At 67.3% G+C, this 54,320-nt stretch carries 56 protein-coding genes and 1 other RNA gene (2 of these 57 running past the window's edge); 36 read left to right on the top strand and 21 right to left on the bottom strand.

Going from position 1 to position 54,320, the window contains the following annotated elements; all coding sequences use genetic code 11:
- From lpxC to recN, 3 genes are all read left to right on the top strand, one after another.
- Nucleotides 1-942: the 3' portion of a UDP-3-O-acyl-N-acetylglucosamine deacetylase gene (gene lpxC, locus Q9235_RS00545; RefSeq protein ID WP_306224821.1), read on the top strand. Its footprint begins 6 nt before the window's first position; 942 of the gene's 948 nt are visible here — the last part of the coding sequence; the start codon falls outside the window, past its left edge; its stop codon occupies nucleotides 940-942.
- A gap of 294 nt (nucleotides 943-1,236) precedes the next feature.
- The gene (locus tag Q9235_RS00540; protein ID WP_422678336.1) at nucleotides 1,237-2,130 is read left to right on the top strand and encodes an outer membrane protein assembly factor BamD; all 894 of its coding nucleotides are present in this window, start codon (nucleotides 1,237-1,239) and stop codon (nucleotides 2,128-2,130) included.
- Nucleotides 2,131-2,200: 70 nt separating this feature from the next.
- Nucleotides 2,201-3,883, top strand: a complete 1,683-nt coding sequence (gene recN, locus Q9235_RS00535; protein WP_306224820.1) for a DNA repair protein RecN — start codon at nucleotides 2,201-2,203, stop codon at nucleotides 3,881-3,883.
- A 5-nt stretch (nucleotides 3,884-3,888) separates the two neighbouring features.
- Here the strand turns inward: recN and Q9235_RS00530 are convergent, their stop codons facing one another.
- On the bottom strand, nucleotides 3,889-4,455 hold the full coding sequence (locus tag Q9235_RS00530) for an MBL fold metallo-hydrolase (protein ID WP_306224819.1): 567 nt from the start codon (nucleotides 4,453-4,455) through the stop codon (nucleotides 3,889-3,891).
- On the opposite strand from Q9235_RS00530, the gene Q9235_RS00525 reads away from it, so the two are divergent.
- On the top strand, nucleotides 4,454-4,675 hold the full coding sequence (locus tag Q9235_RS00525; protein ID WP_306224818.1) for a hypothetical protein: 222 nt from the start codon (nucleotides 4,454-4,456) through the stop codon (nucleotides 4,673-4,675). The genes Q9235_RS00530 and Q9235_RS00525 overlap by 2 nt on opposite strands.
- Nucleotides 4,676-5,069: 394 nt before the next feature.
- A complete protein-coding gene (locus Q9235_RS00520) occupies nucleotides 5,070-7,091 on the top strand; it encodes a DEAD/DEAH box helicase (RefSeq protein ID WP_306224817.1) in 2,022 nt (673 codons plus the stop codon).
- 358 nt (nucleotides 7,092-7,449) lie between these two features.
- Here Q9235_RS00520 and Q9235_RS00515 read toward each other — a convergent pair whose 3' ends face one another.
- The gene (locus Q9235_RS00515; protein WP_306224816.1) at nucleotides 7,450-8,241 is read right to left on the bottom strand and encodes a DUF2189 domain-containing protein; all 792 of its coding nucleotides are present in this window, start codon (nucleotides 8,239-8,241) and stop codon (nucleotides 7,450-7,452) included.
- 213 nt (nucleotides 8,242-8,454) lie between these two features.
- Here Q9235_RS00515 and ligA point away from each other — a divergent pair, with 213 nt between their 5' ends.
- The gene (gene ligA, locus Q9235_RS00510; protein WP_306224815.1) at nucleotides 8,455-10,626 is read left to right on the top strand and encodes an NAD-dependent DNA ligase LigA; all 2,172 of its coding nucleotides are present in this window, start codon (nucleotides 8,455-8,457) and stop codon (nucleotides 10,624-10,626) included.
- A gap of 3 nt (nucleotides 10,627-10,629) precedes the next feature.
- Here ligA and Q9235_RS00505 read toward each other — a convergent pair whose 3' ends face one another.
- Nucleotides 10,630-11,604, bottom strand: a complete 975-nt coding sequence (locus Q9235_RS00505) for an AraC family transcriptional regulator (RefSeq protein ID WP_306224814.1) — start codon at nucleotides 11,602-11,604, stop codon at nucleotides 10,630-10,632.
- 95 nt (nucleotides 11,605-11,699) lie between these two features.
- Here Q9235_RS00505 and Q9235_RS00500 point away from each other — a divergent pair, with 95 nt between their 5' ends.
- The 4 genes from Q9235_RS00500 to Q9235_RS00485 all read left to right on the top strand — a co-directional run bounded on the left by Q9235_RS00500 (nucleotide 11,700) and on the right by Q9235_RS00485 (nucleotide 14,943).
- Nucleotides 11,700-12,944: an MFS transporter gene (locus Q9235_RS00500; protein ID WP_306224813.1), complete on the top strand. Its 1,245-nt coding sequence runs from the start codon at nucleotides 11,700-11,702 to the stop codon at nucleotides 12,942-12,944.
- A 96-nt stretch (nucleotides 12,945-13,040) separates the two neighbouring features.
- A complete protein-coding gene (locus Q9235_RS00495; protein ID WP_306224812.1) occupies nucleotides 13,041-13,904 on the top strand; it encodes an AraC family transcriptional regulator in 864 nt (287 codons plus the stop codon).
- A 29-nt stretch (nucleotides 13,905-13,933) separates the two neighbouring features.
- Complete coding sequence (locus Q9235_RS00490; protein ID WP_306224811.1) at nucleotides 13,934-14,647, top strand: AzlC family ABC transporter permease; 714 nt, start codon at nucleotides 13,934-13,936, stop codon at nucleotides 14,645-14,647.
- Nucleotides 14,644-14,943 (top strand): AzlD family protein, encoded by a 300-nt coding sequence (locus Q9235_RS00485; protein WP_306224810.1) that lies wholly within the window; start codon nucleotides 14,644-14,646, stop codon nucleotides 14,941-14,943. Before Q9235_RS00490 ends, Q9235_RS00485 begins: the two co-directional genes overlap by 4 nt.
- Before the next feature lie 228 nt (nucleotides 14,944-15,171).
- Here Q9235_RS00485 and Q9235_RS00480 read toward each other — a convergent pair whose 3' ends face one another.
- On the bottom strand, nucleotides 15,172-17,007 hold the full coding sequence (locus tag Q9235_RS00480; protein WP_306224809.1) for an aminopeptidase P family protein: 1,836 nt from the start codon (nucleotides 17,005-17,007) through the stop codon (nucleotides 15,172-15,174).
- Nucleotides 17,008-17,304: 297 nt separating this feature from the next.
- On the opposite strand from Q9235_RS00480, the gene Q9235_RS00475 reads away from it, so the two are divergent.
- Both Q9235_RS00475 and Q9235_RS00470 read left to right on the top strand, forming a co-directional pair.
- Complete coding sequence (locus Q9235_RS00475) at nucleotides 17,305-17,547, top strand: hypothetical protein (protein ID WP_306224808.1); 243 nt, start codon at nucleotides 17,305-17,307, stop codon at nucleotides 17,545-17,547.
- A 56-nt stretch (nucleotides 17,548-17,603) separates the two neighbouring features.
- Entirely contained in the window at nucleotides 17,604-17,732 is a 129-nt protein-coding gene (locus Q9235_RS00470) for a hypothetical protein (protein WP_306224807.1), read from the top strand.
- 43 nt (nucleotides 17,733-17,775) lie between these two features.
- On the opposite strand, the gene Q9235_RS00465 is transcribed toward Q9235_RS00470, so the two are convergent.
- Together Q9235_RS00465 and Q9235_RS00460 are read right to left on the bottom strand one after the other, a co-directional pair.
- A complete protein-coding gene (locus Q9235_RS00465; RefSeq protein ID WP_306224806.1) occupies nucleotides 17,776-18,723 on the bottom strand; it encodes a 50S ribosomal protein L11 methyltransferase in 948 nt (315 codons plus the stop codon).
- Nucleotides 18,724-18,792: 69 nt separating this feature from the next.
- Nucleotides 18,793-19,548: an SDR family oxidoreductase gene (locus tag Q9235_RS00460; RefSeq protein ID WP_306224805.1), complete on the bottom strand. Its 756-nt coding sequence runs from the start codon at nucleotides 19,546-19,548 to the stop codon at nucleotides 18,793-18,795.
- Nucleotides 19,549-19,649: 101 nt separating this feature from the next.
- Between Q9235_RS00460 and Q9235_RS00455 the strand changes: the two genes are divergently transcribed.
- Nucleotides 19,650-20,069 carry a winged helix-turn-helix transcriptional regulator gene (locus Q9235_RS00455; protein ID WP_422678252.1) on the top strand — a complete coding sequence of 140 codons (420 nt, stop codon included), beginning with the start codon at nucleotides 19,650-19,652 and terminating at the stop codon, nucleotides 20,067-20,069.
- 3 nt (nucleotides 20,070-20,072) lie between these two features.
- Here Q9235_RS00455 and Q9235_RS00450 read toward each other — a convergent pair whose 3' ends face one another.
- The 4 genes from Q9235_RS00450 to Q9235_RS00435 form a co-directional block, all read right to left on the bottom strand.
- A complete protein-coding gene (locus tag Q9235_RS00450; protein WP_306224804.1) occupies nucleotides 20,073-20,495 on the bottom strand; it encodes a GNAT family N-acetyltransferase in 423 nt (140 codons plus the stop codon).
- A gap of 42 nt (nucleotides 20,496-20,537) precedes the next feature.
- Complete coding sequence (locus tag Q9235_RS00445) at nucleotides 20,538-20,825, bottom strand: type II toxin-antitoxin system HicB family antitoxin (protein WP_306224803.1); 288 nt, start codon at nucleotides 20,823-20,825, stop codon at nucleotides 20,538-20,540.
- Nucleotide 20,826: 1 nt separating this feature from the next.
- Nucleotides 20,827-21,021: a type II toxin-antitoxin system HicA family toxin gene (locus Q9235_RS00440; RefSeq protein ID WP_306224802.1), complete on the bottom strand. Its 195-nt coding sequence runs from the start codon at nucleotides 21,019-21,021 to the stop codon at nucleotides 20,827-20,829.
- A gap of 117 nt (nucleotides 21,022-21,138) precedes the next feature.
- Nucleotides 21,139-23,520 (bottom strand): ATP-dependent helicase, encoded by a 2,382-nt coding sequence (locus tag Q9235_RS00435; protein ID WP_306224801.1) that lies wholly within the window; start codon nucleotides 23,518-23,520, stop codon nucleotides 21,139-21,141.
- Between the two features lie 115 nt (nucleotides 23,521-23,635).
- Between Q9235_RS00435 and Q9235_RS00430 the strand changes: the two genes are divergently transcribed.
- Nucleotides 23,636-23,941, top strand: a complete 306-nt coding sequence (locus Q9235_RS00430) for a hypothetical protein (protein WP_306224800.1) — start codon at nucleotides 23,636-23,638, stop codon at nucleotides 23,939-23,941.
- A gap of 87 nt (nucleotides 23,942-24,028) precedes the next feature.
- Here the strand turns inward: Q9235_RS00430 and msrB are convergent, their stop codons facing one another.
- Entirely contained in the window at nucleotides 24,029-24,460 is a 432-nt protein-coding gene (gene msrB, locus Q9235_RS00425; RefSeq protein ID WP_306224799.1) for a peptide-methionine (R)-S-oxide reductase MsrB, read from the bottom strand.
- Between the two features lie 228 nt (nucleotides 24,461-24,688).
- Here msrB and Q9235_RS00420 point away from each other — a divergent pair, with 228 nt between their 5' ends.
- From Q9235_RS00420 to Q9235_RS00410, 3 genes are all read left to right on the top strand, one after another.
- Nucleotides 24,689-25,912, top strand: coding sequence for a BtaA family protein (locus Q9235_RS00420; protein WP_306224798.1), 1,224 nt, complete (start codon nucleotides 24,689-24,691; stop codon nucleotides 25,910-25,912).
- The gene (locus tag Q9235_RS00415; RefSeq protein ID WP_306224797.1) at nucleotides 25,909-26,586 is read left to right on the top strand and encodes a class I SAM-dependent methyltransferase; all 678 of its coding nucleotides are present in this window, start codon (nucleotides 25,909-25,911) and stop codon (nucleotides 26,584-26,586) included. Before Q9235_RS00420 ends, Q9235_RS00415 begins: the two co-directional genes overlap by 4 nt.
- Before the next feature lie 91 nt (nucleotides 26,587-26,677).
- Nucleotides 26,678-27,475, top strand: a complete 798-nt coding sequence (locus Q9235_RS00410; RefSeq protein ID WP_306228055.1) for a potassium channel family protein — start codon at nucleotides 26,678-26,680, stop codon at nucleotides 27,473-27,475.
- Nucleotides 27,476-27,565: 90 nt separating this feature from the next.
- Here the strand turns inward: Q9235_RS00410 and Q9235_RS00405 are convergent, their stop codons facing one another.
- On the bottom strand, nucleotides 27,566-28,138 hold the full coding sequence (locus Q9235_RS00405) for a thioesterase family protein (RefSeq protein ID WP_306224796.1): 573 nt from the start codon (nucleotides 28,136-28,138) through the stop codon (nucleotides 27,566-27,568).
- A gap of 202 nt (nucleotides 28,139-28,340) precedes the next feature.
- On the opposite strand from Q9235_RS00405, the gene Q9235_RS00400 reads away from it, so the two are divergent.
- A complete protein-coding gene (locus Q9235_RS00400; RefSeq protein WP_306224795.1) occupies nucleotides 28,341-29,780 on the top strand; it encodes an FAD-binding oxidoreductase in 1,440 nt (479 codons plus the stop codon).
- A gap of 230 nt (nucleotides 29,781-30,010) precedes the next feature.
- Nucleotides 30,011-33,601: an AsmA family protein gene (locus Q9235_RS00395; protein WP_306224794.1), complete on the top strand. Its 3,591-nt coding sequence runs from the start codon at nucleotides 30,011-30,013 to the stop codon at nucleotides 33,599-33,601.
- A gap of 287 nt (nucleotides 33,602-33,888) precedes the next feature.
- Here the strand turns inward: Q9235_RS00395 and Q9235_RS00390 are convergent, their stop codons facing one another.
- The 6 genes from Q9235_RS00390 to Q9235_RS00365 all read right to left on the bottom strand — a co-directional run bounded on the left by Q9235_RS00390 (nucleotide 33,889) and on the right by Q9235_RS00365 (nucleotide 37,079).
- Nucleotides 33,889-34,113: a ribbon-helix-helix domain-containing protein gene (locus Q9235_RS00390; RefSeq protein ID WP_306224793.1), complete on the bottom strand. Its 225-nt coding sequence runs from the start codon at nucleotides 34,111-34,113 to the stop codon at nucleotides 33,889-33,891.
- Nucleotides 34,110-34,304: a DUF4169 family protein gene (locus Q9235_RS00385; protein ID WP_306224792.1), complete on the bottom strand. Its 195-nt coding sequence runs from the start codon at nucleotides 34,302-34,304 to the stop codon at nucleotides 34,110-34,112. The genes Q9235_RS00390 and Q9235_RS00385 overlap by 4 nt, the downstream gene beginning before the upstream one ends.
- 15 nt (nucleotides 34,305-34,319) lie before the next feature.
- Entirely contained in the window at nucleotides 34,320-35,714 is a 1,395-nt protein-coding gene (gene fumC / locus Q9235_RS00380) for a class II fumarate hydratase (RefSeq protein ID WP_306224791.1), read from the bottom strand.
- 14 nt (nucleotides 35,715-35,728) lie between these two features.
- Nucleotides 35,729-36,304, bottom strand: a complete 576-nt coding sequence (locus tag Q9235_RS00375; RefSeq protein WP_306224790.1) for an SspB family protein — start codon at nucleotides 36,302-36,304, stop codon at nucleotides 35,729-35,731.
- Nucleotides 36,305-36,366: 62 nt separating this feature from the next.
- Nucleotides 36,367-36,777: a transfer-messenger RNA gene (gene ssrA, locus Q9235_RS00370) on the bottom strand.
- A gap of 38 nt (nucleotides 36,778-36,815) precedes the next feature.
- Complete coding sequence (locus tag Q9235_RS00365; protein ID WP_306224789.1) at nucleotides 36,816-37,079, bottom strand: hypothetical protein; 264 nt, start codon at nucleotides 37,077-37,079, stop codon at nucleotides 36,816-36,818.
- A 215-nt stretch (nucleotides 37,080-37,294) separates the two neighbouring features.
- Here Q9235_RS00365 and Q9235_RS00360 point away from each other — a divergent pair, with 215 nt between their 5' ends.
- The 8 genes from Q9235_RS00360 (at nucleotide 37,295) to Q9235_RS00325 (ending at nucleotide 43,725) form a co-directional block, all read left to right on the top strand.
- Nucleotides 37,295-38,089, top strand: coding sequence for a thymidylate synthase (locus tag Q9235_RS00360; RefSeq protein WP_306224788.1), 795 nt, complete (start codon nucleotides 37,295-37,297; stop codon nucleotides 38,087-38,089).
- Nucleotides 38,086-38,568, top strand: a complete 483-nt coding sequence (locus tag Q9235_RS00355) for a GNAT family N-acetyltransferase (RefSeq protein WP_306224787.1) — start codon at nucleotides 38,086-38,088, stop codon at nucleotides 38,566-38,568. The genes Q9235_RS00360 and Q9235_RS00355 overlap by 4 nt, the downstream gene beginning before the upstream one ends.
- A 51-nt stretch (nucleotides 38,569-38,619) precedes the next feature.
- Nucleotides 38,620-39,087, top strand: coding sequence for a dihydrofolate reductase (locus Q9235_RS00350; RefSeq protein WP_422678251.1), 468 nt, complete (start codon nucleotides 38,620-38,622; stop codon nucleotides 39,085-39,087).
- 154 nt (nucleotides 39,088-39,241) lie between these two features.
- On the top strand, nucleotides 39,242-40,414 hold the full coding sequence (hflK, locus tag Q9235_RS00345) for an FtsH protease activity modulator HflK (protein ID WP_306224785.1): 1,173 nt from the start codon (nucleotides 39,242-39,244) through the stop codon (nucleotides 40,412-40,414).
- A complete protein-coding gene (hflC, locus tag Q9235_RS00340; RefSeq protein ID WP_306224784.1) occupies nucleotides 40,411-41,346 on the top strand; it encodes a protease modulator HflC in 936 nt (311 codons plus the stop codon). Before hflK ends, hflC begins: the two co-directional genes overlap by 4 nt.
- Nucleotides 41,347-41,364: 18 nt before the next feature.
- Nucleotides 41,365-41,556 carry a DUF2065 domain-containing protein gene (locus Q9235_RS00335; RefSeq protein WP_306224783.1) on the top strand — a complete coding sequence of 64 codons (192 nt, stop codon included), beginning with the start codon at nucleotides 41,365-41,367 and terminating at the stop codon, nucleotides 41,554-41,556.
- Between the two features lie 160 nt (nucleotides 41,557-41,716).
- Nucleotides 41,717-43,234, top strand: a complete 1,518-nt coding sequence (locus Q9235_RS00330) for a DegQ family serine endoprotease (protein ID WP_306224782.1) — start codon at nucleotides 41,717-41,719, stop codon at nucleotides 43,232-43,234.
- A 149-nt stretch (nucleotides 43,235-43,383) separates the two neighbouring features.
- Complete coding sequence (locus Q9235_RS00325; RefSeq protein ID WP_306224781.1) at nucleotides 43,384-43,725, top strand: DHCW motif cupin fold protein; 342 nt, start codon at nucleotides 43,384-43,386, stop codon at nucleotides 43,723-43,725.
- On the opposite strand, the gene serB is transcribed toward Q9235_RS00325, so the two are convergent.
- Nucleotides 43,726-44,613, bottom strand: coding sequence for a phosphoserine phosphatase SerB (gene serB / locus Q9235_RS00320; RefSeq protein ID WP_306224780.1), 888 nt, complete (start codon nucleotides 44,611-44,613; stop codon nucleotides 43,726-43,728).
- A 12-nt stretch (nucleotides 44,614-44,625) separates the two neighbouring features.
- Between serB and miaA the strand changes: the two genes are divergently transcribed.
- A complete protein-coding gene (miaA, locus tag Q9235_RS00315; RefSeq protein WP_306224779.1) occupies nucleotides 44,626-45,552 on the top strand; it encodes a tRNA (adenosine(37)-N6)-dimethylallyltransferase MiaA in 927 nt (308 codons plus the stop codon).
- Nucleotides 45,553-45,555: 3 nt separating this feature from the next.
- On the opposite strand, the gene Q9235_RS00310 is transcribed toward miaA, so the two are convergent.
- Entirely contained in the window at nucleotides 45,556-47,019 is a 1,464-nt protein-coding gene (locus tag Q9235_RS00310; RefSeq protein ID WP_306224778.1) for a GGDEF domain-containing protein, read from the bottom strand.
- A gap of 325 nt (nucleotides 47,020-47,344) precedes the next feature.
- Here Q9235_RS00310 and Q9235_RS00305 point away from each other — a divergent pair, with 325 nt between their 5' ends.
- From Q9235_RS00305 to Q9235_RS00280, 6 genes are all read left to right on the top strand, one after another.
- On the top strand, nucleotides 47,345-49,108 hold the full coding sequence (locus tag Q9235_RS00305) for an acetolactate synthase 3 large subunit (protein WP_306224777.1): 1,764 nt from the start codon (nucleotides 47,345-47,347) through the stop codon (nucleotides 49,106-49,108).
- Between the two features lie 163 nt (nucleotides 49,109-49,271).
- Entirely contained in the window at nucleotides 49,272-49,982 is a 711-nt protein-coding gene (locus Q9235_RS00300; RefSeq protein WP_306224776.1) for an aspartate/glutamate racemase family protein, read from the top strand.
- The gene (locus tag Q9235_RS00295; protein ID WP_306224775.1) at nucleotides 49,979-50,656 is read left to right on the top strand and encodes a glutathione S-transferase family protein; all 678 of its coding nucleotides are present in this window, start codon (nucleotides 49,979-49,981) and stop codon (nucleotides 50,654-50,656) included. The genes Q9235_RS00300 and Q9235_RS00295 overlap by 4 nt, the downstream gene beginning before the upstream one ends.
- Before the next feature lie 58 nt (nucleotides 50,657-50,714).
- Nucleotides 50,715-51,257 (top strand): acetolactate synthase small subunit, encoded by a 543-nt coding sequence (gene ilvN, locus Q9235_RS00290; RefSeq protein WP_047580085.1) that lies wholly within the window; start codon nucleotides 50,715-50,717, stop codon nucleotides 51,255-51,257.
- A gap of 16 nt (nucleotides 51,258-51,273) precedes the next feature.
- Complete coding sequence (locus tag Q9235_RS00285; RefSeq protein ID WP_306224774.1) at nucleotides 51,274-52,527, top strand: FAD-dependent oxidoreductase; 1,254 nt, start codon at nucleotides 51,274-51,276, stop codon at nucleotides 52,525-52,527.
- Complete coding sequence (locus tag Q9235_RS00280; protein WP_306224773.1) at nucleotides 52,524-52,739, top strand: hypothetical protein; 216 nt, start codon at nucleotides 52,524-52,526, stop codon at nucleotides 52,737-52,739. The genes Q9235_RS00285 and Q9235_RS00280 overlap by 4 nt, the downstream gene beginning before the upstream one ends.
- A 3-nt stretch (nucleotides 52,740-52,742) precedes the next feature.
- Here Q9235_RS00280 and Q9235_RS00275 read toward each other — a convergent pair whose 3' ends face one another.
- Nucleotides 52,743-53,288, bottom strand: a complete 546-nt coding sequence (locus tag Q9235_RS00275) for a DUF924 family protein (protein WP_306224772.1) — start codon at nucleotides 53,286-53,288, stop codon at nucleotides 52,743-52,745.
- Between the two features lie 142 nt (nucleotides 53,289-53,430).
- On the opposite strand from Q9235_RS00275, the gene Q9235_RS00270 reads away from it, so the two are divergent.
- Together Q9235_RS00270 and ilvC are read left to right on the top strand one after the other, a co-directional pair.
- Nucleotides 53,431-54,096: a TetR/AcrR family transcriptional regulator C-terminal domain-containing protein gene (locus Q9235_RS00270; protein ID WP_306224771.1), complete on the top strand. Its 666-nt coding sequence runs from the start codon at nucleotides 53,431-53,433 to the stop codon at nucleotides 54,094-54,096.
- A 14-nt stretch (nucleotides 54,097-54,110) separates the two neighbouring features.
- Nucleotides 54,111-54,320, top strand: partial view of a ketol-acid reductoisomerase gene (gene ilvC / locus Q9235_RS00265; RefSeq protein WP_100963369.1) — the 5' end (the start) only. It continues 810 nt past the right edge of the window; only the first 210 of its 1,020 coding nucleotides appear in the window; the start codon lies at nucleotides 54,111-54,113; its stop codon lies off the right edge, out of view.

The following is a 54,320-nucleotide window of genomic DNA, read 5'->3' as shown; positions in this document are numbered from 1 at the left end:
TTCGATCGGCAGACGACCTTGCGGGCAGCCGTGACCCTGACAGGCATCGGCGTTCATTCCGGCGCTCCCGCCAGCATCTGCCTCAAGCCCTCCAGCGCCAATTCCGGCGTCGTCTTCCTGCGGACGGGCATCGAGGGCATGCCGCCCCAGCTTATCCACGCCAAGCACACCAAGGTCAGCGCCACCGAGCTCTGCACCGTGATCGGCGACCGCGGCCCGGCCTCGGTCTCGACCATCGAGCACCTGATGTCGGCCTGCGCCGGCATGGGCCTCGACAACGTGCTGGTCGAGATCGACGGGCCGGAAATGCCGATCATGGACGGCAGCGCCCGCGAATTCGTCGCCGCCATCGAGGCAGCCGGCATGACCACGCTCGCCGCGCCGCGCCGCTATCTCAAGGTTCTCCAGCCGGTCCGCATCGAACAGGGCCGCGCCTTCGCCGAGCTCGCCCCGGCCGAGCATGGCTTCCGCCTCGATGTCGAGATCGATTTCGACAGCGTCGTGATCGGTCGCCAGCGCAAGATCTTCGATCTCGATGCCCAGGCCTATGCCAGCGAGATCTCGAAGGCCCGCACCTTCGGCTTCATGCGCGATGTCGAGCAGCTCTGGAAGGCTGGCTTCGCCCAGGGCGCCTCGCTCGACAACACCGTCGCCGTCGGCGAGGACAAGGTGATCAACCCCGAGGGCCTGCGCTACGGCGACGAGTTCGTGCGCCACAAGGTGCTCGACGCGATCGGCGACCTCGCGCTCGCGGGCTATCCGATCATCGGCGAGTTCCGCTCCTATTGCGGCGGTCACCGGATGAACGTCCAGATCCTCCAGGCGCTGTTCGACGACCGCGCGAATTTCGCGATCGTCGAATCCCAGCCGGTCTTCGCGGCGCCGCGCGCCGTGCAGATGGCGGCGGTCGCTCCGGCTGCTTTCGCGCCGGATCTGCACTAAAACGCGGGTCAAGGCTGCTTCGCCTTCCATTTGCCGGGTTTTTGTCCCAGATGCCGCATCCGTGCGGAATCCCGTCATAACCGTTTTTCGGCAGTGGCGCGGGGGAAGCGTCTGAGGTAAGGCATGCTTCCCGGAGACTGGACCGCCATGCGTCCTAACCAGACGCAAAATGGCCAGCCTCGGTTTCAGCATCGGATCATCCCGAAAAGTGGCTTCCGCTTTTCGGCCCGATGCCTGAGGGACGATCGAAAGAGGACGGACGACGTGAGCGTGACGCGGCAAAGCCTACCGGCAATCCATCGCGGTCTTTCGCAGCGCAGGGGTATCGCCCTCGCCCTGGGCGCCGCCTTGCTGCTTGGCGGCTGCGATACCCTGTCGTCGCTCAACCCCTTCGACAAGCCCGAGGTCTACAAGCCGGACCTGACCGAGCCGACCCCGGCCGACAAGCTCTATAACGAGGGCCTCGCCCGTCTGCAGAACGGCGACAGCGAAGGCGCCTCGAAGAAGTTCGAGGACATCGACAAGTCCGCGCCGTTCTCACCCTATGCCCGCAGGGGCCTGCTGATGACGGCCTACACCAATTTCCAGGCCAGCAAGTGGGAAGAGGCGATCACCGCCTCGAAGCGCTTCATCGCCCAGAACCCGGCGAGCCCGGACGCGGCCTATGCCCAGTACATCCTGGCGATGTCCTATTATAACCAGATCCCGGACGCGACCCGCGATCAGGAGCGCACCGGCCAGGCGATCCAGGCGCTGGAGCAGCTCATCGCCACCTATCCGAAGTCGGAATACGTGCTCGACGCCAAGGAGAAGCTCCTGGTGGCGCGCGACCAGCTCGCCGGCAAGGAGATGAATGTCGGGCGCTACTACCTGGAGAAGCGCAACTATACCGGCGCGGTGAACCGCTTCCGCGAGGTCATCATCAAGTACCAGACCACGCGCCATGTCGAGGAGGCGCTGATGCGCCTGGCGGAGGCCTATATGGCGCTCGGCATCACCAACGAGGCGCAGACGGCGGCGGCCGTGCTCGGGCACAATTTCCCGGACAGCCCGTGGTACAAGGACGCCTACAGCCTGCTGCAGAGCGGCGGCCTGGAGCCGCGCGAAGATCGCGGTTCCTATATCAGCCGCGCCTTCCAGGGCGTCTCGCGCACGGTTGGCGGCATCATCGGGATCAACCGTTTCTGACGGATAGGGCGCCCCTTGCATGACGGGCCACGGGCGATCCTGCCAGATCCGAAAATGGGGTTGAGCGCCGATGCTGGCGCAACTCTCGATTCGCGACATCGTCCTGATCGACCGGCTCGATCTCGGCTTTCATGAGGGGCTGAGCGTGCTCACCGGCGAGACCGGCGCCGGCAAGTCGATCCTGCTCGACGGCTTCGCGCTCGCGCTCGGCGGGCGCGGCGATGGCTCGCTCGTGCGCCATGGCGAAGCGCAAGGCCAGGTCAGCGCCGTCTTCGACCTGCCGCTCCAGCATCCGGCGCGCAAGCTGGCGCAGGCGCAGGAGATCGACACCGATGGCGATCTCATCCTGCGCCGCGTGCAATATGCCGACGGCCGCACCCGTGCCTTCATCAACGACCAGCCGGTCTCGGTGCAGATCCTGCGCATGGTCGGCGCCGCTATCGTCGAGATTCATGGCCAGCATGACGACCGCGCTCTGACCGATCCGGCGCAGCACCGCACGATTCTCGACGGTTTCGGCGGGCTGGAGGCGCAGGCCGAAGCGGTCGCCGGAGCGAGCGAGACGTTGAAGCGGGCACGGCAAGCCCTGCAATCGCAGCGCTTGCGCGTCGAGGCGGCGCGCAAGGAAGCGGATTTCCTACGCCATGCCGTCGAGGAACTCGGCAAGCTTGCGCCGCAGGCCGGCGAGGAGGATGCGCTCGCCGCAACCCGACAGGGCATGATGCAGGCCGAGAAGGTCGCGCGCGATCTCAACGAAGCCTATGAGGCGGTCGGCGGGCAATCCTCTGCCATTCCGACGCTGGCCGCCGTGCTGCGCCGGCTGGAGCGCCGGGCGAGCCAGGCGCCGGAGCTGGTCGATCCCTCGATCGCGGCGCTCAACACCGCGATCGTCGCGCTGGAAGAAGCCGGCGAGGCGCTCGCCGCCGCGACACGCGCGGCCGAATACGATCCGCGCGAGCAGGAGCGTATCGAGGAGCGGCTGTTCGCGCTCCGGGCCGCGGGCCGGAAGTACGACGTGCCGGTCGACGGGCTCTCCGTGCTGGCGGCGACGATGGCGAGCGATCTCGCCGCGCTGGACGAGAGCGAATCGTCGCTGTCACGGCTTGAAGCGGAATTGAGCGAGGCGGAAGCCGCTTTTGTCGGGCTGGCGCGAGCCTTGTCCGAGGCGCGGCAGGCGGCTGCGGCGCGGCTCGATGCCGCTGTGAAGGCCGAATTGCCGCCGCTCAAGCTGGAGCGGGCTCGCTTCATCACCCGCATCGACAGCGACGAGAACGCGCGCGGGCCGGAAGGCTTCGACAAGGTCGAGTTCTGGGTCGAGACCAATCCGGGCACGCGGCCGGGGCCGATGATGAAGGTCGCGTCCGGCGGCGAGCTTTCGCGTTTCATGCTGGCGCTCAAGGTCGTTTTGGCCGAGCGCGGCTCGGCTCCCACGCTGGTCTTCGACGAGATCGATACCGGCGTCGGTGGCGCCGTGGCCGACGCGATCGGCGAACGACTGGCGAGGCTGGCTGGTCGGGTGCAAGTGATCTCGGTGACGCATGCGCCGCAGGTCGCGGCCAAGGCCGGGCAGCATTTCCTGATCGCCAAATCGGCGGGGGAGGGCGAGGCCTCGCGCACGGTGACGCGGGTCACGGCGCTGGCCGACCAGTCGCGGCGCGAGGAGATCGCGCGGATGCTGGCCGGCGCCTCGATCACCGAGGAGGCCCGCGCCGCCGCCGGCCGCCTGCTGGAAGCGGCGGGCTTGCGTAGCTGAAGCCGTCAGGCCGGCTGCAATTCGTAACCTGCGCCCTTCTTCACGACCCGCCTGAAGCCTTCGACATGCCCGCCGGAGACGAGCCAGTTCTCGTGCGTGGCGCGTTCCAGGATGCCGCGGCGGGAGGCGAGCGCGGTCGCGGCGTCGAAATCATAGACGAAGCCGATATCCGGGTCGGAGGCCTGGAGATCGGAGAGATGCAGCGCATCGCCCCAGAGCAGCAGGCTCTCGTCCGCGCCCTCGATCAGGTACCCGCTATGGCCGAAGGTATGGCCGGGCAGGGCGATCAGTGAAATGCCGGGCCGGGCCGCCCCGGCTGGAATGGAGCGGATGCGGCCGGCATAGAGTTTCTTTAGCGTCGCAGTGATGGCGAAGGCGCCCTGCTTCTTCTCGGGCGTCCGGGCGCGATTGGCCTCGTCGCCGTAGAAGCCGAAATCGGCCTCGGGCACGGTGATCTCGGCATTCGGGAAAAACGGCTTGTCGCCGTCGAACAGGCCGAGCGCGTGGTCGCCATGGAGATGAGTGATCAGGATATGGGCGACGTCCTCGGGCGCGATTCCGGCGGCGGCCATGGCGGCCGGGGAGATGGCCCATCGCCGCGCCCCAGGACGGGCCGGTGCCTGCATCGATCATCGTGATCCCATCCCGGCCCTTCAGCGCGAAGCAGTTGACGATGATGCTGACCTTCGGCTTGCCCCAGCGCGTGACAGCCTCGTCGCGCGCCGCCTCTCCATCGGCATGGATCAGAACGTCGAGCGGCGCTTCGAAGACACCGTCATGCAGGATCAATAGCTCATAGGCGCCGATGCGGCGGGCATGCTGGACCATGGCTGTTCTCCGCTTCGGCATCAGCGCGTTCGGTGAAGCCTGGAAGCTAGTGGGGCCGCCACCCAGCCGGCAAGGCGCGTCCGGCCCGGCTCAGCCCTGCGCGGGGCGCGGGAATGCCGCATTTCCTTTTGTATCGCTTTGCTCTATGAGCCGCTGTCATCCGATGGTGCAGCATGCCCGTTAGATCGCCATATGTCCTTCGGGACGACGGGGGGCGATCTGGCTCTTTGTTTTGGCATCGGATTTGCCGAAAAGTGCATTCTGCCTTTCGGTCCGATGCTCTAGTGCCGCCTGAATCCATCGCTCACGCTTTCGCGCCGTCCCTTCATCGGCGCCGCAACCCTTAGGCCTTTATCGTATGTCCTTTTCCCTCACGAGCCCGCCGCTCGCGCGCGCGCTCGCCGATCGCAATTACTCCGACCCGACGCCGGTGCAGAGCGCCGTCATCGAAGACGCTGCCCGCGGGCGCGACCTGCTGGTCTCCTCGCAGACCGGCTCGGGCAAGACCATCGCCTATGGGCTCGCCATCGGCGAGACCCTGCTGGGCACGGCCGAGAAGCTTGGCCCGGCCGCTGAGCCGCTCGCCCTGATCATCGCGCCGACACGTGAGCTTGCCTTGCAGGTGCAGCGCGAACTCGCCTGGCTCTACGCCCAGACCGGCGCGCGGGTGATCTCCTGTGTCGGCGGCATGGACCCGCGCCGCGAAGCGATGCTGCTCGACGAGGGCGCGCATATCGTCGTCGGCACGCCCGGCCGCCTGCGCGACCATATCGAGCGCCGCCGCCTCGACGTTTCCGCGCTGAAGGCGGTCGTGCTGGACGAGGCCGACGAGATGCTCGATCTCGGCTTCCGCGACGATCTCGAATTCATCCTGAAGACGGCGCCCGAAAGCCGCCGCAGCCTGCTGTTCTCGGCGACCTTCCCGAAGGCGATCGTCCAGCTCGCCCAGAGCTACCAGCGCGATGCGCTGCGTATCGAAGTGGAAGCGACCCGGCGCGGCCATGCCGATATCGCCTACAAGGCCGTGCGCGTGTTCCCGAAGGAAGCGGAGCTTGCCGTCGTCAACCTGCTGCGCTTCCACAATGCGCCGGTGGCGCTGGTCTTCTGCAACACCCGCAATGCCGTGCGCCATCTCGAGGCGATCCTGCTCGAGCGCGGCTTCACCTCCGTCGCGCTGTCGGGCGAACTCGGTCAGAACGAGCGCAACGCCGCGCTGCAGGCGCTGCGCGACGGCCGGGCGCGGGTCTGCGTCGCGACCGATGTCGCGGCGCGCGGTATCGACCTGCCGGGGCTCGACCTCGTCATCCATGCCGAATTGCCGAACGATTCCGAGGTGATGCAGCATCGCTCGGGCCGCACCGGCCGCGCCGGAAACAAGGGCACCAGCGTCCTGCTCGTGCCGCAGTCGCGCCGCCGCAAGGCCGAGCGCCTGCTGATGGAAGCCAAGGTCGAGGCCGAGTGGATCGGCCCGCCGACGGAAGAGGAAATCCGCGTCCTCGATCAGGAGCGCCTGCTCTCCGATCCGCTGCTCAACGGCGACGGTTCCGAGGACGATGCCGGCATGATCGAAGCGCTGATGGCAGGCCGCGAGGCGCGCGACATCGCCGCCGCTTTGGTCCGGCTCTACCGTGCCCGCCTGCCGGCGGCGGAAGAGGTCGGCGATCCCGGCTTCGGCCGCGACGAGCGCCGTCCGGCCCGCACCAACGAGGACTATGCTGCCAAGCGCACGTTCGGCGCCAGGCGCGACGAGGGCGAGGATGGCGAGCGCCCGCGCAAGCCCGCCGGCCCGCGTGGCGATACCGTCTGGTTCCGCCTGGATATCGGCCGCAAGCAGGGCGCCGACCCGCGCCAGCTCCTGCCGATGCTGTGCCGTCGCGGCCGGATCACGCGCGACGAGGTCGGCGCGATCCGCATCTTCGACCGTGAGACCAAGGTCGAGATCGATGCCGATGTCGCCGATCGCTTCTACGATTCGGTGCGCATTCCGGATCGCGACAAGATCGTGATCGAGCCGACGACCGAGGCCGAGCGCCGCCCGGCCAAGTCCTTCGCAGACAAGGCCGAGCGTCCGGCCGCGCCGCGGAAGAGCTGGGGCGACGATCAGGCTTCTGGTGAGGATCGGGGAGCACGCAAACCCTTCCCGCCGCGCGACGGCGAGCAGCGTGGGCCACGTGGGGACGATCGCAAGCCCTATCGCGCCGACAGCAGGCCCTCGCGCGACGACGCGCGTCCGCCGCGTCGGGACGATGGCAAGCCCGGTGGTTTCAAGAAGCCGTTTGCGGGGAAGGGCAAGCCTTTCGCCGGCAAGCCAGAGGGCGGGCGCCCGGGCGGTCCCAAGCCCTTCGGCAAGGGCAAGCCGCGCGGCGGCCCTCGCGGCTGAGCTTCGGCCTTTACACAAAAGCGCCGTCATCCCGGACAGGCTGCAAAGCAGCGCAGCTCTGGGATCCATCGTAGGGCTTTGCGCTCTGGGATGGATCCCGGGTCAAGCCCGGGATGACGGCGCTATTTCTTTGAAGATCGGTGCGCTTCGCGTCGCCGCCCTTTGGATGAGCGCTTTCCGCCCCTTCCTTAGCGCAGGCCGAGGAAGGACAGAATGGCGAGCACGACCACGACGAGGCCGACGAGATAAATGATGTTGTTCATGAAAAGCCCCCTGACGGAATGGAGCCTTGCGGCTCGATCTGGCAGGGGGTGAACCCGTTTTGGGCGCCAAAGGTTCCCCTTGGCGCCCGACGACCTCAGCCGACGACCTTGCGGTAGAGATGCCAGGTGGCATGGCCGAGCACCGGCATGACCACGATCAGGCCAACCAGCATCGGCAGGCAGCCGAGCACGAGCAAGCCCGTCACTATCAGGCCCCAGATCATCATCACGCGCGGATTGGCCTCGACGGCGGCGATCGAGGTGCGAATCGCTGTCGGCGCATCGACGTGCCGATCGATGATCAGCGGGAAGGAGACGACCGAGATCGAGAAGGCGAGGATCGCCAGCAGCATGCCGATCGCGTTGCCGATCACCATCATGATCCATCCGTCGGCCGTGGTGAACACGGCGCGCAGGAAGTCGGCGGTCGAGACATCGGCCGGCAGGCCGAGCAGGCTGCGATAGAGGAACCAGGCGCTGAAGAGCCAGGCAAGGAAGATCCCGGTCAGCATCGCGCCGAGCAGGGCTATCTGCCCGATCGAGGGCGAGCGCAGGATCGCGAAGGCGTGCATCCAGGAGGTATCCATGCCCTTTTCCCGGCGCCGGCTGATCTCATAGAGCCCGATCGCGGCGAAGGGCCCCAGCAGCGCGAAGCCCGAGAGCAGCGGGAAGAGCAGAGGGAAGATGTTGTAGCTCACGGTGAGCTGCGCCAGCAGGATGCCGGCGACAGGATAGATCAGGGCGATGAAGACGAGGTGGCTTGGCTGCGCCTTGAAATCCTCCCAGCCGCGCAGCAGCGCTTCGGTCAGATCCCGCGTCGTGATGGTTTTGACGCGCGGCTGCGAGAGCGAAACAATGTCGTGAACTGTGCCGTCGAGATTGGCCATGGCGTGTCTCCCGGTTCCGGCCCGGTTCGCCATATGGCTGTCGACGAAATCCCTGGCGTCAACGGCCTGCGGCGTCGAGCTTCCAATTCCCAGCCTGGAAACTATACGCGCGAAAGCCGGTTTTGTCGCAGACATTCGGGCTGGCGCAGTCCTGCGCCCGTCGCAAAGGCTGCTGCCCTTTCTCGTCGCGCGCATCTCGCCTAATGCTGTGCCATGAGCGCCGCCGCAGATTCCGCCCCCTCCGAAACGCCGATCGCAGAGCTGACGCCGCGCAAGGCGAAGGCCGAGCACAAGCTGCTGGCGGCCGAGGTGCAGGCCGCGAACGACGCCTATTTCCAGGACGATCAGCCGATCATGGACGACGCGGCTTATGACGCGAAGCGTCGCCGGCTCGTCGCGCTGGAAGAGGCCTTTCCGGCGCTGAAGCAGGAGAGCGATGTCAGCGCCAAGGTCGGGGCCAAGCCATCCGGCAAATTCGCCAAGATCCGGCATCGCGCGCCGATGCTCTCGCTCGACAATGCCTTTTCCGACGAGGCCGTCGCCGAGTTCGTCGGGCGGGTCTACCGCTTCCTCGGCCGGAAGGAGGAGGAAGGCGGCATCGCCTTCACCGCCGAGCCGAAGATCGACGGGCTCTCGCTCTCGCTGCGCTACGAGAAGGGAGAGCTGGTCGCGGCGGCGACGCGCGGCGATGGCGAGGAGGGCGAGGACGTCACGCTCAATGCCCGCACCATCTCGGAAATTCCCAAGACGCTCGCCGGGCCGGATGTGCCCGAGGTCGCCGAGGTGCGCGGCGAGGTCTATCTCGGCCATGCCGATTTCGCCGGGATCAACGAGCGCCAGCGCGAGAAAGGGCTGCCCGAATTTGCCAATCCGCGCAATGCGGCGGCCGGGTCGCTGCGGCAGCTCGATGTCAGCGTCACCGCCGCGCGGCCCTTGCGCTTCTTCGCCTACGCCTGGGGCGAGATGCCGGTCCTTCCGGCCCCGACACAATGGGGCGTGGTCGAGGCGTTCCGGCGCTGGGGCTTCCGCACCAACCCGCTGATGAAGCGTTGCGAGAGCATCGCGGAACTGATCGCGCAGTACCGGCTGATCGAGAGCCAGCGCGCGACGCTCGGCTACGATATCGACGGCGTGGTCTACAAGGTCGACGATCTCGCGCTGCAGGCCCGGCTCGGCTTCGTCTCGCGCGCGCCGCGCTGGGCGATCGCGCATAAGTTCCCGGCGGAGCTCGCGACGACCGTGCTGGAAGCGATCGACATCCAGGTCGGCCGCACCGGCGCGCTTTCGCCGGTGGCGCGCCTGAAGCCGGTCACGGTCGGTGGCGTCGTAGTGACCAATGCGACGCTGCATAACGAAGACTATATCCGTGGCTTGGATTCCAAGGGGCTGCCGATCCGCGACGGCACCGATATCCGCATCGGCGACACGGTGACGGTGAAGCGGGCGGGCGACGTCATCCCGCGCGTCGAGGCGGTCGATCTCGCCAAGCGCCCGGCGGATTCGAAGCCTTATGAATTCCCGACGCTCTGTCCGGCCTGCGGCAGCCATGCGACGCGGGAGCTCAATCCGCGCAGCGGCAAGGAAGACGCCATCCGCCGCTGCACCGGAGGCCTGATCTGCCCGGCGCAAGCGGTCGAGCGGCTCAAGCATTTCGTCTCGCGCGACGCGCTGGATATCGACGGGCTCGGCGACAAGCAGATTGAGTTCTTTCATGGCGATGCAGAGCTGCCGGTTCGGGAGCCGGCCGATATCTTCACGCTCGCCGCACGCGATGCGGCGAATCCGCTGAAGAAGCTCAAGGCCAAAGAAGGCTTCGGCACTCAAAGCGTCGCCAAGCTGTTCGATGCGATCGAGGATCGGCGTTCCCCGCCGCTCAATCGCTTCATCTTCGGGCTCGGCATCCGCCATATCGGCGAGACGACGGCGCGGCTGCTGGCGCGGCATTACGGCTCGTTCGAGGCGCTGCGGGCAGCGAGCATCGCGGCTGCCGACGAGGACTCGCCGGAGCGGCAGGAGCTCGGCGCGATCGACAGCGTCGGCCCGACCGTGGTCGAGGCTCTCGTCGAATTCTTCGGCGAGCCGCATAACGAGGAACTGCTCGACCGGCTGCTGGCGCAGGTCTCGCCGCAGCCCTTGGAGGCCGTCGCCTCGGCCAGCCCCGTCGCTGGCAAGATCGTGGTCTTCACCGGCGCGCTGGAGCGGATGACCCGCGACGAGGCCAAGGCGATGGCCGAGCGGCTCGGTGCCAAGGTCGCGGGCTCGGTCTCGTCGAAGACGGATCTGCTCGTCGCCGGGCCAGGGGCGGGGTCGAAGCTGAAGGATGCCGCCAAGCACGGCGTCGAGGTGATCGACGAGGCCGGGTGGTTCGACCTAGTCGGCGGCTGAGTTCTACTCCGCGGCTTCCACTGCTGGCGTGAACATTGCGGCTGGCGGCGCTTCGCCCGCGCTCCGCACCTGGCTCGGCGCCAGGCCGGTGATGCGCTTGAAGGCGCGGCTGAACGAGGCTTCCGACTCGTAGCCGAGGCGCTGGGCGACCACCGCGATCCGCAACTTGTCGCGGGCGAGCCATTGCCGGGCCTGATGCATCCGGACCTGCGCGACATAGCGGGCCGGCGTCTCGCCGACGACCTCGGCGAAGCGCTCGGCGAAGCCTGATCGCGAAGCGCCCATCAGCTCGGCGAGGCTCTCGACCGTCCAGTCGGTCTCGGGATGGGCGTGGATCGCTGCCAGCACCTTGCCGATGGTCGGGCAGCGCGCCGCCGCGACCCAGCCCTTGGCGGCGCCGCAGCCGCGCTCGACCCAGGCCCGGATGATCGCGGCCGCGAGCACATCGGCGAGGCGCGCCAGCATGCCGCCGGCGCCGACCCGGTCCATCGCGACCTCGCGGCCCATGGCTTCCAGCAGATGCGGGAGGCCGGGCTCGTCGGCGATGAAATCGTTCATCCGCATCAGGTCCGGCATCAGGCGCAGCAACGGGTGGTCGAGATCGACATTGAAGGTCATGCGCCCGGTGAAGAGCAGCATGTGAGCGCCTGTGCCGCCGCCTTCGACGTCGAAGACATTGCCATAGGCCTCCAACACCCGGCAGTTGCAGGGCGGGGAGGCGACGGCCTCGGGCGAACTCGCAAGCACATGGCCGCCGCCGCGGGGCAGCAGCACGGCGTCGCCATCGGCGAGCTCCAGCCAGTCGCCGCCCGGCGTCTTCAGCCAGCAACCGCCGCGCGAGATGAAATGGAAATAGGCCTGATGGGTCGGCGGGAAGGCGACGCCCCAGGGCGCGGCCAGTTGGCAGCGGCTGTAATCGACGCCGTCGAGCCTCAGGCCCCGGAGCATCTCGGTCAGGTGGTCGGCGGAGCCGGTCATGGCAATCCTGGACGAACGGTCATGAGATGCGGATGATATAGCATGGAAACTCCATGGGGCCACGCCCATCTTCCGGCGACCTGATGGAGACCCCCATGTCAGATTCCCTGTCTGCCACTGCAATCGAATTCGACGACAGCGCCGAGGAGGCGCGAGACAAGCCGGCCTGGGCTGCCGTCACATCCCTGACCTTCGGCGTCTTCGGCCTCGTCACGGCCGAGTTCCTGCCCGCGAGCCTGCTGACCCCGATGGCCGCCGATGTCGGCGTCTCCGTCGGAGCGGCCGGGCAGGCCGTGACCGCGACCGCCGTCGTCGGCGCCATCGCCGGCCTGGCCGCGGCCATCGTGACGCGCGGCATCGACCGGCGCATCGTGATCTGGTCGCTGACCGGCCTGCTGATCGTCTCCAGCGTCATCGCTGCCGTCGCCACCAACCTGACGACGCTGCTCTTCGCCCGCGTCCTGCTCGGCATTGGGCTCGGTGCCTTCTGGTCGATGGTCGCGGCGACCGCGATGCGGCTGGTGCCGCCCAGCGCCTTGCCCAAGGCGATGTCGCTGATCTTCGCCGGCGTCTCCCTCGCCACCGTCAGCGCCGCGCCGATCGGGGCCTATCTCGGCAACGTGATGGGCTGGCGCTTCGTGTTCTGGCTCTCGGCGCTGGTCGGCGTCGCGACGCTTGTCATCCAGATCGCGGTTCTGCCGCGCCTGCCGGCGCGCGGCTCGCCCGATATCCGCACGCTGTTTCGCCTGCTCGGCCAGCCCAGCATCGCGCTCGTGCTCGCCGGCATCGTCGTGGTGATCTCCGGGCATTTCGCGGGCTTCACCTATGTACGCCCGTTCCTGGAGCAGATCCCGAAGCTCTCGGTCGAGGCGATCTCGCTCGTCCTGCTGGCCTATGGCGTCGGCGGCTTCTTCGGCAATTTCGCGGGCGGGGCGATCACGGCGCGCAGTGCCAAGGCCTCGGTGATCTTCGGCGCCTTCCTGATCGCGCTGGTGGGCGTGAGCCTGCTCTTCGTCGGCGCATCGCCGATTGCGTCTGCCATCGCGGTCGGGCTCTGGGGCTTCGCCTTCGGCGCGCTGCCCGTCGGCTTCCAGACCTGGCTGGTGCGCGTCGCGCCGGAGGACGAGGCCGAATCGGCCGGCGGGCTGATCGTCGCCGCTTTCCAGATCGCGATTGCGAGCGGGGCCATCTTCGGCGGCCTGCTGGTCGATGGCTTCGGGACGCTCGGCGTCATCGCCTATGCGACCGTCGCGACGCTGGTCGGTGGACTGGGCGTGTTGCTGCTGGGGTCGAAGAGCCCCGAGCGTGTGGGTGCCGGCGCGGCTGCGCACGCGCTTTGACGCTTCAGTTCCGGATGGCTGAACCGATCGGGCGCGTGATGCGCCCTATCACTTTTCTTCAAGACAGGTCGGCGGGCTTCTGCGCTATCTTCGGGCATGCAGTCGATCTCGCAGGAACAGGCCTTGCTGGAGACCCCGCTCAAGGCGGGGGAGAGCGCGCACCTGTTCGCCGCGCGGCGTTTCGACGGACTCGAATTCCTCGCCGCGACCTTCCGCACCCATGCCTATGCCCCGCATGCCCATGACACCTATGCGATCGGTACGATCGAGATGGGTTGCGAAATCTGGCACGCGCGCGGGCAGAAGCTCCGTGCCGGTCCCGGCGATATCGTCATGAACCACCCGCTCGACGTTCATGACGGCGCGCCGAGCGAGGGCGGCTATCGCTACCGGATGAGCTACCCCTCCGTCGAGTTGATGCAGGAGATCGCGGCATCGCTGACCGGAAACGAGGCTGTCGGCACGCCGTTCTTCCGCGATCCCGTCGTGCAGGATCCGGCGGGTGCCGCGCTGTTCAGCGCCGCGCATCGTTTGCTGGAGGAGGGCACCGACGCGCTGGCGGGCGAGGAGGCGCTATTGCGCGCCTATGCCCATATGCTGGCGCGCCATGCCGACCTGTCGGTGCAGGCGGTCGGGCGTGAGGACGGGCCGGTGGCGCGCACGCGCCGGGCAATCGAGGCGCGCTACGAGGAAGACCTGTCGCTGGCCGATCTCGCGCGATTGGCCGGGTTGCCACGCCACCATCTCATTCGGGCCTTTCGGCGCGAGACCGGGCTGACGCCGCATGCCTATCTCATCGATGTCCGGGTCCGGCGGGCGCGCGAGCGCTTGCGGCGCGGTGAGAGCCTGGGTGAGGTCGCGGCGGCGACGGGGTTCTGCGACCAGCCGCATCTGACGCGAGCCTTCAAGGCGCGCCTCGGGGTGACGCCCGGCGCCTTCCGCGCGGCGCATGCCGGCTGAACGATAATCTCCAAGAGAACCGACAATCCATGTCCACGATGCGTGACGACATCAGGCGCGGCCTGAGCGATATCTGGCCGGCCGCGGTGGCTGCGGCGCCGATCGGGTTGCTCTTCGGCGCGGTCGCGGCCAGCAAGGGGCTCTCGCCGCTCGAAGTCTTCCTGATGAGCATCATGGTCTTCGCCGGCGGGGCGCAGTTCGCCGCGATCGAGCTCTGGGCGAGCCCTGCGCCGGTCGCCGCGCTGGTGTTCTCGACGCTGCTGATCAATGCGCGCCATGTGCTGATGGGGGCCTCGCTTGCGCCGAAGCTCCAGGGCTTCAGCCGCTGGCAGAAATTCCTCGGCCTCTACTACATGGCCGACGAGAACTGGGCCTTGGCCGAGAAGCGCGCCCGCACGCACCGCCTGACGCCGGCCTACTGGTTCGCGATGGTCATTCCCTTCGTCTCGGGCTGGCTGATCAATTCGACGCTCGGTGCGATGATCGGCGCCGTGCTCGGCGATCCCAAGCGGCTTGGCGCCGATTTCGCCTTCACGGCGCTGTTCATCGCGCTGGTCGCCGCTTTCTGGAAGGGCAGGGTGACGTTCTGGACGGTGGCCGCCGCCGGGATCGCTTCGGCGGTGACCTATCGGCTCGTTGGGCCGCCCTGGCATGTTGCGGCGGGGGCGCTTTGCGGATTGCTGGCGGCCTGGCTTGCGGCGGGTGGCGAAGAGCAGCCGGTCACCGAGGAGGCCAAGGCATGAGCGTCGACCCGATCAATCTCCTGGCCTTTCTCGGCATGGCGATCGTGACCTATTTCACGCGCGTCGCCGGGCTGGCGCTGGCGGGGCGGCTCAGCCTCTCTCCGCGGGCGCAGGCCGCTTTCGACGCGATACCGCCGGCCGTACTGATCGCGGTGATCGCGCCAAGCGCGCTTGCGACCGGCTGGGCCGAGACGGCCGCGGCAGCGATGACGGCGCTGGCGGCGACGCGGCTACCCTTGCTGGGGGTAGTCGCTGTCGGGGTTATCGCGGTGGTCGGGTTCAGGATGGTGATGTGAGCCACGGCCGTAGTGCTCGGGCTTGAGAGTCCTGAGTACTTCGTGACCAGCCTTGTCATTCCGGGGCGTGCCTTCAGGCGCGAACCCGGAACCCACGACTGGGCGAGCCGCGGGCCACTGAAGACAAGATATCTCACGCAGTCGTGGGTTCCGGGTTCTTCGCTGCGCGAAGCCCCGGAATGACAATGGCGGCTCCTGCCGCCAGAAGTGTTTCCGCCTCCGGCAGGCTCACAATGCGCTGCACGCCGCTTCCAGCCAGGCCTTCGTCTCGCCCTCGACCTGTGGCGCAAGCTTCTCCCAGACCTTGGCATGATAGGCGTCGATCCAGGCGACCTCGCCGGCATCGAGCATGTCCTTCTCGATCAGGGCTCGCTCATAGGGGCACCAGGTGATCGTCTCGAAGCCATAGATCGTCCGCTCGGCGCCGGGGATCTGGCGCTCCTCGACGACGATCAGGTTCTCGATGCGGATGCCGTACTCGCCTTCCTTGTAGTAGCCGGGCTCGTTGGAGAGGATCATGCCCGGCTCCAATGGCGTGGTGCCGAGCTTGGAGAGGCGTTGCGGCCCCTCATGCACCGAGAGATAGCTGCCGACGCCATGGCCGGTGCCGTGGTCGAAATCGAAGCCGCCCTGCCAGAGCGGCAGCCGGGCGAAAGCGTCGAGCTGCGCACCCGAGGTGCCCTTGACGAAGACCAGCCGCGAGATCGCGACATGGCCCTTGAGCACGCGCGTATAGCGGTCGCGCATTTCGGCGGTCGGCTCGCCGACAACCATGGTGCGGGTGATGTCGGTGGTGCCGTCCTCGTACTGGCCGCCTGAATCGACCAGGAAGATGCCGGGTTCCAGCTTGCGGTTCGAGGCCTCGCTGACGCGGTAATGCGGGAGAGCCGCATTGGGGCCGGCGCCGGCGATGGTGGTGAAGGAGACATCCTTCAGCAGGCCGGTCTTCAGGCGCTCGGCCTCCAGCGCGGCGACCGCGTCGATCTCGGTCAGGCCGCCCTTCGGCGCCTCGCGCGCCAGCCAGGCGAGGTAGCGCACCATGACGGCGCCGTCGCGCAGATGAGCGTTACGGGCGCCGTCGAGCTCGGCCGCGTTCTTGCGCGCCTTCATCAGCGCGACCGGGTCGGTGCCGGCATCGGGCGTGCCGCCGGCATCGCGGATCAGCGTCGCGAGCGCGGAGGCTGCGGTCGTCGCATCGAGCCGGACCTTGGCCTTGGCAGCGCCGAGCTTCGCGATCTGCCTGTCGAGATCGGCCGGAGGGGCGATCTCGCCGACGGCACCGATGGCGTCGCCGGCCTCGTTGGTGATCTTTTCGGGCGCGAGGAAGACGGTCGGCCGGCCCTCGCGTGGGACGATCGAATAGCCGAGTGGCAGTGGCGTGTGCTCGACATCGCCGCCGCGGATGTTGAAGATCCAGGCCAGCGCATGCGGGTCGGAGACGACGAGCGCGTCGACCTTGGCCTCGGTCAGCGCTTTCTGAATGCGGGCGAGCTTCGAGACGCTGTCCTCGCCGGCGAAGGCGGCCGGATGTGCCTTGACCGGCGCGGCCGGCGGGGCCGGGCGGTCGCTCCAGAGCGCGTCGATCGGGTTGGCCCTGACCGCGACGAGGCTGCCGCCGGCTGCCGCCACTGCCTTTTCGAGCCGGGCGAGGCCGTCGACCGTATGCAGCCAGGGATCGTAGCCGAGCTTGCCGCCGGCCGGCAGGTTCTGCTCGACCCAGCGTTCCAGCGGCGTCTCTTCCATGCGGACCGGCGTGACGACTTCGGTGTCGGTCTGCTCGGCCGACTGGATCGTGTAGCGGCCATCGACGATCAGCGCGGCCTTGTCGGCCAGCACCACGGCATAGCCGGCCGAGCCGGTGAAGCCGGTCAGCCATGCCAGGCGCGCCATATGAGCCGGGACGTACTCGCCCTGATGTTCGTCGGCGCGGGGGATGACGAAGCCGTCCAGACCCTGCGCGGCGAGCGCTTTCCGCAGGGCGGTTACGCGACCAGCAACCAGCTTCGGGTCGCTCGGTTCGGAGAAGGACTGGAAACGGCAGGTCGGCAGGGTCGAATCGGTCATGGCGAGGTCCGGCTTAGGTCGCGGCATCGTCGCCTCGCACCGCCGAAAGCGCCAGCGCAAATCCATGGGCGCGGCACTGCCCGTTCCGTGGGACGGCGCTGCCTGCCGGGACCGCATTGTGCTGATTGGTTATGCAATCTACGCAAACATTAATGGATATTGGCGGATCGCATGCGTTTTCTGCATATCTTGCATATGCGAACATATCTTCTCGCAAGTGCGAAATGACCCCACCTTGGACGCATAAGAGAACGAGGAAGCGACCGGGACTGTCCTTCGTTTTTCGGAGATGGACCCATGACGTATGTGTTGAACAATGCCGACGTGCTGCCCGTACCGGTCCAGGCCGGTGCCAAGACCCGCTCCGACAAGCCGGGGCTGATGCAGCGCTTCTATGCCGCGCTCGTCGTGAGCCGTGCGCGTTCCGCAGCCCGCGAACTGCGCGCCCGCAACCTCCTCGTCAACGAGGCAGAGCTCGTACTGGGCGGCTATCCGTCCGCGACGCTCTCGAGCGACGTCTCCCTGCCTTTCAGCCGCTGAATTCACGCCGCTGCGGCCTCGAGCCGCGCAGCCGACAACCCTTGAGGACCACCACCATGATCGCCATCATCAAGCACATCTTCGAACAGATCACTGACGCCGCGAAGTTCACCGCCGCCGTCTGGCACGATGCCCGCAGCCTGCAGGCCGATGCCGAGAAGAAGTACGGCTATATCGGCTTCTGAGCCGACCGAGTAACGGCCTCGCGCTTCCCTCGGGCGCCGGAGGTCAGGCAAGGCGGCGCGGCCTCGGGGCTGCGCCGCCTTTTTTCATGACCAGCGTCGCCCAGCCCTCGCGCAGCGAATGGCTGGCGAGATGGACGCCCTGGTGCCGATAGGCAGAGACCACGCCGGGGACGTCCATCGCCAGCAGGCCGGACAGGATCAGCGTGCCGTTCGACGAGAGCACGCGCGCGATCGACGGCGCGAGCCGCTTCAGCGGACCGGCCAGGATATTGGCGAAGACGAAATCGAAATGGCCGGGACGCCAGGCCTTGGCATGGCGCAGGCCCGGCGCGACATAAAGATCAAGCGCGTTCGGGGCATGGTTGAGCCGGGCGTTATGGGCGGAGACTTCGACCGCGACGGCGTCGATATCGCCGGCGACGACCTTGCGCTTGATCTGCTTGGCGAGCGCGAGTCCCAAAATGCCGGTGCCGGTGCCGATATCGATGCCATGGCGGGGGCGGCGCTTCTTCAATTCGGCGTCGAGCGCGAGCAGGCAGCCAGCGGTGGTGCCGTGATGGCCAGTGCCGAAGGCGAGCGCGGCTTCGATCTCGATCGCGACATCATTGGTGCGGACGACGTGCCGGTCATGCGCGCCATGGACGAGGACACGGCCGGCGCGGACGGGCTTCAGGCCGTCCAGGCTGTTGGCGACCCAGTCCTTGGTGTTCACCGTGGTGAAGGGCGTGTCGTCGACGAGTTCGCCGACGATCGGGCGCAGCAGGTCGCGCACCGCGTCCTCGTCGGGCGGGTTGGCGAAATAGATCTCGACCTTCCACGGGATGTTCATCGAGAGCGTGGTGATCCCGTCCTCGACCTCGAAGGCGGAAATCGCGGTCTCGGTGGGGTCGAAGATCTCGCCCAGCAGTTCGGTCAGGGCCCGGGCCTGTTCGCCCGAGGTGGAGAGTTCGAGGACGGTCGCGACCGTCGCTGGCAGGAGGCCTTCGCGCATGCGGTGGCCTTAGCAGCGTGTGGCGTGGTTGTCATGGTCGGGTTGCCGCGACCATGACTGAAATCAGGGTCAGGCGTGCTGGGCGTTCAGCGCCGCGAAGACCTGACCGAGGGTGCCGGTCGCCTCGGCGAAGCGCAACGGCTTGCAGCGCTCGACGATGACCTCAGTGGCTTCAGGTTGCGTTTCGAGGATCGTCATCACCTCGCTGATGAAATCGGCGAGCGGCATCGCGGCCGGATCGACCGCCTGATGCGGGCCGAGCAGTTCGGTCTGGACATAAGGCGGGGCGATCTCGATGACCTCGACGGACGTGTTCCTGAGCTGCTCGCGCAGGCTCATCGACCAGGAGTGGATCGCGGCCTTGGTCGCGCTGTAGGTCGGGGTCGCCGCCAGCGGCACGAAGGCGAGGCCGGAGGAGACGCTCAGGACCGTGGCGCTGGGCTGCTTCAGGAGATGCGGCAGCAGCGCGGCCGTCAGGCGGATCGGCCCGAGCAGATTGGTCGCGATCGTCTCCTCGGCGATGGCGAGATTTTCGGCGGCCGGCACGTTCTCCGGCTTCATGATGCCGGCATTGTTGATGACGGCATTGAGCTGCGGGAAGCGTTGGACGGCCCTACGGGCGAAGGCTGCGATATCGGCCTCGTCCTGGATGTCGAGCAGCATCGCTTCCATGCCGGGATTGGCCGCGGTGATCGCATCGAGCACGGCTTCGCGGCGGCCGGCTATGACGACCTTGTTGCCCTTGGCGTGCAGCGCCTCGGCCAGCGCCCGGCCGATGCCGGAGCCGCCGCCGGTGATGAGGATGATGTTTCCGGAAATCTTCATGGCGAGACCCTCTCGTGGTTGCACGAGACGAGATGGCGCCCATACTCTTCAATGGAAAGAAGGCGCTTTATAGTGCCATACGCACCAAAAGGAGAGTGTCGATGCAGGCGATCCGAACCGCGATGGCGGCGATGCATCAGCGCAGCGAAGCGATCCCTCCGGTGAGCCCGGCGGTGGAGTCACTGGTCCGGCAGGTCATCGCGCAGATCGCGGACAAATGGACGATGCTGGTGCTGGAGGCGCTGGAGGAGCATGGCACGCTACGCTTCACCGAAGTCGGCCGGATCGTCGGCGGCATCAGCCAGAAGATGTTGACCAAGACATTGCGCGAGATGGAGCGCGACGGGCTGGTGATCCGCACTGTCCACCCGGTGATCCCGCCGCATGTCGACTACACGCTGACGGAACTGGGGCGCGAGCTCAGCGCCGCCTTCTGCGGAGTCTGGACCTGGGCCGAGACTTACTACGCCGAGGTTTCGGCCGCGCGGAAGGCGTTTCGCGAGCGGGAAGGCGGCGCCTGAGCCTCAGAGATCCTTGGTCAGGTAGATCCGGGTCGCGCCGGGCGGATTCGGGGCAATCTCGCCGAAAACCTGCCAGCCGAGCTTCTTGTAGAATTCCGGCGCCTGGAAGCTGATGGTGAAGAGCACGGCCTTGCTGCAGCCGCGCCGGCGCCCTTCCTCCTCGGCCATGGCGAGGATGCGGCTGCCGATACCGGTGCCGCGCAGGCTCTTCGGCAGGTAGACGGTATCGATGAACAGCAGGCCGAGCGAGGTGCGACCGGCGAGACCGCCGATCGGCTTGCCGGTTTCGGGGTCGCCGATGCGGATCTGCAGTTCCTGGCGATCGTGCCGGCCGATCGCCTCGTCGTTATAGTCCTTCAGGCCTTCGCCGAGCAGCTTGCGGAAAGCGTCGTCTTCGGCGTCGGTGAGGGTGATCTCGGGAGGCATGGTCGATCGTATCGTTGGAGAGGCAGCAAGGATGCGCTGCTTCTACTCCGCGGCTGGCTGCAACGATAGGTCGGGTGCCGGGATCAGGGCGATGGCGTGCGCCGCCATGTCCGCAGAGGTCTCGGGATCACTGCGCAATTCGCTGGGAGTGCGAGCGTGGGGTGCCGGGCTGCCTTGGGCTTCGATCCAGAGTGCAATGGCTTCCGGAGCGTTGAGCAAGGCTTCATCCAGCGTATCGCCGGCCGCGAAGCAGCCGGGCAGATCAGGAAACCAGACGCCGACGGCATGGTCGGAGCCTGCATCCTCGATGATGGCGACGTAATGGGTCATGTCAGTCGCGCGGCCAGCCTGCCTGCTTGTAGATCTTCAATACGAGGCCGGGTCCGAAACTCTTCTTCGGGTGCGGCACGACGATAGTGTCACGGACGCCGGGCTTTTTGAAGACATGGTGCGAGCCGGTGATGCGCACGCATTCCCAGCCCTCGCGTTCGAGGCAGCGAATGATGTCGGCGCTGTTGTTGAGCATCAATGCCTACTGATTTGCGACAGATCTGCATTCTATATCGCCACATCGCCCCATTTTGAATGATGTTCCTGTTTTGTTCAATCGATCCCACTGCGGTTGTCCCCAGCGATCCAGAAATCACCCCGCTTTTTGCACGAACGAGTCCAGCACCATCTTCCGGCCGGCCTTGTCGAAATCGACGGTCAGCTTGTTGCCGTCGACGCTGGCGACCGAGCCGGGGCCGAACTTGACGTGGAAGACACGGGCGCCCTCGCCATAGGCGGATTCGCCCGATGATTTCGCGGTCAGCTCGCCCTCGATCAACAGGGGGCCGCGCTGGCGAGAGCCGCCGCCGAAACTGCCCTGGCCGAAGCCGCGGCCGCTTTCGGAGAATCCGCTGCCACCGCCGCTGTTCTTCGCGCGGTTCTCCTGCGCGCGCTGCCAGCCCGGGGTGTTGTAGCTCGAGCCGAAGCTTTCCATCCGGTCGAAGCGCGAGGCGCCATAGCCGCCTTGGCCGTAGGCGGTCGGGGCCTGCTCGACCTCGACATGCTCCTCTGGCAATTCGTCGATGAAGCGGGAGGGCAGGCTGGTCTGCCAGAGGCCGTGTATGCGGCGGTTCGAGGCGAAATAGAGCTTCAGCTTCTTGCGGGCGCGGGTGAGGCCGACATGGGCGAGGCGGCGCTCCTCTTCCAGCCCGGCGCGGCCGCTCTCGTCGAGCGCGCGCTGGTTCGGGAACAGGCCTTCCTCCCAGCCGGGCAGGAAGACTGTGTCGAATTCCAGACCCTTGGCGGCGTGCAGCGTCATGATCGAGACGCGCGCCTCGGCCTCGCCGTCGCCGACATCCATCACCAGCGAGACGTGTTCGAGGAAGGCCGGCAGGTCTGGGAATTCATCGAGCGAGCGGACGAGTTCCTTGAGGTTTTCGAGCCGCCCGGCAGCATCGGCCGAGCGGTCCTTCTTCCACATCTCGGTGTAGCCGGACTCTTCCAGCACCAATTCGGCGAGCTCGCCCTGGGGCATGTGCTCGGCGCGCGCCGACCAGCGGCCGAAGGCCTCGACCAGCTCGCGCAAGGCCGTGCGGGCCTTGGGCTTCAACTCGTCGCTCTCGACCGCGGCGCGGGCCGACTGCATCAGCGAGAAGCCGGTGGCGCGGGCATGGTTGTGCAGGAGCTGGACAGTCGCGTCGCCCAGCCCGCGCTTGGGGACGTTGACGATGCGCTCGAAGGCGAGATCGTCGGTCGGCGAGACGACGCAGCGCAGATAGGCGAGCGCATCGCGGATTTCGGCGCGCTCGTAGAAGCGCGGGCCGCCGATGACGCGATAGGGCACCCCGGCCTGGACGAAGCGCTCCTCGATCTCGCGCATCTGGGCGGAGATGCGGACGAGGACCGCGACCTCGGCGAGGTTGTGCTTCTTCGCCTGCATCGCCTCGATCTCGTCGGAGATCAGGCGGGCTTCCTCCTGGCTGTCCCAGGCGCCGGTGATGGTGACCTTCTCACCGAGCGCATCCTCGGTGCGGAGCGTCTTGCCGAGGCGGCCTTCGTTGCGGGCGATCAGCTTCGAGGCGGTGGCGAGGATATGGCCGGTCGAGCGGTAGTTGCGCTCCAGCCGGATCACGGTCGCGCCCGGAAAATCGTGTTCGAAGCGCAGGATGTTGTCGACCTCGGCGCCGCGCCAGCCATAGATCGACTGGTCGTCGTCGCCGACGCAGCAGATGTTGCGGCGGCCCTGCGCCAAGAGGCGCAGCCAGAGATACTGGGCCGTGTTGGTGTCCTGATACTCGTCGACGAGGATGTAGCGGAAGCGGTCGTGATAGGTCTGGAGCACGTCCGGATAGTCGCGGAACAGCGTCAGGCAGTGCAGCAGCAGATCGCCGAAATCGACGGCATTCAACGCCGTCAGGCGCTCCTGATAGGCGGCGTAGAGCTTGCCGCCCCTGCCATGGGCGAAGACGGCCGCTTCGCCTGCGGGCACATCCTTGGGCGCGAGGCCGCGGTTCTTCCAGCTATCGATGAAGCCGGCCAGCATCCGGCCGGGCCAGCGCTTCTCGTCGATGTTCTCGGCCTGTATCACCTGCTTCATCAGGCGGATCTGGTCGTCGGTATCGAGGATGGTGAAGTCGCTGCGCAGGTCGAGCAGCTCTGCATGGCGGCGCAGGAGCTTTGCCGAGATCGAGTGGAAGGTGCCGAGCCAGGGCATGCCTTCGGCGACCGGGCCGACGAGATGGGCGACGCGCTCCTTCATCTCGCGCGCCGCCTTGTTGGTGAAGGTCACGGCGAGGATCTGGGAAGGGTAGGCGCGGCTGGTCGAGATCAGGTGGCCGATGCGGGTGGTGAGCACGCGGGTCTTGCCGGTGCCGGCGCCGGCTAGCACCAGAACGGGGCCGCCCGTCGCCTCGACCGCCTGGCGCTGCTCCGGGTTCAGGCCCGCGAGATAGCCGGCCGCCGGCTGCGCGGCAGCGCGCGCGGCGAGGCCGCCGGGACGGGGCGGAGGAGCGGAAAAGGGGTCTGCGTCGGACAAGGGTGTGCGCTGCTCGTGCGTGATTCGTTCTCTAGCGAATATAGGGTGTCGCTGTCAGGATTGCGCCCTGCCGGAGCGATCATTTTATATCCCGTTCCACAGGGAGGTGGCAGCAATGACCGGGCAGGGCGGAGTGGGAGGCTGGGAGGTCAGCAACCAGGTGCCGGTGCTGGCCGATTACGATGCCTTCGCTGCCGATCCGGTGCTGCCGGGGATCGTCGCGGCCTTCGGCGCCGATTGGGCGCGCGAGCGGCTGCACGAGGCGGGGCGGACGGTCGGCTCTCCCGAAGATGATGCGCAACGAAGGACAGGCGCGGCGATTGACCGAGCGGCTGGATGGCGGCTGGTCCGGGCAATTCGGCGATCTGCCACTGGGCGTCGATGCGGCAGCGCTGGCGCGACGGCGATGCCCGCTCACTGAAACGTCATGCCCGGGCTTGACCCGGGCATCTCCTCATCACTTTTCCGTCTGGAGATGCTCGGGTCAAGCCCGAGCATGACGGCGCTATCAGGCTGCTTCCGGCTCGAAATTCATCGCCTCGCCGTTGATGCAATAGCGCAGGCCGGTTGGCGGCGGGCCGTCGGGGAAGACATGGCCGAGATGGCCGCCGCAATTGGCGCAATGGACTTCGACGCGGAGCATGCCGTAGCTGCGATCCTCGGTGGTGCCGACGGCGTCCTCGAGCGGCTGGTCGAAGCTCGGCCAGCCGGTGCCGCTCTCGAATTTCTCGCCTGACCTGAACAGCTTCTGTCCGCAGCCGGCGCAGGAGAAGGTGCCGGCGCGCTTCTCGTAGTTGAGCGCGCAGGAGCCGGCCCGCTCGGTGCCATGGCCACGCAGGATGCGGTACTGCTCGGGTGTCAGGCGCGCGCGCCATTCGGCGTCCGTGAGCTGGAAGGGAAAGTTCTCCTCCTGCTTCTTCTCGGCTCCGAACATGCTCATCAGACCCATTGCGATCTCCTTCCTGGCGGGAGCGCCTCGTCGGCTTTCGTGACGTCAATATGGGGTTTTGCGAGCCGGATTTCAGCCCCAACCGACGCTCCCGCTTTCACGAAGCCGTGCCGGCCGTCACCGGACCGTCACGCGACTCCTCTAGCAGCCCGGCCACCCGCAAAGGGAGGAAAACCGGTGACGCAACAGGCGACGCAAACGGCGCGCGCGGCCCGCCGCATGACGAGCTCCGGTCTTGGTCAGGCCGTCAGGCGCAGCAAGACACTGTCCAAGGCCGGCATGCTGGAATGGCTGTTCGCCCGCGCCTTCTCGGGATTGGTCTATCCGCAGATCTGGGAGGACCCGGTCGTCGACATGGCGGCGCTTGAGCTCAAGGCCGATGACCATGTCGTCGCGATCGCGTCCGGCTCCTGCAACATCCTGTCCTATCTGACGGCGGCGCCGATCCGGGTCAGCGCGGTCGATCTCAACGCCACCCATATCGCGCTCGGCAAGCTCAAGCTCGCGGCGCTGGCGCGGATGGACAGCCAGGAGGATTTCCTGCGCTTCTTCGGCCGGGCCAATGAAAGCGACAATGTCGCGCTCTATGATCGCGAGATCGCTGATCATCTCGATGCCGTCTCGCGGGGATACTGGGAGGGGCGAGGGCTGAACGGGCGGCGCCGGATCAGCCTCTTCGCCAAAGGCTTTCATCGCTATGGCCTGCTCGGGCGCTTCATCGGGACCGGGCATGTGCTGGCGCGGCTGCTCGGCGGCAATCCCAGGGCAATGCTGGCGGCGCGCGACCTGGCCGAGCAGCGCGTGCTTTACGGCAAGCATCTCGCGCCGGTTTTCGAACGCAAGCTGGTGCGCTGGCTTGTGCGCCAGCCGGCCTCGCTCTATGGGCTCGGCATTCCGCCGGCGCAGTACAAGGCGCTGGCCGCCGATGGCGAGGACGGCATCCTGGGCGCGCTGAAGCTTCGGCTGGAGCGTCTGGCCTGCGACTTCGATCTCAAGGACAATTACTTCGCCCAGCAGGCCTTTGGGCGGCGCTATGGCGACGGACCGGATGCGGCTTTCCCGCCCTATCTCCAGCCGCAGCATTTCGCGGCGGTCAAAGAGCGCGCGCCGGCCGTCACCTATCGCCAGAGCGCGGTCACGGCCTTCCTGGAGGACCAGCCGGCCGAGAGCTGCGATGCCTATGTCCTGCTCGATGCGCAGGACTGGATGAACGATGCCGATCTCACGGCTTTGTGGTCGCAGATCACGCGCACGGCCCGGCCGGGAGCGCGGGTGATCTTCCGCACGGCGGCCGACGAGCGTCTGCTGCCGGGCCGGGTGCCAGCCGCCATCCTCGACCAGTGGCATTACGAGGAGGAGAAGAGCCGCGAGCTCTGCCGGCAGGATCGTTCGGCGATCTATGGCGGCTTTCACCTCTATGTGCTGAGGGAGACCGCACGATGAGCGCGGCAGAGGCGCCTGCGGATTCCGCCGCCGGGCTGATGGACCGGATCTACCGCCACCAGCGCCATATCTACGACGCCAGCCGGAAGTTCTACCTGCTCGGCCGCGACCAGCTCATCGATGGCTTGCAGTCGCCGATGGGCGGAAGCGTGCTGGAGATCGGCTGCGGGACCGGGCGCAACCTGATCCGGATCGCCAGGCGCTATCCGGATTGCGCCTGCTACGGGCTCGATGTGTCCAGCGCGATGCTGGAGACGGCGCAAGGCTCGGTCGCAAAGGCGGGTCTGGAGCAGCGGATCAGGCTCGCGCAAGCGGATGCGACCGGCTTCGACCCGCAGGCGCTGTTCGGCCGTGCTGGTTTCGACCGGATCGTGATCTCCTACGCGCTGTCGATGATCCCGCCCTGGCAGGGTGTGGTGGCCGAGGCGCTGCGTCGGCTGAATCCTGGCGGCTCGCTGCATATCGTCGATTTCGGCGATCAGGCGGGTTTGCCGGCGCCGTTCAAGGCGGTGCTGCTGCGCTGGCTCGCGCTGTTCCATGTCACGCCGCGCGAAGATCTACCCGCTGTCGCGCGTGCCATGGCCGAAGCCGCAGGTGCCGACTGCCGGGTCAGCGGGCCCTATCGCGGCTATGCGGTCCATGCCGTGGCGACGCAGCGCCGGGACGCAGCATAGCGGCAGGTCAAGCTCTTATCCTCGCATCGGCCTCATCCGAGAACCGCGCCACACTTTTCGGGCCGATGCGATAGCGCCTATGCTGCCAGCAATGGATGCTGCCGACGCCCCGCCCGACCAGAGTCGCTTCGAAGCCCTGCGCGACCGGCTGCGCCAGCTCTATCATGGCCGCTCGCCTGCGGCCCTGCGCTTCCAGGCGGTGACGACGGTCGTCGATTTCCTGATCATCGCCTTCTTCATCCTGACGCCGCTGCTGCGCGAGAAATCAGCCTTCCTCTGGATCGACTATTCCGTCGCTGTGATCATGATCGCCGAGATCGGCGCGCGGCTGCTCGCCTCGACCAACATGCTCAGGTTGCTGCGCCAGCCGACCATGCTGCTCGATCTCTTCATCCTGCTCACGCTGCTCATGCCGCAATGGCTGGAGAATTTCGGCTTCCTGCGCATCCTCAGGCTGTGGTCGCTCTCGCATAAGGGCATCGTCTGGGCGCAGTTCCGTGAAACCCGCTTCCGCGAATGGGAAACCGTGGTCCGGGCGCTGAGCAACATCGCAACCTTCCTCTTCGTGGTGACCGGCTTCGTCTACACCTTCTTCTTCCGGCACGAGGGCGGGCTGGAGAGCTATGTCCAGGCGCTCTATTTTACGGTCGCGACGGTGACCACGACCGGCTTCGGCGACGTGACGCTGCCCGGCGTTGCCGGCAAGCTGACCTCTATCGTGGTGATGATCGTCGGGATCACGCTGTTCGTGCGGCTGGCGCAGGCGCTGTTCCGCCCGAACAAGGTGCTGTTCCCCTGTCCCGAATGCGCTTTGCAGCGGCACGAGCCGGATGCGGTCTATTGCAAGGCCTGCGGACACAAGCTGAAGATTCCCGACGGCGATCCCTGAGGAACTCAGATACGCAACCTTCATACTGAGGAGCGCCGCAGGCGCGTCTCCTCGGGATGAGGGCTGACGTTTCCGAAGTGTCGAACCGGTTCAGTGCCGGGTTTCGGTTGCCGTCTCGGTCTCGCGCTCCTCGGTGGTCTCGTCGACCCGGATGGCGGATTTCTTGGGCATGCCGATGATGCGGCCGATCGTGGCTGGCAACGGCATCATGCTGTGGGCCGCCTTCATCAAGGCGATGTTGGCGAGGATATCGGCCGGGAAGGGCGTGACCTTGCGATGGACCATGTCGACATGCAGCGACAGGTTCTCGCTGGTCGCCGCCAGCCAGCCCTCGTTGGCGTGCCGCATCTCCAGGTAATAATGCAGGCGCTTGTCGTCGAAGGCGATGAGCTGCGCGGTGACGCGGACGAGATCGCCCTCGGTCAACTCGCGCTTGTAGAGGATGTGGCACTCCGCCGTGAAAGTGGAGGCATGGCGGGTCTCGACATAGTCGCGGGTAAGGCCGACCAGCGAGAAGACCTCGTCGACCGCGCGGTCGAACAGCACATGGTAATAGGCCATGTTGAGATGACCGTTATAGTCGATCCACTGCGGCTCGACCCGCATCGCCGACGAGACGAAGGGTGCGAAGAACAGCGCCGGGGCGCGCGTATCGTGTTTCATGTTCGCCTCCCTGACAGGCGCCTCGTTCAAGGGCAGGCGGCATTATTGCCGCTGCCCATTCGACCGTCGCATGATCTAGTATGCATCGCTCGCAAGCGGCGTCAGCATCTTGGGCCGGCCAGTATGGCAGGACCATGTCGAAGCGTAACCAATTGCGAAACCGATCTGTTCCAAGTCTAAGCGCCAGAACCGGATGTTGACAATGAGCCTGCCCAGCACCGCCCCTCATGCCAGCCCTGCCTCCGCCGCAGTGCTGCCGCCCTCGCCGGAGGCGATTGCCGCGGTGACGCAGGCGCTGGCCGCAAGCTTCGGCAACCGGCTGGTCACCAGCCTGGCGGTGCGCCAGCAGCACGGCCATACGCTGACCTGGATCCCGAACCAGCCGCCGGATGCAGTGGTGTTCCCGCAGAACACGGGCGAAGTCTCGGAGATCGTGAAGCTCTGCGCCGGCCATGGCGTGCCGGTTATCGCTTTCGGCACAGGCACTTCGCTGGAGGGCCATGTTAACGCGACCTTCGGCGGCGTCTGCATCGACATGTCCCAGATGAAGCGGATCATCGCGGTCCATGCCGAGGATCTCGATGTCGTCGTCGAGGCCGGCGTCACCCGCAAGGAGCTCAACGAGCATCTGCGCGACCAGGGTCTGATGTTCCCGATCGATCCCGGCGCCGACGCCTCGCTCGGCGGCATGGCCGCGACGCGCGCTTCGGGCACCAACGCCGTCCGCTATGGGACGATGAAAGACAATGTCCTGGCGCTGACCGCGGTGATGGCCGACGGTTCGATCGTCAAGACCTCGACGCGCGCCCGCAAGACCTCGGCCGGATACGACCTCACCCGCTTGCTCGTCGGCTCGGAAGGCACGCTCGGCATCATCACCGAGGTGACGCTGAAGCTGCACGGCATCCCGGAGGCGATCGCCGCCGGAGTCTGCCCGTTCCCCTCGGTGAAGGCCGCCTGCGATGCGACCATCATCACGATCCAGTCCGGCCTGCCGGTCGCACGCATCGAACTGCTCGACGACGTGATGATCCGCGGCGTCAACCTGCATGCCAAGCTCGGCTTAGCCGAGACGACGATGCTCTTCGTCGAATTCCACGGCACGGAAGCCGGCGTGAAGGAGCAGTCCGAGCGCTTCGGCGAGATCGCGGCCGAGTTCGGCGGCGGTCCGTTCGAATGGGCGACCAAGGCCGAGGACCGCTCCAAGCTCTGGCAGGCGCGCCATGACGCCTATTGGGCGGCCAAGGCGCTGCGCCCCGGCTTCGAATCGGTCGCGACCGATGTCTGCGTGCCGATCTCGCGCCTGGCCGAATGCGTCGAGGAAACCAAGCGCGACATCGAGGCCTCCGGCCTGGTCGCGCCGATCGCGGGCCATGTCGGCGACGGCAATTTCCACACGCAGCCGCTGGTCGATTTGGCGGATGCTGCGGAGGTCGAGCGCGCGCAGGCCTTCATCGACCGGCTGGTGAAGCGGGCGCTGGCGATGGGGGGCACCTGCACGGGCGAGCACGGTGTCGGCCAGAAGAAGATGAAATATCTGGAGCAGGAGCATGGGGCCGAGGCGCTCGCGGTGATGCGCGTGCTGAAACGCGCGCTCGACCCGCGCAACATCCTCAATCCCGGAAAAATCGTCGCCCTGTGACGCCGTTGCGGCTTGCGCCTTTGGTTTCCTTCGCCGAAATGTCGTGATCTTGCCGCGACTTGCGGGCAGGATGGGCAGGTGTCGGCACGAGCCGTCATTGCGAGGAGCAAAGCGACGAAGCAATCGAGGGGACGTAGAGTTCTGTCGCTCCCGGATTGCTTCGCTGCGCTCGCAATGACGACCGAAGTCGGCGCTGTTCCACCACGAGCGACAGGGGCAGGCAGCGGAATTTGCGTGAGAGTCTGACAGTTCTGGCCGGCCTGCTGGTGCTGGCGCTGCTGGCGGCCCTGATCGGCCCCGGCTTCGTCGACTGGCGCGCCTATCGCCCGCAGATCGAGACCCGATTGAGCGAGGCGCTCGGCGTCGAGACGCGTGTCGGCGGTGCCATCGGCCTGAGGCTGCTGCCCTCGCCGCGCATCGCGCTGGAGGATGTCAGGATCGGCCCCGGCGACGGCACGGCGAGTTCCGCCAGCGCCGAGCAAGCGACCGTGGAACTGGCGCTGGCGGCGCTCGCGCGCGGCGAGTTCCGCTTCTCCGAAGCGCGGCTAGACGGCGCGGCGCTCTCGCTCTCGCTCGACGAGTCGGGTGCCATCCGCCTGCCCGAGCGGAGCGGCACGGGCATCCCGGCCGGAGCGAGCCTCGATCGTCTGACGATCAGCCGTTCGACCCTGATCTGGCGCGAGGCGGGCAAGCCGGCGGTCGTCCTGTCGCCGATCGCGGCCGAGATGTCGGCGGTAAGCCTTGCCGGTCCGTGGCGCTTCGAGGGCGAGGTCGCCGGCGCATCGCTGCGTGTCACCACAGGCGAGATCGAGGATGACGGCCGGCTCAGGACGAAGGCCTATCTCACCGGCGAGGATATTCAGCTCGGCTTCGACGGGGCGCTGGTCTTCCCGAAGAGCGCCGAGGGCTTCGGTGCCGAACTCGATGGCGCCTTCAATCTCTCGCCGGGCGGTGCCGTTGCGGTGGCCGGGCGGGTCAAGGGTGGCAGCCGCCAGCTCGATCTCTCCGGGCTCACGCTCGATCTCGCCGGCGGCGCCGCGCGGCTTGAGGGCGAAGGGCAGTATCTTCCCGGTACCGGCAAGGGCTCGCTGGCCCTGCGGGCGCGGCGGCTCGACGCCGACGCGCTGACGACGGCGCTGGCCGAAAGGCAGGGTTTCGAGCGCGCCTTGCAGGGCCTGCCCGGCTCCTTCGATGTCAGCCTCGATCTCGACCAGTTAATCTGGCGTGGGGAGGACTTCGCGAACCTCGCCCTGCGCGGGCATCTGCATGACGGAGGCTTGAGCGATGCTTCGGCTTCCGTGCGCGTGGCGGGTGCGCTGATCGGCGCCAGCGGCAATCTCGATGGTAACGGGGCCTCGGGCCGTCTCAATCTCAAGGCCGAGGATGCGAGGCGCGTCGGGCTGGTGCTGTCGCGGGCCGGGCTCGATCCGGCGCTGGCCGATTTCATCGCGCGGCTCGGGCGGATAGATGCCGATATCGTCGGCGCCTGGACGGGCAGCGGCGGGCGCTTCCAGCGCCTGCTGGTCGCGGGGTCGTCGGGCCTGCGCCTCGACGCTTCCGGCGAGATCGCGCCGAACCGCATCGCCGCGAAGGCGGCGCTGAACGGGCTCTCGCTCGATACGCTGCCGCCCGGCAACAGCCTCTCCGGCCTGCTCCGGCAGCGCGACGTGGCACTGGATCTCGCGCTGACCAACCTGCGCTTCCGCAACGCGCCGCCGGGCTCGGCCAATCTCGATCTCCGGCGCGAGGGCGACGTCTGGCGGCTGAGCCGGCTGTCGGTCGATGGCTTCGGCGGCGTCGCCGTCACCGGCGCTGGCGCATTGCTGGCGGAGGGCGGCGAGATTTCCGGCCGGGTGAGGGCGCCGCGCTTCGAGACGCTGACGGCTCTGGCCGGGCCGCTGCTGCCGGAGACCGCGATCCAGGCGCTCCAGCGCGTCGGCGAGGGGCTGGCGCGGCTCGATACCGGCTTCCGGCTGACGCGCGCGGCCTCGGGCGACACCAGCCTGTCGGCCGAAGGCACGGCTGCGGCGGGCCGGCTCAAGCTCGACGGCCGGCTCGACCGGGCCGGTAACTGGAACCGGGCGGCGCTGGGCTTCGAGCTCAACGACCGGCGGCAGGCTTTCGCGGCCCTCGGCTTGCCATTGCCGCAGCAGGGTGGGCCGGGCCGGTTCAATTTGGAGCTGGACCAGGGCAAGGCGACGGGTTCGCTGGCCGGGCAGGGGCTCTCGATCGTCGCCGAGAGTGGCCGGCAGGGGCTCCGATTGACCCTGCAGGCGGACGGACCGGGGCAGGTTCTCGCCGAAGGCCCGGCACGCCTGCTTCCGGACGGTGTGATCGACGCGTCTGCGCGGCTTGGCCTCGTCGAGGAGGCGATCCGGCTCGATGAGATCACGGCTCATCTCGGCGGCATGGCGGTGAATGGTTCGCTGCTGCTGCCGCGCGAGGGGCGCTCCTCCGGTCGCATCGCGATGCCGGCGGCCGACCTGCGCCCGCTGATGAACGCGGCGTTGGGGCAGGCGGCGGCGACGCCGAACGCGCTCTGGTCGACCGGGCGCTTCGGGCGCGTCGCTGGCTTCCCCGATTTCGATATCGCGGTGGAGACCGGGACGCTGCTCGCCTTCGACGGCGGGGCGATCCGTAATGCGAGTTTCACGCTGCGCTCGGATCAGGACGGGCTCCGGATCGACGATATCCGCGGCAGCTATGGCGGCGGGCAGGTCGCCGGGCGGCTCGGTCTGCGGCGCGATGGCGGGCTCGCGCAGCTCAACGGGCGGCTCAGCCTGATGGCGGTCGATCTCGGCGAGTTCACCAAAGGGGCCGTCGGCGGCAAGGCCTCGGGGCAGGTCGAGTTCGGCGGCTCGGGCGAGACGCCGGCGCGGCTGGTGGCGGGCCTGAGCGGGGCCGGCAGCCTCGCATTCACGGCGACGCGCCTCGCCCGCTTCGATCCCAACGCCTATGCGCGGATCATCGCCGGGACCGGCGAGGATGCGTCCGAGAGCGACGCTTCGCGGCTGCAGGATCGTCTCAGCGAGGCGCTCGATCGGGGTGCCTGGGCGCTCGGTGACGTCACGCTGCCTTTCACGCTGGCCGGCGGGTTGATCCGGCTCCAGCCCTTCGCCTTCGAGCGCAACGGCCTGCGCGCCGAGGCGAGCGGCATCCTCGACCTGCGTGCGCTGACCGCCGATCTAAGGCTCGGCCTGAGGCCGCTGGGCAGCCTGCCCAAGGGCTGGCCGGGCGATGCGCCGCAGATCGGCATCGCCTGGCGTGGGCCGTTGTCGAATCTTCGGCGCGAGAGCGATGTCAGCGCCTTGTCGAATACAGTCGCGGCGCGGGCGCTGGCGCGCGAGATCGAGCGGGTCGAGGCCTTCGAGGCCGATGCGCGCGAGCGCGCGATGCATGCGCGGCGCCTGCGGGCCGAGCGCGAGACGCGCGAGAACGAGCGCAAGCTCAACGAATTCCTGAAGGCACAGGAAGAGGCGCGTATCGCCGAGGAGAAGCGTCAGGAAGAAGCTCGGCGCATCGAGGAGCAGCGTCGGCAGGCAGAGGAGAAGCGTGCCGAGGAATTGCGGCGCATCGAGCAGGCACGAGCCGAGCTGGAAGCGCGCCGACGGGCAGAGGCCGAGGAGCGTGCCCGCGCTGCGGCCGAGCGAGCGGCGGCTGCCGAACGGGCCGCAGCGCAGTCCACGCCGCCACAGCTTCAACCACAGTCCGGCCCGCTGGTTTTGCCGGGAGCGCCACTCAGCAGCTCGCCGGAAGGGGCCGTGCAGGCGCCAAGCGGCGGCATCGCACCGCCGCAGCCTCGTGGCGCGCCGTTGCGTTGAGAGCTTGATTCAAGTGTTTCGCGATTTGATTCCGGGATTTGCTGCAAGCTATTGAATAGGCGTGATTTTGTTCGCGGTGTTGTCGTCGCTTGCGCTGCCTTCACTCACGGACCTTTGTCATTCCGGGGCGCGCCACAGGTGCGAACCCGGAACCCACGGCCGGGTGAGACATTCGACGTCTGATTGCAGACCGCTCGCCCAGTCGTGGATTCCGTGTTCTTCGCTGCGCGAAGCCCCGGAATGACAAGGGCTTCCGGCTCGGTGACCCCGCCATTGCCTGTGCAGCCCTAAAGGCTGCCCGCCAATTTCCGATAATGCGCCAGCGCATGGAGCCGCAGGGCGGAGGAGAGGTTGAGTTCGCCGCGCCCGGAATCGACCTCGGCGACGAGGGCTGCGATCGGGCGATCTTCGCTTGCCGCGATCTCCCTCAGCGCCTCCCAGAAGGGCGCTTCCAGCGAGATGCTGGTGCGGTGGCCGGCGATGCTGAGCGAGCGCTTGCGCTCCGGCTTCATGCCGGCTCCGGCTCGTCGCGGTCGAGCTTGTGCCCGTCGACATGGCGGGCGGCCTTGTCGCGCTCGGCCCCGGTCAGCTTGCGCTCGGCCTTGGTCCGGCCGAAGGAAATGCGGTTCTGCTCGGCCGTCTTCTCAGCCTCCGCGCGCGCCTTCTGCTTGCGGACCTGGCGGAGGTTGATGATCTCGGCCACCGGGCGAACCTCGCGTCAGTGCGGGCCGAGCATGAGCTCGGGCTTCACCGTCTTGTCGAAGAGCTCGGCCTCGACGCCGGCCTTGAGCGCTTCCTCGCGGAGCGTCGTGCCATTGTGGTGGGCAGCCTTGGCGATGCTGGCGGCCTTGTCGTAGCCGATCGCGGGCGCCAGTGCCGTCACCAGCATCAGCGAGCGCGAGAGCAAGTCTTTGAGCTGCGCCTCGTTGGCCTCGATACCCTCGACGCAGTTGACGCGGAAGCTCTCGGCGGCGTCGGCCAGCAGCCGGACGGACTGCAGGAAGGCGGCGGCAATCACCGGCTTGAAGACGTTGAGCTCGAAATGGCCTTGGCTGGCCGCGAAGCCGATCGTCGCCTGGTTGCCATGGACCTGGGTCGCGACCATGGTCAGTGCCTCGGCCTGGGTCGGATTGACCTTGCCCGGCATGATCGAGGAGCCGGGCTCGTTCTCCGGCAGGCTGATCTCACCCAGCCCCGAGCGCGGACCGGAGCCCATCAGGCGGATGTCGTTGGCGATCTTGAAGAGGTCGGAGGCGAGCGCGGCGAGCGCACCATGGGCGGCGGCGAGCGCGCCATGGCTCGCCAGTGCCTCGAACTTGTTGTCGGCGCTGCGGAATGGCAGGCCGGTCAGCGTCGCGATCTCCTTGGCGAACAAGGCGGCGAAGTCGGGATGGGTATTGAGGCCGGTACCGACGGCGGTGCCGCCCTGTGCCAGCGCATAGAGCCCGCCGAGCGCCGCCTCGATCCGGCCGATGCCGAGATGGAGCTGCATCGCGTAGCCCGAGAATTCCTGGCCGAGCGTGACGGGGGTCGCGTCCTGAAGATGGGTGCGGCCGATCTTGACGAGGTGCTTGAAGGCCTCGGCCTTGGCGTTCAGCGCCTTTTCGAGGCTGCGCAGCGCCGGCAGCAGGCGGTGCGTGATCTCCAGCACGGCGGAGATATGCATCGCCGTCGGGAAGGCGTCGTTCGAGGACTGGCCGCGGTTGACGTGGTCGTTGGGGTGGACCGGGCTCTTGGCGCCGAGACCGGCACCGAGCAGTTCATTGGCGCGGTTGGCCAGGACCTCGTTGGCGTTCATGTTCGACTGGGTGCCGGAGCCGGTCTGCCAGATCACCAGCGGGAAATGTCCGTCGAACTTGCCGGCGAGCGTCTCGTCCGCGGCATGGGCGATGGCGCCGGCGACGCGCTGGTCGAGCAGGCCGAGCTTCGCGTTGACATGGGCGGCGGCCTTTTTGACCAGCACCAGTGCATGGACGAGCGGCAGCGGCATGCGCTCGCTCTCGCCACCGATGCGGAAATTCTCGAGGGAGCGCTGCGTCTGCGCGCCCCAGTATCGATCCGCGGGCACCGCGATCGGGCCGAAGGAATCGGTTTCGGTGCGCGTCTCGGTCATGGCGTCCGTCGTCGTCAGGGCTTCTTGCGGAAGGAGTCGAGGCTGACCACCTCGGCGCTGCCGCGGCTGTCATCGCTCTCGGCAGCCGGTTCCGCCTTGGCGGATGCTGCTGCGGCGGGTTCGGCCGCAGGCGCCTTGCCCTTGGTGGCGGGGAGGGCGGCCGGCACGATCTTGGCCGGCGCGGGCGGGGCCTCGGCAGGCTCCGCTTCCTGGGCGGCGGCCTCTTCGGCCTGGTCCTGCGCCTCGAATTTCAGGCCGAACTGGACGGAAGGGTCGAAGAAGGTCGAGATCGCGTCGAAAGGCACGAGCAGCCGCTCCGGCACGCCGGAGAAGGACAGGCCGACCTCGAAGGAATGCTCGCCGACGCTCAGGTCCCAGAACTGGTGCTGCAGGACGATCGTCATCTCGTCGGGATGCTTCTCGCGCAGGCGCTGCGACAGGCGCACGCCCGGCGCCTGGGTGCGGAAAGTCACGTAGAAATGGTGCTCGCCCGGCAGCCCGTCGCGCGCGGCCTCCGTCAGGATCTTGCGGACCACGCCCTTCAGCGCGTCCTGCACCATGAGATCGTAACGAAGAACATCCTTGGACATCGAGTCGTGGTTTCCGCTTGTTGCGTTCCGGCGGGAACAGCCGGCAGGCCGTCAGAAAAAGAAGTGGAGGCTTCTGTTGCCAGGCGCCTCCGAGCCCCGCCTTACGCGGCTAAACGCAAGGGCTTTGGTTTGGGAACCAGCACCGCTTACGCGGCGACAGCAACCCGAGCATTGTTGTCGTTGGCAACTATGCTTTGGCCCGATAACGGCGGAACCATGCCGAGCAAAAGGATAACCTTTACACCCTCGTCGATCCTATTTCGCCCCCGCCGCAGCCCTGCAACCGCTCGGCTGCAAGTTCCTGCTGCTCGCGCCGCAGGAGTGTCCCTGTGCTCGCGCCGCAGGGCTGTGGTGGAGGCGCCGGGTACCGCCCCCGGGTCCGAAAGGCTTATTTCGAGATCCGTTTATCGCCATAGCCGTTCTTGCGAGCGGCACCTGCGAATATAGGGAAGGCCGTGGCGTTGGGAAAGGGTTCTCACGCTTTTTCGACAGGGACTGCGATTTCCGGGCCTCAATTCAGAATGCGTCCATTTCGGATGTCGATATCGAGGCTCATCTCGTCGTCCTCGGCGGTGCGGCCTGCGACCTCCCAGCGATCGTCGGAGCGGATGATCTCCTCGACATGGACGAGGCCGGCGCTCCAGGCGATGTCGCGGGCCTGCCGCTCCGAGATCGTCGCATTGGCATAGGTCTCCTCACCATGCGCCGACAGCGCGACGAGGGCGTTGAGAGCAAGTGCAGCCAGCAGGCGGCCGGGTGCGTTCAGGGTCGGCATATCGACTATCCCCACGAATCAAGCGCGCGATGAGCGGCGCCGATTGGGGCGGGTTTGCGGAGAAACGCTCTCACGGTTCGTCGCGTTTGCGTGAAGCGGCAAGGCTCCCGCCACAGCTTGGCAGGGTCTGCCGCAAACGCTGGGGATGTCTGCCGGCCGGACGGGGCCAAGCGGGCTTCGAGCGGCTATAGTCGCGCGCCTTCCAGAGAGTCGCCATGCGCCAGTATCACGACCTGCTCCAACGCGTCCTGACCGAGGGCGTCCGCAAGGACGACCGCACCGGGACGGGCACGCTCGCCGTCTTCGGCCACCAGATGCGCTTCGACCTGTCGGAAGGCTTTCCGCTGGTCACGACCAAGAAGCTGCACCTGAAATCGATCATCCACGAGTTGATCTGGTTCCTGCGCGGCGACACCAATGTGCGCTATCTCCAGGAGAGCGGCGTCACGATCTGGGACGAATGGGCCGATGCGAACGGCGATCTCGGTCCGGTCTATGGCAGGCAATGGCGCTCCTGGGCGGCGCCGGACGGGCAGGTGATCGACCAGATCGCCTGGCTGGTGAACGAGATCAGGCGCAATCCGGATTCGCGCCGGCTGATCGTCTCGGCCTGGAACCCGGCCGACATCCCGAAGATGGCGCTGGCGCCCTGCCACTGCCTGTTCCAGTTCTTCGTCGCGAACGGCAAGCTCTCCTGCCAGCTCTACCAGCGCTCGGCCGACGTCTTCCTTGGCGTGCCCTTCAATATCGCGAGCTATGCGCTGCTGACCCATATGGTGGCGCAGGTGACGGGGCTTGGCGTCGGCGATTTCGTGCATTCCTTCGGCGATACGCACCTTTATGTGAACCATCTCGAGCAGGCACGGCTGCAGCTCTCGCGCGAGCCACGCGCGCTGCCGAAGCTGACGCTGAACCCGACGGTGACGCGGCTTGAGGATTTCCAGTTCGCCGACGTCACGATCACTGATTACGACCCGCATCCCGGCATCAAGGCTCCGATCGCAGTATGACCCTTTCCATCCGCTCCGCCCGCCCGGGCGAGGCCGGGCTCGTGCTCGGCTTCATCCGTGAGCTCGCCGAATACGAGAAGCTGCTGCACGAGGTCGTCGCGACCGAGGCGGATATCGCCGAGGCGTTGTTCGGGGAGAATCCGAAGGCGTTTTGCGACATCGCCGAATGGGACGGCGAGCCGGTCGGCTTCGCCGTGTGGTTCTACACTTATTCGACCTTCTCGGGCCGGCACGGCATCTGGCTGGAAGACCTGTTCGTGCGGCCGGACCAGCGCGGGCGCGGCATCGGCAAGGCGCTGATCGCAGGCCTCGCGCGGCGCTGTGTCGCGGAGGGACTGCCGCGCCTCGCCTGGTGGGTGCTGAACTGGAACGAGCCGTCGCGCGTTTTCTATCGGGCACTCGGCGCCAAGGCGCAGGACGAGTGGACCGTGAAGCGGCTGGAGGGCGAGGCGCTCGCGCGACTGGGCGCAGAGGGCTGAGCCATGGAAAAGCGTCCGATCGTGCTGATCGCGGCCGTCGCCGAGAATGGCGTGATCGGCGACGACAACCGGCTGATCTGGCGGCTGAAGGCCGACATGAAGCATTTCCGTAATCTGACGCTCGGGCGGCCGGTGCTGATGGGGCGCAAGACGTTCCTGTCGATCGGCAAGCCGCTGCCGGGACGCGAAATCATCGTGCTGACCCGCGATACCGGCTTTTCGGCGGAGGGGGTGAGCGTAGCCCGTTCGTTCGACGAGGGGGTGGCGATCGGGCAGCGGCTGGCCGCGGCCAGCGGCGCGGATTCCGTCGTGGTCGCGGGCGGCGCCGAGATCTACCGGCAGGCTCTGCCGCTGGCGGACCGGCTGGAATTGACCATCGTCCATGCCAAGCCTTCGGGCGATGCGCTTTTTCCCGACTGGGAGCGCGAGGCTTTTGAGGCCGGCGCCAACGACCATCACCCCGCCGATGCCGAGAACGAGCACCCTTATACGTTCGTTACCTACGCCAAGCGCGGCTGATCGCCGCTTTCCGTTCACGATGAATGGCTTGCGCCGTTGACGAATCCATGGCCCATGACCAAGTCAGCCCAGCGCCTTCGCCCGAAGGCACTGACAAGCGGCCGTCATTTGCTTATGGCTTGGCCTCGACAGAACGAAAGGGAACGGCTCGAGAATGCCTTGGAGCAATCAGAGCGGCGGTGGCAACGGCGGGGGAGGTCCCTGGGGTCAGCGCGGAGGTAGTGGCGGCGGCGGTCCCTGGGGCGGCGGTTCCGGCGGAGGCGGCGGTGGCGGGGGCAATGGCAACCCGCCCGATCTCGAGGAAATCCTGCGACGCAGCCAGGACCGGCTGAAGAACCTGGTCCCCGGCGGCAATATCGGCGGGCGCGGCCTGCTTCTCGGCATTTTGGCGCTGATCCTGATCTGGCTCGGCTCCGGCATCTATTTCGTGCGGCCCAACGAGGTCGGCCTCAACGTCGTCTTCGGCCGTTTCGCCGGCAAGACCGGCGAAGGCCCCAACTGGAACTGGCCCTATCCGATCGGCAACGTGATCAAGCCGCAGGTGACGAACGTCATCACCACCGAGGTCGGTTTCCGGACGATCGAATCGGTCCGCGCCTCGCGCCAGACCGACGTCATCGAGGAGAGCCTGATGCTCACCGGCGACGAGAACATCGTCGATATCGACTTCATCGTGCAGTGGCAGATCGATCCGGCCGCGCCCGAGAACTACGTCTTCAACATCCAGGATCCGCCGGGCACGGTGAAGGCCGTGGCCGAGAGCGCGATGCGCGAGATCATCGGCCGGCGCAACATCCAGCCGGTGCTGACGACCGATCGCGGCGCGATCGAGACCGAGGTGCGCCAGCTCATGCAGGACACGCTCAACGGCTACAATGCCGGCGTGCGCATCAGCCTCGTCCAGCTCCAGAAGGTCGACCCGCCGCAGCAGGTCATCGACGCCTTCCGCGACGTCCAGGCGGCTCGCGCCGACCAGGAACGCCTGCGCAACGAGGCGCAGACCTATGCCAACCGCGTCGTGCCCGAGGCCCGCGGCCGTGCGGCCGGTCTCGTCCAGGCGGCGGAAGCCTTCAAGGAGCAGACCGTCGCCGAGGCGCGCGGTCAGGCGAGCCGCTTCAACGCGGTCTATGAGCAATACAAGAACGCTCCGGCCGTGACGCGCGAGCGTCTCTTCCTGGAGACGATGGAACGCGTGATGGGCGGGACCGACAAGATCATCCTCGACTCGACGGGCAACGGGCAGGGCGTCGTGCCTTACTTGCCGCTCGACCAGCTCCAGCAACGGCGCCCGGCTCCGGGCCAGCAGCAGGGAGGGGCTCTGCGATGAACTCCCCCGTGTTGCGCGGCGTGCTCTTCTTCGCCGTCGTCGTCGTCGCCGTCGTGCTCTATGCCTCGACCTTCGTGGTCTCGCAGACGCAGTCGGCGCTCGTCCTGCGCCTCGGCGCGATCCGCAGCGTCGTCACGGCGCCCGGCCTGTACTTCAAGCTCCCGGCTCCGTTCGAACAGGTCACCCTGCTCGACAACCGCATCCTCGACCTCGACCTCCCGGCCCAGGAAATCATCGCCTCGGACCAGAAGCGTCTCGTCGTCGACGCCTTCACCCGCTACCGGATCTCCGATCCGCTGCGTTTCTACCAGGCGGTCAACAACATCCCGCGCGCCAACTCGCAGCTCGCCTCGATCGTGAACGGCAATGTCCGCTCCGTGCTGGCGGAAGCGAGCTTCACGGCGATGGTGCGCACCGAGCGCACGCGGCTGATGAACCGCATCCGCGACGACGTGAACCGCGAGGCCGCCCGTTTCGGCATGTCGGTCGTCGACGTCCGGCTGCGGCGCGTCGACCTGCCGGCGGCGAACTCGGCGGCGGTGTTCCAGCGCATGCAGACGGAACGCCAGCGCGAGGCGGCGGAAGCGCGCGCCCTCGGTGGCCAGCAGTCGCAGGAGATCAAGGCCAGAGCCGACAGGGACTCGACCGTGATCGTGGCGGAGGCGCAGCAGCAATCCGACGAGATCCGCGGTGCGGGCGAGGCGGAGCGCAACAAGGTCTTCGCCGAGGCCTTCGGCAAGGACCCGGAGTTCTTCTCCTTCTATCGCTCGATGCAGGCCTATGAGGCCAGCATCAAGCCGGGGGATACGCGGATGGTGCTGACGCCGGATTCGCCGTTCTTCCGTTTCTTCAACGGCTCCAACGCGCAGCGTCAGGACGGTCAGGCGGGCGCTTCGGCGACGCCTGCCCAGCCTGCGCCGGCACGGCCCTGATCAAGGCGGGCGACGCGAATGCTAGATTTCGTCGCGGCGCTCGGCCTGGTCTTCGCCATCGAGGGCATTCTCTTCGCCGCGATCCCGCATCTGGCAAAGGATGCCCTGCGTAGCGCGGCCGAAACGCCGGTGGACCGGATGCGGCTCATCGGCATCGGCTCGGCGGTGTTGGGCGTGCTCCTGGTCTGGCTCGCGCGCGGCATCTGGTAAGAGCGGGGGCGGCCACGCGATCGTGTTCGATGACATGATCGTGCGTCGCCCTTCCGCCGCATTTCGGAGTTCAATCATCGGGCGCGTCCGTCTGCCTCGCGGCACCGGGCGCGCCTGCCTGCATCGATCGGCCCGCATTCTTCCGAACACGAGGATCCCTATGGCATCGAACACCCTTTCCGCAGCCAGGCCTGTCCGCATCGCTCTCGCTGCCGGCGTCGCCGGGCTCGCGCTGCTGGCCTCGCCGGTGCTGGCGCCGGGGCATGCACAGGCCAACACGCCGCTCCTTCAGGGGCAGACCTCGCTTGCCGATCTCGTCGAGAAGGTGATGCCGGCGGTGGTCAACATCGCGGCTGTCACCACAAACGATCAGAAGGGCCGCAACCTGCCGCAATTGCCGCAGCTCGGCCCCGACACACCCTTCGGCGACCTGTTCGAGGAATTCTTCAACCGCCGCAACCAGCAGGGCGAGCGCCAGGCACCGCAGCAGCGCCGCTCGCAATCGGCCGGATCCGGCTTCGTGGTCGATCCCTCCGGCATCGTGGTCACCAACAACCACGTCATCGGCGACGCCAACGAGATCACCGTGATCTTCAATGACGGCCTGCGTCTCAAGGCCGAGGTCATCGGCAAGGACAGCAAGGTCGACCTCGCCGTGCTGCGCGTGAAGCACGACAAGCCGCTGCCGGCGGTCAAGTTCGGCGATTCCGACAAGATGCGGATCGGCGATCCCGTGATGGCGATCGGAAATCCGTTCGGGTTGGGCGGCTCGGTCTCCTCGGGCATCGTCTCGGCCCGCAACCGCGACATCAGCCAGGGCCCGTACGACACCTATATCCAGACCGACGCGGCCATCAACAAGGGCAACTCGGGCGGCCCGCTGTTCAACATGGCCGGCGAGGTCATCGGCATCAACACGGCGATCCTGTCGCCGACGGGCGGCTCGGTCGGCATCGGCTTCGCCGTGCCTTCGACACTGGCGACCAATGTCGTCGACCAGCTCAAGGAGTTCGGCGAGACCCGGCGCGGCTGGCTCGGCGTGCGCATCCAGACCGTCGACGACGCCACCGCCGAGGCGCTCGGCCTCGGCACGGCGCGCGGCGCGCTGGTCGCGGGCATCGACGAGAAGGGCCCGGCCAAGCCGGCCGGCCTCGAGACCGGCGACGTGATCGTCAAGTTCGACGGCAAGGACGTGAAGGATTCGCGCGACCTGCCGCGCATCGTCGCGGCGACGCCGGTCGGCAAGGACGTGCCGATCCTGGTGATCCGCAAGGGCAAGGAAGAGACCAAGACGGTCAAGCTCGGCCGCCTCGAGGATGGCGAGAAGGTCCAGTCGGCCTCGGCGAACAAGCCGGCGGCAGAGCCGGCCAAGCCCGCGGTGACGAGCGCGCTCGGCCTGGAGTTCTCGCCGCAGACGGACGAGCTCCGGAAGCGCTATTCGATCAAGGACGGGCTCAAGGGCGTCGTCATCACCAAGGTCGAGGCCAATTCGAACGCCGCGGACAAGCGCATCCTCGTCGGCGAGCTGATCGTCGAGGTCGGCCAGGAGCCGGTCAACGCGCCGCAGGACGTGACCAAGCGGCTCGACGCGCTGAAGAAGGAGGGCAAGAAATCCGCCCTCCTGCTCGTCTCGAACGGCCAGGGCGAAGTCCGCTTCGTCGCCGTCTCGATGAACTGAGACCGGTTGCATCGGCAGAATGCGAGAGGGCGGCCCGATCGGGCCGCCCTTTTTCATGCCCTGTCCGCAGAGCGGCAGCGAGGCGCGCCCGCTGGCGCGGACTGGCAAAACGCAGCTAGAGCTTGGCTACAGCGCCAGGAGAGACCGAGATGAAGATCAGCGACATTCCCTTCGTCACCACCGACTGGGCGACCATCCCGGTGGAGCGCCATGCGGGCGATAGCGGTGAAGCGACCTGGCGCGTCCAGTATTTCGGCCCCGAGGACAACCGTATCCGGGTACGGATGGTCGAGTACTCGCCGGGCTATGTCGCCGACCACTGGTGCTCGAAGGGGCACATCATCCTGTGCCTCGAAGGCGAGATGGAAACCACGCTCGCTGACGGGCGCGTGCTGCCGCTCCGCGCCGGCATGAGCTATCAGGTAGCCGACAATGCCGAGGCGCATCGCTCCGCGACCAAGACCGGCGCGAAGCTCTTCATCGTCGACTGATCAACTGCGGACGATCTCGCTGCCCATGTAGCCCTGGGCGTAAAGCAGCGCCGTGAGATCGGCATGGTCGAGCCGGGCGTCGGCAGTAGCCGCGACCGCCGGCTTGGCGCGGAAGGCCGCGCCCAGTCCCGCCTCGCCGAGCATGGCGAGGTCGTTGGCGCCGTCGCCGACGGCCATGGTCTGCTCGGGCGTGAGTTTGAAGCGGGCGCGCAATTCGACGAGCGCATCGAGCTTGGCCTGCTTGCCGAGGATGGGATCGGCGACCGTGCCGTTCAGGATGCCATCGTTCGCCAGCAGCGTGTTGGAGCGGTGCTCGTCGAAACCGATGGTCTGGCCGATCGGACCGGTGAAGACGGTGAAGCCACCCGAGACGAGGGCGGTGTAGCCACCATTGGCGCGCATGGTCTGGACGAGTTCGCGCCCACCCGGCGTCAGCGTGATGCGGTTGCGAATGATCTCGCCAACGACGGAAAGCGATACGCCCTTGAGGAGGGCGACGCGCTCGCGCAAAGCCGGCTCGAAATCGATTTCGCCGCGCATCGCCCGTTCGGTGATCGCCGCGACATGTTCCTTCAAGCCGACGAATGCGGCGAGCTCGTCGATGCATTCCTGGCCGATCATGGTCGAATCCATGTCGGCGAGGAACAGTGCCTTGCGGCGCGTCGCTGCCGGCTGGACGATGACATCGATCGCGGCGCCTTCCAGAGCGGCCCGGATATCGGCTTCGAGCTTGCGCGCGTCGGCTGCTTCCGCGAAGAGGTCGGCGGCGGTCGCGCCGTCGAGCACCGCCGTGCCGGTGATGCCGGGCACAGTGCGGGCAAGGCGGGCGAGCAGGGCGTCGTCGACGAGCGCCTGGCCGTGGGCGGATACGAGTGTGGCGACGAGCATGCGAGGAACCGGGTGAAGGCGGCAGGGGAATTCGGCGCGGTGCTCATCGCAGGTCCGACCGCGAGCGGCAAGTCCGCGCTGGCGATCGAGATCGCACGCCGCACCGGTGGCACCGTCGTCAACGCCGATTCCATGCAGGTCTATGCCGATCTCCGCGTCCTCTCGGCCCGGCCGAGCGAGGCTGAGGAGGCGATGGTGCCGCATCGCCTCTACGGGCATGTCGACGGCGCCGTGAACTATTCGGCGATGCGCTATGTCGCCGATGTGACGTCACTGCTGGCGGAGTTGCGCGCTACGGGCTCGCTGCCGATCCTGGTCGGCGGCACCGGGCTCTATTTCAAGGCCGTCACCGAAGGTTTTTCCGCCATGCCGCCGGTGCCGGAGGCGGTGCGGATTGCCTTCCGCGCCCATGCAGAGGGGCACGAGACGACTGCTCTCCATGCCGAACTTGCGGCTTGCGACCCTGCCATGGCGGAGCGATTGCGTCCGAGCGACCGGATGCGAATCATGCGGGCGCTGGAGGTCTTCCGCGCGACGGGGCGGTCGCTGGCGAGCTTTCAGGGCGAGCGCGAGCCGGGACCTCTGGGCAGCGTGCGGACGCTGCGGCTCTTTGTTCATCCCGAGCGCGAGGCGGTGAAGGCGCGGATCGACCGGCGTTTCGAGGCGATGATGGGCGAGGGCGCGCTCGACGAGGTCGCGCGGCTGAAGCAGCGCGGGCTCGATCCGCTGCTGCCTATCATGCGCGCGCATGGCGTACCCGGCCTGATCGCCCATCTCGACGGCGAGATCACCCTGGAGGAGGCGATCCGGCGCGGCCAGGCGGATACACGCGCCTATGCCAAGCGGCAGGTGACGTGGTTCCGGCACCAGATGGCAGGCTGGGAGGCGGTCTCGCCCGAGGCTGCGCTTGAACTGGCCGCCCGGCGCCTCGGCTGCTGAAGCTCAGGCGGCCTCGGCGATGGGGGTGGGGTCGGCGAGGCCGAGGCGGTTGCGGCCCTCGTTCTTGGCACGATAGAGCGCCTGGTCGGCGCGGGCGGTCAGCGATGCCAGCGCTTCGCCGGAATGAAGCGCGGCGATGCCGAGGCTGGCGGTCACCTTGAGCGCCAGGGTTTCGGAGACGGGCATCGCGCGGGCGAGCAAGGCTTCCTGGATCTGGCGTGCGCTTGCAGCAGCCGAGGCGAGGTCGCTGCCTTGCAGCAGGATGCCGAATTCCTCGCCGCCGAAGCGGCCGACAAGATTGCGCTCGTTGCGGAACTGGCCGAGCAGCAGATCGGCGAAGGCGCGGATCACCGCGTCACCGGCCGGATGGCCATAGGTGTCGTTGACCTGCTTGAAATGGTCAAGATCGACGATGATGAGGGCGAGGTCGGTGCCCTCGGCCTCGCTCGCCGCGATGGCGGCATTGGCCTTGTCGGTGAAGGAGCGGCGGTTGAGCAGCGCCGTCAGCGGGTCGGTTTCGGCGAGGCGACGCAGTTCGTTCTCGCGTTCCTCGCGCAGGCCGATCTCCTCGGAGAGGGCCCGGCGCGTCGCCCGCTCGCGGCCGATCTCCAGCGCCAGCGTCGCTGCGCGCATCTGCAAGGTCTGGTTGGCGACGGTCAGGTCGGTGATATCCGTCAGCGTCAGGAGGAGGCCGTCGCCGAGCGGCGCGATCGCGACCCTGAGCCAGGTCGTCGCGCCCTCGCGCGTGAAGGAGACTTCGAGCGTGTCGGCGCGCTGCAGGTCGATGGCATAGAGGCAGCGGCGCCAGACCGAAGGGTCGGACAGGAAGGGCAGGCTCTCGCGGCCATCGGTGTCGAGCAGCTCCGCCTCCGCGCACCCGCTCAGTTCGGAGGCGCGGCCGTTGGCGGTGACGACGACGGCCTGCTCGATCGCACCGGCCGCGTCGCGAATGGCGCGCAAGGCGACGATGCCGCTGGGCGAGCTTTCGAGCACGGCATTGAGCAGGTCCTCGCGGAACTGCAGGGGGCGGCTGAAGGCGATGATGAAGCGGCGCCCGTCCCGCGTCGTGGTCGGCAAGACGAGGCGCTCCCAGAGCGCGACGCGCACCGTCTGGGTCGAGCGATGCACGGTGTAGAGTGGCCGATCCTCGGCCAGGGTCTGGTCGAAGCTGTCGATCGAGAAGCGGGCGACGCGCTCACGCATCTCGGAGAGGCGTTTGCCGAGGCGGCTGGCGCCGGAATAGCGGATGATCTCGCGGCCGAAATGCAGCCAGCGATAGTCGCCATCGCCTGTGGGTTCGAGAACCATCAGGTCGTCGCCGAAATCCGGCAGCAGCGCGGCGGCGAGCTTCTCATAGCTGACGGGCTCGCCACCCCGCCGATGAAGCGCGAAGCGGTCCAGAATCCGCGCGATCTCCGGGGCATGGCCGCGGGCCGCGATATTCTCGGTGTGAACCTCGTAGTACATATCCGTCCCGGTTCGAGCGCGCAGAGGCTAAGCCCGGACGGATTGAGAAAGTGTTCCCTTGAGGCATGGTATTTTCCGGACCCGGCGAATGCCGGTCCTTAGCCATGTTAACGCTTGACCGTTTGCGCGCCCTCCGTTAGCGTTCGGCAACTTTCGTCAAGGATCATGTGCGCGATGCGCAAGCTTATTCTCGTAGAGGTGCGCTGGTAGGGGCCGGTTTTCGAACCGGGCGTCCCCGACGCCAGCGCACGCCCAGGCCCCTCCGAGGGCCTTTTTTATTGCCCGCGTTCCAGACAGACCAGAAGACCAGCCGCAGGAGAGCGTTATGAGCGAGATGATGACCGGAGCCGAAATGGTCGTCCGCGCGCTTCAGGATCAGGGTGTCGAGCACCTGTTCGGGTATCCGGGCGGCGCCGTACTGCCGATCTACGACGCCATCTTCCAGCAGGACAAGGTCAAGCATGTCCTCGTCCGCCACGAGCAGGGCGCCGTCCATGCCGCCGAGGGCTATGCCCGTTCCGGTGCCGGCAAGGTCGGCTGCGTGCTCGTCACCTCCGGCCCCGGCGCGACCAACGCCGTCACCGGCCTGACCGACGCGCTGCTCGACTCGATCCCGCTCGTCGTCATCACCGGCCAGGTCCCGACGCATCTGATCGGCTCCGACGCCTTCCAGGAATGCGACACGGTCGGCATCACCCGCTCCTGCACCAAGCACAACTACCTGGTGAAGAGCATCCACGACCTGCCGCGCATCCTGCACGAGGCGTTCTACGTCGCTGCCAACGGCCGCCCGGGCCCGGTCGTGATCGACATCCCCAAGGACATCCAGTTCGCCTCCGGCTCCTATACCCGGCCGCGCGACAACCAGCACAAGACCTACCGACCGGTGGTCAAGGGCGACCTGAACAAGATCAAGGCCGCGGTCGAACTGATCGCCGGCGCCAAGCGGCCGGTCTTCTATACCGGCGGCGGCGTGATCAATTCCGGCCCGCACGCCTCGGCGCTGCTGCGCGAACTGGCGCGGCTGACCGGCTTTCCGGTCACCTCGACGCTGATGGGACTCGGCGCCTTCCCGGCCGCGGACAAGCAGTGGCTCGGCATGCTCGGCATGCACGGCACCTACGAGGCGAACCTCGCGATGCATGACTGCGACGTCATGATCAATATCGGTGCGCGCTTCGACGACCGCATCACGGGCCGCATCGACGGCTTCTCGCCGCGCTCGAAGAAGATCCATATCGACATCGACCCGTCCTCGATCAACAAGACGGTCAAGGTCGATATCGGCATCGTCGGGGACTGCGCCCATGTGCTGGAGGACATGGTCCGGATCTGGCGCGAGACCGGCGCCCAGGCCGACAAGACCGCGCTCGCCGCCTGGTGGACGCAGATCGACGGCTGGCGCGGCCGCAAGAGCCTCTCCTACAAGCGCTCGGACACGATCATCAAGCCGCAATACGCGCTGGAGCGGCTGCATGAGCTGACCAAGGATCGCGACACCTACATCACGACCGAAGTCGGCCAGCACCAGATGTGGGCGGCGCAGTATCTGCAGTTCCAGGAGCCGAACCGCTGGATGACCTCGGGCGGCCTTGGCACGATGGGTTACGGCCTGCCGGCGGCGATCGGCGTGCAGATGAAGCATCCCGACGCGCTCGTCATCGACGTCGCCGGCGAGGCCTCGATCCTGATGAACATGCAGGAGATGTCGACGGCGGTGCAGTACCGGCTGCCGGTGAAGATCTTCATCCTCAACAACGAGTACATGGGCATGGTGCGCCAGTGGCAGGAGCTGCTGCATGGCGGGCGCTATTCCGAGAGCTATTCGCAGTCCCTGCCGGACTTCGTGAAGCTGGCGGAAGCCTATGGCGGCCACGGCATCCGCTGCTCCGACCCGGCCAAGCTCGACGCCGCGATCATGGAGATGATCGAGACGCCCGGCCCGGTGATCTTCGACTGCCTCGTCGCCAAGGAAGAGAACTGCTTCCCGATGATCCCGTCGGGCAAGGCCCATAACGAGATGATCCTGCCCGATTTCGAGGGGGATACCGGCGAGATCATCGACGCCAAGGGCAAGCAGCTCGTCTGAGGCGGATTTTCCTCTTCTCAGCCCTCATCCTGAGGAGCAAGCCTACGGCTTGCGTCTTGAAGGATGCTCCAGGAGGCTCCTGACACATCTGGAGCATCCTTCGAGACGCCGCGTTCCGCGGCTCCTCAGGATGAGGGCTGAGAGGCGGCAACGGGAGGAACGAATGGCCACGATAGGTCTGATCGGCGGGATGAGCTGGGAGTCGACCGCGGTCTATTACCGGCTCCTCAACGAGGGCGTGCGCGCCCGTGCGGGCGGGCTGCATTCGGCCGACGTGCTGCTGCATTCGGTCGATTTCTCTCCCATCGCGGAAATGCAGGCGAAGGGCGACTGGACCGCGGCCGGCGCGGCGTTGGCCGCAAGCGCGCGGCGCCTCGAGCAGGGCGGTGCCTCCTGTCTCGTGCTCTGCACCAACACCATGCACAAGGTCGCCGACCAGATCATCACCGCGACCAAGCTGCCCTTCATCCACCTTGCCGATGTGACGGCGCGGGCGGTGCTGGCTTCGCCCTCGCGCCGGCCGCTGCTGCTGGCCACCCGCTTCACCATGGAGCAGGGCTTCTATCGCGACCGGCTCAGGGCCTTCGGCGTTGAGGCGCTGGTGCCGGCCCCGGAGGAGCGCGACGACGTCCACCGCATCATCTACGAGGAATTGTGCCGCGGGCGGATCGAGCCGGTCTCGCGCGAACGCTACCGTGCCATCGTCGCGCGTGCCGCCAGGGAGGAGGGCGCCGACGGCGTCATCCTCGGCTGCACCGAGATCGGCCTGCTGCTCTCGCAGGGTGATGTTGCCGTGCCGGTCTTTGACACCACCGCACTGCATGTCCAGGCGGCGCTCGATTTCGTCGATGAGTGGGAGGTTGCCGCGGCATGAAGCTTCTGATCGGCAACAAATGCTACTCGTCCTGGTCGCTTCGGGCCTGGCTCCTGATGCGCGCGACCGGGATCGCCTTCACCGAGCAGCTCGTGCCGCTCGACGAGCCCGGCTTCAAGGAGGCGATCTTCGCGGCGGCGCCCGGCAGCGGCGGCACCGTGCCGACGCTGGTCGATGGCGATGTCGTCGTCTGGGAGACGCTGGCGATCTGCGAATACCTGCATGACACGCAGCCGCAGGCCGGCATCTGGCCGCGCGACAAGGCGGCGCGGGCCCATGCGCGCGCCATCGCCAGCGAAATGCATGCCGGCTTCACGGCTTTGCGCAGCGCCTGCCCGATGAATCTCGGCAAGCGCTTCGCGGGCCGCGATCGCGGCCCCGGCGTCGCCCGCGATGTCGAGCGGCTGACCAGCCTGTGGCGGCAGGCGCGCGAGCGCTTCGGCGCCGGCGGACAATTCCTCTATGGCGCCTTCTCGGCGGCGGATGCGATGTTCGCGCCGGTCGTCACGCGGCTCGACACCTATGGCATCGCCGTCGACGCGGTCTCGCAGGATTACATGCAGGCCGTGCTCGCGCTGCCTGCCTATCGCGAGTGGCTCGCCGCCGCGCTGGTAGAACCCTGGATCGTCGCGCAGGACGAGGTTGACGAACCCGCCCTCGTCGATCTCCGCTGAGCCCAACCCTTTCAATCCGATCGTTTTCATCCGCTCCAACCCGCCTCACAGGTCCGCCATGTCGAAGCCCGCCACCCATTATCCGAACGCTCCCAAGGCCCAGCCGACCGCGCGCCACACCTTGGCAGTGATCGTCGACAACGAACCGGGCGTTCTTGCCCGCATTGCCGGGCTGTTCTCGGGCCGTGGCTACAATATCGAGAGCCTCACCGTTTCCGAGACCGAGCATGAGAAGCATCTCTCGCGCATCACGGTCGTGACCTCCGGAACGGCCAATGTCATTGACCAGATCAAGGCGCATCTCGACCGGCTGGTGCCGGTTCATCGCGTCGTCGACCTGACCGAACAGGGCGAGGCGATCGAGCGCGAGCTCGCGCTGGTCAAGGTGGTCGGCAAGGGCGATCACCGCGTCGAGGCGATGCGCCTCGCCTCGGCCTTCGGCGCGCGCGTGCTCGATGCCTCGCTGACCTCCTTCGTCTTCGAGCTGACCGGCGCGACCGAGGAGATTGAGCGCTTCATCAAGACGATGACGGCGGTGGGGCTGACTGAAGTTTCGCGCACCGGCATCGCCGCGATGAGCCGCGGCCCGGACTCGATGTGACCACCGGCTTCTGCCGGTGACGCGCGGCTACGCGATCGCGATTGCCGGCTGCGGACCGGCCGGGCTTGCGGCTGCGCTGCTGCTGGAGCGCGCCGGGCATCGCGTCACGCTGGTCGAACGCTTCGCCACGCCGCAGCCGCTTGGCTCGGGCCTGATCCTCCAGCCGACCGGGCTTGCCGTTCTGCGCGAGCTCGGTCTGGCCGATGCCTTGATCGCGCGGGGCAGCCGGCTCGACCGGCTCTATGGGCTGGGTGCGGCCACCGGTTCCGTTGTGCTCGACGTGCGCTATGCGGCGCTCGGCCCCGACGCCTTCGGCCTCGGCATCCATCGCGGCAGCCTGTTCGGGGCGCTGTTCGCGGCTGTGACGGCACGCGGGATCGGGGTCGAGACCGGCTGTGAGGTCGCGGATGTCGAAAGCGGCAGCGGCGAGCGGGTCTCGCTTTTGCTGGACAATGGCCGAAAGCTCGGGCCGTTCGACCTCGCCATCGATGCCCTGGGCGCGCGCTCGCCCCTGATCGGCCGGGCCTTGCGGCCGGTGCGGCAACGGCCGCTGGCCTATGGCGCGGTCTGGGCCAATGCACCGTTGGCGGAGGGTTTCGATCCGCATGCGCTGGAGCAACGCTATCATCAGGCCAGCGTGATGGTCGGCGTGTTGCCGATCGGGCGGCGGCTCGATCAGGAGAGACTGCTGGCCTCGTTCTTCTGGAGCCTGAAGCCGGCCGATCACGCGCAATGGCAGGCGCGCGGCCTCGATGCCTGGAAGGCGGATGTGCTTAGCCATTGGCCGCAGACGGCGCCGATGCTGGAGACGATCACGTCTGCCGAGGAGTTGCTGCTGGCCGCCTACCGGCATCACACCTTGCCGGTCCCGGCTGGGCGCGGCCTCGCCTTCATTGGCGATTCCGCCCATTCGACCAGCCCGCAACTGGGGCAGGGCGCCAATATGGGCTTGCTCGATGCCTACGCGCTGACGATGGCGGTGAACGAGGCTCCAGATATTGCTGGGGCGTTAGAGCGTTATGCGCGGCTGCGGCGCTTCCATGTCCGGCTCTATCAGGCGGCGAGCCGCCTGTTCACGCCGTTCTATCAATCCGACAGCTATGTGCTGCCCTTGCTGCGCGACCGGCTTGTGCCGCCACTGGCGCGCCTGCCGGGGATCGGCAGGCAACTGGCCCTGCTCGTCGCGGGGCTGTATGGCGATCCCTTGCAGGTCCTGAAGCTGGGGCCGGCTTTCCCGGCAAATCCCACTCTTGCGAGGGTAAGGGCATGACGACACCGAGCCTCGAACAGATCGCGCTGCTGCTCGGCATCGTCGGGCTCGGCTGCTTTGCCTGGCCGATCGTGATGCGCCTTTCCGGCAAGGCGCAGGCCGAGGAGCTGGGCAGCGGCAAGAGCCTGCGATCGCCACTCTGGTGGGCCGGCTTCCTGCTCACTATCGCGGCGATCTTCCTGCAGCGCATCGCGAGCCAGCAGGCCGGCTGAGGGTCACCCCGCGAAGCCGCCCTCATCGAGGAAGGCGCGCTCCTGCGCCGTGGTCTCGCGGCCGAGCACGGGGTTGCGATGCGGGAAGCGGCCGAAATCGCGGATGATGTCCCGGTGCATCTCGGCGTATTTCACGCCGTCGGCATCATCGGCAGCAGCGCAGAGTTCGATACAGCGCTCCTGATCGGCCAGCCCTTCGGAGTGCATGAAGGGCATGTAGAAGAAGCGCTTCTCCGGCGGCTGATAGGCCTCGTCGAAACCTCTGGCGATCGCGCGCCCGGCGACTTCAACGGCTAGCGCATCGGTGGCGAAGGCGCGCGGGCTGTCGCGGAACATGTTGCGCGGAAACTGGTCGAGCAGGATCAGCAGCGCATAGACGCCTTCCGGCGTTTCCTCCCAAGCCGCGAGCTGTCCGGCAGCGGCGGCCTCATGGGCGGGCAGGAAGCGCCTGGTGATCTCGGTGTCGAAAGCGTCGTCCTTGAGGAACCATTTCTCGGGGCCGGCCTCGCACCAGAAGCTGACAATGGCATGGGCGCTGGGCAAGGTCATGGATGGCTCCGTTCCTGAGAATTGGTTCGCCCAGAGATAATTCTTCTTCGGTGATGCGCCAGTCGCGAATAACGCTTGCGGGCCGCTCGCCGCTGCGATAGATGCCTGAACCGTAACGTACGGTACTGGATTTCTCCCGCCCATGACGCAAGGCCCGGCAGAGACACAAGGCGAGGCGCTGACAGCGCGCCAGCAGGCCGTGCTCGATGCCGTGCTGAGCTTGATGGTCGAGAAGGGCAGCGGGCTGACGATGACCGCCGTTGCGCGGCGCGCGAGCTGCTCCAAGGAAACGCTCTACAAGTGGTTCGGCGACCGCGACGGTCTGCTGACCGCGACCGTGCAGTGGCAGGCCTCGAAGGTGAGGGCGGGCAATTTCGACCGGCAGAACCTCGATGCCGGCGCGCTGCGCGAGAGCCTGAAAGGTTTCGCCGCGAACTGGCTGGAGGTGATCACCTCGCCGACCTCGATCGCGCTCAACCGCATCGGCATCAGCCAGGCGGCGTCGCGCGACGGCAATCTCGGCTCGATCGTGCTGGCCAATGGCCGCTTCGCGATCGGCGAGCGCCTGAAGCCGGTGCTCGATGCCGGGCGCGAAGCGGGGCTGCTCGCCTTCGACGATACCGAGACGGCCTTCCGCACCTTCTTCGGCCTCGCCGGCCGCGACGTTCAGATCCGGCTCCTGCTCGGCGATACGCTGACGCTGAGCCGGGCCGAGATCGCCACTGACGCCGAGCGGGCGACCGAACAGTTTCTCACCCTCTACGGTGCGGGGCGGCATGCCTCGGGCCGGGACAAGTCCAACGCGTGACAAAGGAGACACCCATGCGCGTTTATTACGATCGTGATGCCGACATCAACCTGATCAAGGGCAAGAAGGTCTGCATCGTCGGCTACGGCTCGCAGGGCCATGCCCACGCGCTCAACCTGCGCGATTCCGGCGTCAAGGACGTTATCATCGCGCTCAAGGCCGGCTCGGCCACGCGCAAGAAGGCCGAAGAGGCCGGCTTCAAGGTCATGACTCCGTCGGAGGCC

The organism is Bosea beijingensis, assembly GCF_030758975.1.
Lineage (GTDB): Bacteria > Pseudomonadota > Alphaproteobacteria > Rhizobiales > Beijerinckiaceae > Allobosea > Allobosea beijingensis.
This window is presented reverse-complemented; position numbering and strand designations above follow the sequence as displayed.

Excerpts from the sequence above, each read along its gene's own strand:
- Q9235_RS00335 (WP_306224783.1), top strand. The coding sequence starts at position 41,365 with ATGCTAGATTTCGTCGCGGCGCTCGGCCTGGTCTTCGCCATCGAGGGC.
- msrB (WP_306224799.1), bottom strand. The coding sequence starts at position 24,460 with ATGAGCATGTTCGGAGCCGAGAAGAAGCAGGAGGAGAACTTTCCCTTC.
- Q9235_RS00525 (WP_306224818.1), top strand. The coding sequence starts at position 4,454 with ATGGCGGCCGGGGAGATGGCCCATCGCCGCGCCCCAGGACGGGCCGGT.
- Q9235_RS00325 (WP_306224781.1), top strand. The coding sequence starts at position 43,384 with ATGAAGATCAGCGACATTCCCTTCGTCACCACCGACTGGGCGACCATC.
- Q9235_RS00505 (WP_306224814.1), bottom strand. The coding sequence starts at position 11,604 with ATGACCGGCTCCGCCGACCACCTGACCGAGATGCTCCGGGGCCTGAGG.
- Q9235_RS00465 (WP_306224806.1), bottom strand. The coding sequence starts at position 18,723 with ATGCGCGAAGGCCTCCTGCCAGCGACGGTCGCGACCGTCCTCGAACTC.
- Q9235_RS00365 (WP_306224789.1), bottom strand. The coding sequence starts at position 37,079 with ATGCCGACCCTGAACGCACCCGGCCGCCTGCTGGCTGCACTTGCTCTC.
- Q9235_RS00330 (WP_306224782.1), top strand. The coding sequence starts at position 41,717 with ATGGCATCGAACACCCTTTCCGCAGCCAGGCCTGTCCGCATCGCTCTC.
- Q9235_RS00520 (WP_306224817.1), top strand. The coding sequence starts at position 5,070 with ATGTCCTTTTCCCTCACGAGCCCGCCGCTCGCGCGCGCGCTCGCCGAT.
- Q9235_RS00450 (WP_306224804.1), bottom strand. The coding sequence starts at position 20,495 with ATGCCTCCCGAGATCACCCTCACCGACGCCGAAGACGACGCTTTCCGC.
- Q9235_RS00430 (WP_306224800.1), top strand. The coding sequence starts at position 23,636 with ATGACCGGGCAGGGCGGAGTGGGAGGCTGGGAGGTCAGCAACCAGGTG.
- Q9235_RS00375 (WP_306224790.1), bottom strand. The coding sequence starts at position 36,304 with ATGTCCAAGGATGTTCTTCGTTACGATCTCATGGTGCAGGACGCGCTG.
- Q9235_RS00415 (WP_306224797.1), top strand. The coding sequence starts at position 25,909 with ATGAGCGCGGCAGAGGCGCCTGCGGATTCCGCCGCCGGGCTGATGGAC.
- Q9235_RS00270 (WP_306224771.1), top strand. The coding sequence starts at position 53,431 with ATGACGCAAGGCCCGGCAGAGACACAAGGCGAGGCGCTGACAGCGCGC.
- Q9235_RS00410 (WP_306228055.1), top strand. The coding sequence starts at position 26,678 with ATGGATGCTGCCGACGCCCCGCCCGACCAGAGTCGCTTCGAAGCCCTG.
- Q9235_RS00475 (WP_306224808.1), top strand. The coding sequence starts at position 17,305 with ATGACGTATGTGTTGAACAATGCCGACGTGCTGCCCGTACCGGTCCAG.
- Q9235_RS00310 (WP_306224778.1), bottom strand. The coding sequence starts at position 47,019 with ATGTACTACGAGGTTCACACCGAGAATATCGCGGCCCGCGGCCATGCC.
- Q9235_RS00500 (WP_306224813.1), top strand. The coding sequence starts at position 11,700 with ATGTCAGATTCCCTGTCTGCCACTGCAATCGAATTCGACGACAGCGCC.
- Q9235_RS00490 (WP_306224811.1), top strand. The coding sequence starts at position 13,934 with ATGTCCACGATGCGTGACGACATCAGGCGCGGCCTGAGCGATATCTGG.
- Q9235_RS00445 (WP_306224803.1), bottom strand. The coding sequence starts at position 20,825 with ATGACCCATTACGTCGCCATCATCGAGGATGCAGGCTCCGACCATGCC.
- Q9235_RS00360 (WP_306224788.1), top strand. The coding sequence starts at position 37,295 with ATGCGCCAGTATCACGACCTGCTCCAACGCGTCCTGACCGAGGGCGTC.
- Q9235_RS00355 (WP_306224787.1), top strand. The coding sequence starts at position 38,086 with ATGACCCTTTCCATCCGCTCCGCCCGCCCGGGCGAGGCCGGGCTCGTG.
- Q9235_RS00515 (WP_306224816.1), bottom strand. The coding sequence starts at position 8,241 with ATGGCCAATCTCGACGGCACAGTTCACGACATTGTTTCGCTCTCGCAG.
- recN (WP_306224820.1), top strand. The coding sequence starts at position 2,201 with ATGCTGGCGCAACTCTCGATTCGCGACATCGTCCTGATCGACCGGCTC.
- ilvN (WP_047580085.1), top strand. The coding sequence starts at position 50,715 with ATGTCGAAGCCCGCCACCCATTATCCGAACGCTCCCAAGGCCCAGCCG.
- hflK (WP_306224785.1), top strand. The coding sequence starts at position 39,242 with ATGCCTTGGAGCAATCAGAGCGGCGGTGGCAACGGCGGGGGAGGTCCC.
- fumC (WP_306224791.1), bottom strand. The coding sequence starts at position 35,714 with ATGACCGAGACGCGCACCGAAACCGATTCCTTCGGCCCGATCGCGGTG.
- Q9235_RS00420 (WP_306224798.1), top strand. The coding sequence starts at position 24,689 with ATGACGAGCTCCGGTCTTGGTCAGGCCGTCAGGCGCAGCAAGACACTG.
- Q9235_RS00485 (WP_306224810.1), top strand. The coding sequence starts at position 14,644 with ATGAGCGTCGACCCGATCAATCTCCTGGCCTTTCTCGGCATGGCGATC.
- Q9235_RS00405 (WP_306224796.1), bottom strand. The coding sequence starts at position 28,138 with ATGAAACACGATACGCGCGCCCCGGCGCTGTTCTTCGCACCCTTCGTC.
- Q9235_RS00390 (WP_306224793.1), bottom strand. The coding sequence starts at position 34,113 with ATGAAGCCGGAGCGCAAGCGCTCGCTCAGCATCGCCGGCCACCGCACC.
- Q9235_RS00300 (WP_306224776.1), top strand. The coding sequence starts at position 49,272 with ATGGCCACGATAGGTCTGATCGGCGGGATGAGCTGGGAGTCGACCGCG.
- serB (WP_306224780.1), bottom strand. The coding sequence starts at position 44,613 with ATGCTCGTCGCCACACTCGTATCCGCCCACGGCCAGGCGCTCGTCGAC.
- Q9235_RS00460 (WP_306224805.1), bottom strand. The coding sequence starts at position 19,548 with ATGAAGATTTCCGGAAACATCATCCTCATCACCGGCGGCGGCTCCGGC.
- Q9235_RS00480 (WP_306224809.1), bottom strand. The coding sequence starts at position 17,007 with ATGACCGATTCGACCCTGCCGACCTGCCGTTTCCAGTCCTTCTCCGAA.
- ligA (WP_306224815.1), top strand. The coding sequence starts at position 8,455 with ATGAGCGCCGCCGCAGATTCCGCCCCCTCCGAAACGCCGATCGCAGAG.
- Q9235_RS00440 (WP_306224802.1), bottom strand. The coding sequence starts at position 21,021 with ATGCTCAACAACAGCGCCGACATCATTCGCTGCCTCGAACGCGAGGGC.
- Q9235_RS00530 (WP_306224819.1), bottom strand. The coding sequence starts at position 4,455 with ATGGCCGCCGCCGGAATCGCGCCCGAGGACGTCGCCCATATCCTGATC.
- Q9235_RS00275 (WP_306224772.1), bottom strand. The coding sequence starts at position 53,288 with ATGACCTTGCCCAGCGCCCATGCCATTGTCAGCTTCTGGTGCGAGGCC.
- Q9235_RS00305 (WP_306224777.1), top strand. The coding sequence starts at position 47,345 with ATGAGCGAGATGATGACCGGAGCCGAAATGGTCGTCCGCGCGCTTCAG.
- Q9235_RS00455 (WP_422678252.1), top strand. The coding sequence starts at position 19,650 with ATGCAGGCGATCCGAACCGCGATGGCGGCGATGCATCAGCGCAGCGAA.
- Q9235_RS00295 (WP_306224775.1), top strand. The coding sequence starts at position 49,979 with ATGAAGCTTCTGATCGGCAACAAATGCTACTCGTCCTGGTCGCTTCGG.
- hflC (WP_306224784.1), top strand. The coding sequence starts at position 40,411 with ATGAACTCCCCCGTGTTGCGCGGCGTGCTCTTCTTCGCCGTCGTCGTC.
- Q9235_RS00280 (WP_306224773.1), top strand. The coding sequence starts at position 52,524 with ATGACGACACCGAGCCTCGAACAGATCGCGCTGCTGCTCGGCATCGTC.
- Q9235_RS00470 (WP_306224807.1), top strand. The coding sequence starts at position 17,604 with ATGATCGCCATCATCAAGCACATCTTCGAACAGATCACTGACGCCGCG.
- Q9235_RS00495 (WP_306224812.1), top strand. The coding sequence starts at position 13,041 with ATGCAGTCGATCTCGCAGGAACAGGCCTTGCTGGAGACCCCGCTCAAG.
- Q9235_RS00400 (WP_306224795.1), top strand. The coding sequence starts at position 28,341 with ATGAGCCTGCCCAGCACCGCCCCTCATGCCAGCCCTGCCTCCGCCGCA.